General features: G+C 30.5%; 55 protein-coding genes, 3 tRNA genes and 1 riboswitch (1 of these 59 running past the window's edge). Of the genes, 21 read left to right on the forward strand and 37 right to left on the reverse strand.

Annotated features, from left to right (window positions below):
• Nucleotides 1-694 precede the first annotated feature (694 nt).
• The 4 genes from thrS to rplT all read left to right on the forward strand — a co-directional run bounded on the left by thrS (nt 695) and on the right by rplT (nt 3960).
• Nucleotides 695-2635, forward strand: a complete 1941-nt coding sequence (gene thrS / locus IM755_RS11770; RefSeq protein WP_194097099.1) for a threonine--tRNA ligase — start codon at nt 695-697, stop codon at nt 2633-2635.
• Between the two features lie 28 nt (nt 2636-2663).
• The gene (gene infC / locus IM755_RS11775; RefSeq protein WP_317172460.1) at nt 2664-3215 is read left to right on the forward strand and encodes a translation initiation factor IF-3; all 552 of its coding nucleotides are present in this window, start codon (nt 2664-2666) and stop codon (nt 3213-3215) included.
• Between the two features lie 64 nt (nt 3216-3279).
• Nucleotides 3280-3477, forward strand: coding sequence for a 50S ribosomal protein L35 (rpmI, locus tag IM755_RS11780; protein ID WP_194097101.1), 198 nt, complete (start codon nt 3280-3282; stop codon nt 3475-3477).
• A gap of 138 nt (nt 3478-3615) precedes the next feature.
• Complete coding sequence (gene rplT / locus IM755_RS11785; RefSeq protein ID WP_026726128.1) at nt 3616-3960, forward strand: 50S ribosomal protein L20; 345 nt, start codon at nt 3616-3618, stop codon at nt 3958-3960.
• A gap of 119 nt (nt 3961-4079) precedes the next feature.
• Here rplT and IM755_RS11790 read toward each other — a convergent pair whose 3' ends face one another.
• A complete protein-coding gene (locus tag IM755_RS11790; protein ID WP_194097103.1) occupies nt 4080-4655 on the reverse strand; it encodes a hypothetical protein in 576 nt (191 codons plus the stop codon).
• A gap of 139 nt (nt 4656-4794) precedes the next feature.
• Between IM755_RS11790 and rlmF the strand changes: the two genes are divergently transcribed.
• Nucleotides 4795-5700 carry a 23S rRNA (adenine(1618)-N(6))-methyltransferase RlmF gene (rlmF, locus tag IM755_RS11795; RefSeq protein ID WP_194097105.1) on the forward strand — a complete coding sequence of 302 codons (906 nt, stop codon included), beginning with the start codon at nt 4795-4797 and terminating at the stop codon, nt 5698-5700.
• Between the two features lie 114 nt (nt 5701-5814).
• A complete protein-coding gene (locus tag IM755_RS11800; RefSeq protein WP_194097107.1) occupies nt 5815-6276 on the forward strand; it encodes a DUF1569 domain-containing protein in 462 nt (153 codons plus the stop codon).
• 6 nt (nt 6277-6282) lie between these two features.
• On the opposite strand, the gene IM755_RS11805 is transcribed toward IM755_RS11800, so the two are convergent.
• The 10 genes from IM755_RS11805 to tgt form a co-directional block, all read right to left on the reverse strand.
• On the reverse strand, nt 6283-6969 hold the full coding sequence (locus tag IM755_RS11805) for a hypothetical protein (RefSeq protein ID WP_194097109.1): 687 nt from the start codon (nt 6967-6969) through the stop codon (nt 6283-6285).
• A gap of 5 nt (nt 6970-6974) precedes the next feature.
• Complete coding sequence (locus IM755_RS11810) at nt 6975-8252, reverse strand: asparagine synthetase B (RefSeq protein WP_194097111.1); 1278 nt, start codon at nt 8250-8252, stop codon at nt 6975-6977.
• 351 nt (nt 8253-8603) lie between these two features.
• Entirely contained in the window at nt 8604-9290 is a 687-nt protein-coding gene (locus tag IM755_RS11815) for a response regulator transcription factor (RefSeq protein WP_194097113.1), read from the reverse strand.
• Entirely contained in the window at nt 9290-10084 is a 795-nt protein-coding gene (locus IM755_RS11820) for a sensor histidine kinase (RefSeq protein ID WP_194097115.1), read from the reverse strand. Before IM755_RS11820 ends, IM755_RS11815 begins: the two co-directional genes overlap by 1 nt.
• Nucleotides 10085-10715: 631 nt before the next feature.
• The gene (locus IM755_RS11825; RefSeq protein ID WP_194097117.1) at nt 10716-11024 is read right to left on the reverse strand and encodes a hypothetical protein; all 309 of its coding nucleotides are present in this window, start codon (nt 11022-11024) and stop codon (nt 10716-10718) included.
• 96 nt (nt 11025-11120) lie between these two features.
• On the reverse strand, nt 11121-12668 hold the full coding sequence (gene dnaB, locus IM755_RS11830) for a replicative DNA helicase (protein WP_194097119.1): 1548 nt from the start codon (nt 12666-12668) through the stop codon (nt 11121-11123).
• A 143-nt stretch (nt 12669-12811) separates the two neighbouring features.
• Nucleotides 12812-13765: an acetyl-CoA carboxylase carboxyltransferase subunit alpha gene (locus IM755_RS11835; protein WP_194097121.1), complete on the reverse strand. Its 954-nt coding sequence runs from the start codon at nt 13763-13765 to the stop codon at nt 12812-12814.
• Between the two features lie 71 nt (nt 13766-13836).
• Nucleotides 13837-14724 (reverse strand): DMT family transporter, encoded by an 888-nt coding sequence (locus IM755_RS11840; RefSeq protein ID WP_194097123.1) that lies wholly within the window; start codon nt 14722-14724, stop codon nt 13837-13839.
• Nucleotides 14711-15802, reverse strand: coding sequence for an LptF/LptG family permease (locus IM755_RS11845; RefSeq protein ID WP_194097125.1), 1092 nt, complete (start codon nt 15800-15802; stop codon nt 14711-14713). Before IM755_RS11845 ends, IM755_RS11840 begins: the two co-directional genes overlap by 14 nt.
• 84 nt (nt 15803-15886) lie before the next feature.
• Entirely contained in the window at nt 15887-17017 is a 1131-nt protein-coding gene (tgt, locus tag IM755_RS11850) for a tRNA guanosine(34) transglycosylase Tgt (RefSeq protein ID WP_194097127.1), read from the reverse strand.
• A gap of 166 nt (nt 17018-17183) precedes the next feature.
• Between tgt and IM755_RS11855 the strand changes: the two genes are divergently transcribed.
• The 4 genes from IM755_RS11855 (at nt 17184) to IM755_RS11870 (ending at nt 19939) form a co-directional block, all read left to right on the forward strand.
• Nucleotides 17184-18032, forward strand: a complete 849-nt coding sequence (locus IM755_RS11855; protein WP_194097360.1) for a transketolase — start codon at nt 17184-17186, stop codon at nt 18030-18032.
• 4 nt (nt 18033-18036) lie between these two features.
• Nucleotides 18037-18990 carry a transketolase family protein gene (locus IM755_RS11860; RefSeq protein WP_194097129.1) on the forward strand — a complete coding sequence of 318 codons (954 nt, stop codon included), beginning with the start codon at nt 18037-18039 and terminating at the stop codon, nt 18988-18990.
• Between the two features lie 154 nt (nt 18991-19144).
• A complete protein-coding gene (locus IM755_RS11865; protein ID WP_194097131.1) occupies nt 19145-19483 on the forward strand; it encodes a hypothetical protein in 339 nt (112 codons plus the stop codon).
• 69 nt (nt 19484-19552) lie between these two features.
• A complete protein-coding gene (locus IM755_RS11870; protein ID WP_194097133.1) occupies nt 19553-19939 on the forward strand; it encodes a hypothetical protein in 387 nt (128 codons plus the stop codon).
• Between the two features lie 60 nt (nt 19940-19999).
• On the opposite strand, the gene IM755_RS11875 is transcribed toward IM755_RS11870, so the two are convergent.
• A complete protein-coding gene (locus IM755_RS11875) occupies nt 20000-21022 on the reverse strand; it encodes an FKBP-type peptidyl-prolyl cis-trans isomerase (protein WP_194097136.1) in 1023 nt (340 codons plus the stop codon).
• Between the two features lie 80 nt (nt 21023-21102).
• On the opposite strand from IM755_RS11875, the gene IM755_RS11880 reads away from it, so the two are divergent.
• The 3 genes from IM755_RS11880 to IM755_RS11890 are packed head-to-tail and all read left to right on the forward strand — an operon-like array spanning nt 21103 to nt 22563.
• Complete coding sequence (locus IM755_RS11880) at nt 21103-21492, forward strand: RNA-binding S4 domain-containing protein (RefSeq protein WP_194097138.1); 390 nt, start codon at nt 21103-21105, stop codon at nt 21490-21492.
• A gap of 1 nt (nt 21493) precedes the next feature.
• On the forward strand, nt 21494-22060 hold the full coding sequence (locus IM755_RS11885) for a methyltransferase domain-containing protein (protein ID WP_194097140.1): 567 nt from the start codon (nt 21494-21496) through the stop codon (nt 22058-22060).
• Nucleotides 22061-22068: 8 nt separating this feature from the next.
• Nucleotides 22069-22563 carry a phosphoribosyltransferase family protein gene (locus IM755_RS11890; protein ID WP_194097142.1) on the forward strand — a complete coding sequence of 165 codons (495 nt, stop codon included), beginning with the start codon at nt 22069-22071 and terminating at the stop codon, nt 22561-22563.
• Here the strand turns inward: IM755_RS11890 and IM755_RS11895 are convergent.
• Entirely contained in the window at nt 22555-23070 is a 516-nt protein-coding gene (locus IM755_RS11895; protein WP_194097144.1) for a shikimate kinase, read from the reverse strand. The genes IM755_RS11890 and IM755_RS11895 overlap by 9 nt on opposite strands.
• Nucleotides 23071-23199: 129 nt before the next feature.
• On the opposite strand from IM755_RS11895, the gene IM755_RS11900 reads away from it, so the two are divergent.
• From IM755_RS11900 to IM755_RS11910, 3 genes are all read left to right on the forward strand, one after another.
• Nucleotides 23200-23272: transfer RNA gene (locus IM755_RS11900), tRNA-Lys, on the forward strand.
• 29 nt (nt 23273-23301) lie between these two features.
• A tRNA-Lys gene (locus IM755_RS11905) sits at nt 23302-23374 on the forward strand.
• Nucleotides 23375-23420: 46 nt separating this feature from the next.
• Nucleotides 23421-23503: transfer RNA gene (locus tag IM755_RS11910), tRNA-Leu, on the forward strand.
• A 247-nt stretch (nt 23504-23750) separates the two neighbouring features.
• On the opposite strand, the gene IM755_RS11915 is transcribed toward IM755_RS11910, so the two are convergent.
• From IM755_RS11915 to IM755_RS12005, 19 genes are all read right to left on the reverse strand, one after another.
• On the reverse strand, nt 23751-26006 hold the full coding sequence (locus IM755_RS11915; protein ID WP_194097146.1) for a UvrD-helicase domain-containing protein: 2256 nt from the start codon (nt 26004-26006) through the stop codon (nt 23751-23753).
• A complete protein-coding gene (locus tag IM755_RS11920; protein WP_194097148.1) occupies nt 25996-27777 on the reverse strand; it encodes an ATP-dependent nuclease in 1782 nt (593 codons plus the stop codon). Before IM755_RS11920 ends, IM755_RS11915 begins: the two co-directional genes overlap by 11 nt.
• A 10-nt stretch (nt 27778-27787) precedes the next feature.
• Nucleotides 27788-28438 carry an SLATT domain-containing protein gene (locus tag IM755_RS11925; protein WP_194097150.1) on the reverse strand — a complete coding sequence of 217 codons (651 nt, stop codon included), beginning with the start codon at nt 28436-28438 and terminating at the stop codon, nt 27788-27790.
• 356 nt (nt 28439-28794) lie between these two features.
• The gene (locus IM755_RS12865) at nt 28795-32037 is read right to left on the reverse strand and encodes a T9SS type B sorting domain-containing protein (protein WP_194097152.1); all 3243 of its coding nucleotides are present in this window, start codon (nt 32035-32037) and stop codon (nt 28795-28797) included.
• A gap of 90 nt (nt 32038-32127) precedes the next feature.
• A complete protein-coding gene (locus IM755_RS11935) occupies nt 32128-32781 on the reverse strand; it encodes a porin family protein (protein WP_194097154.1) in 654 nt (217 codons plus the stop codon).
• Between the two features lie 68 nt (nt 32782-32849).
• On the reverse strand, nt 32850-33233 hold the full coding sequence (locus IM755_RS11940) for a hypothetical protein (RefSeq protein ID WP_194097157.1): 384 nt from the start codon (nt 33231-33233) through the stop codon (nt 32850-32852).
• Nucleotides 33221-40393, reverse strand: a complete 7173-nt coding sequence (locus tag IM755_RS11945; protein WP_194097159.1) for an RHS repeat-associated core domain-containing protein — start codon at nt 40391-40393, stop codon at nt 33221-33223. The genes IM755_RS11940 and IM755_RS11945 overlap by 13 nt, the downstream gene beginning before the upstream one ends.
• A gap of 4 nt (nt 40394-40397) precedes the next feature.
• Nucleotides 40398-40835: a T9SS type A sorting domain-containing protein gene (locus IM755_RS11950; RefSeq protein ID WP_194097161.1), complete on the reverse strand. Its 438-nt coding sequence runs from the start codon at nt 40833-40835 to the stop codon at nt 40398-40400.
• Nucleotides 40836-40963: 128 nt separating this feature from the next.
• The gene (locus IM755_RS11955; RefSeq protein ID WP_194097163.1) at nt 40964-41620 is read right to left on the reverse strand and encodes a helix-turn-helix domain-containing protein; all 657 of its coding nucleotides are present in this window, start codon (nt 41618-41620) and stop codon (nt 40964-40966) included.
• A 277-nt stretch (nt 41621-41897) separates the two neighbouring features.
• On the reverse strand, nt 41898-42374 hold the full coding sequence (locus IM755_RS11960; RefSeq protein ID WP_194097165.1) for a hypothetical protein: 477 nt from the start codon (nt 42372-42374) through the stop codon (nt 41898-41900).
• A 131-nt stretch (nt 42375-42505) separates the two neighbouring features.
• Nucleotides 42506-42874, reverse strand: a complete 369-nt coding sequence (locus IM755_RS11965) for a hypothetical protein (protein ID WP_194097167.1) — start codon at nt 42872-42874, stop codon at nt 42506-42508.
• 2 nt (nt 42875-42876) lie between these two features.
• Entirely contained in the window at nt 42877-43317 is a 441-nt protein-coding gene (locus IM755_RS11970; protein ID WP_194097169.1) for a hypothetical protein, read from the reverse strand.
• On the reverse strand, nt 43307-44101 hold the full coding sequence (locus tag IM755_RS11975; protein WP_194097171.1) for a relaxase/mobilization nuclease domain-containing protein: 795 nt from the start codon (nt 44099-44101) through the stop codon (nt 43307-43309). The genes IM755_RS11970 and IM755_RS11975 overlap by 11 nt, the downstream gene beginning before the upstream one ends.
• Before the next feature lie 4 nt (nt 44102-44105).
• Nucleotides 44106-44402 (reverse strand): plasmid mobilization protein, encoded by a 297-nt coding sequence (locus tag IM755_RS11980; RefSeq protein WP_194097173.1) that lies wholly within the window; start codon nt 44400-44402, stop codon nt 44106-44108.
• 48 nt (nt 44403-44450) lie between these two features.
• Nucleotides 44451-45158 (reverse strand): P-loop NTPase family protein, encoded by a 708-nt coding sequence (locus tag IM755_RS11985; RefSeq protein ID WP_194097175.1) that lies wholly within the window; start codon nt 45156-45158, stop codon nt 44451-44453.
• On the reverse strand, nt 45155-45571 hold the full coding sequence (locus IM755_RS11990; protein ID WP_194097177.1) for a helix-turn-helix domain-containing protein: 417 nt from the start codon (nt 45569-45571) through the stop codon (nt 45155-45157). Before IM755_RS11990 ends, IM755_RS11985 begins: the two co-directional genes overlap by 4 nt.
• 97 nt (nt 45572-45668) lie before the next feature.
• Nucleotides 45669-45902 carry a helix-turn-helix domain-containing protein gene (locus tag IM755_RS11995; protein WP_194097179.1) on the reverse strand — a complete coding sequence of 78 codons (234 nt, stop codon included), beginning with the start codon at nt 45900-45902 and terminating at the stop codon, nt 45669-45671.
• 101 nt (nt 45903-46003) lie between these two features.
• On the reverse strand, nt 46004-47239 hold the full coding sequence (locus tag IM755_RS12000) for a hypothetical protein (protein WP_194097182.1): 1236 nt from the start codon (nt 47237-47239) through the stop codon (nt 46004-46006).
• A gap of 12 nt (nt 47240-47251) precedes the next feature.
• A complete protein-coding gene (locus IM755_RS12005; RefSeq protein WP_194097184.1) occupies nt 47252-48487 on the reverse strand; it encodes a site-specific integrase in 1236 nt (411 codons plus the stop codon).
• A 313-nt stretch (nt 48488-48800) separates the two neighbouring features.
• Between IM755_RS12005 and IM755_RS12010 the strand changes: the two genes are divergently transcribed.
• Genes IM755_RS12010 through IM755_RS12025 form a run of 4 tightly spaced genes read left to right on the forward strand, consistent with a single transcriptional unit; the run spans nt 48801 to nt 52511 of the window.
• On the forward strand, nt 48801-49700 hold the full coding sequence (locus tag IM755_RS12010; protein WP_194097186.1) for a MerR family transcriptional regulator: 900 nt from the start codon (nt 48801-48803) through the stop codon (nt 49698-49700).
• A gap of 55 nt (nt 49701-49755) precedes the next feature.
• The gene (locus IM755_RS12015; RefSeq protein WP_194097188.1) at nt 49756-51216 is read left to right on the forward strand and encodes a phytoene desaturase family protein; all 1461 of its coding nucleotides are present in this window, start codon (nt 49756-49758) and stop codon (nt 51214-51216) included.
• A gap of 1 nt (nt 51217) precedes the next feature.
• Nucleotides 51218-52057, forward strand: coding sequence for a phytoene/squalene synthase family protein (locus tag IM755_RS12020; protein ID WP_194097190.1), 840 nt, complete (start codon nt 51218-51220; stop codon nt 52055-52057).
• A gap of 10 nt (nt 52058-52067) precedes the next feature.
• Nucleotides 52068-52511, forward strand: a complete 444-nt coding sequence (locus IM755_RS12025) for a sterol desaturase family protein (protein ID WP_194097199.1) — start codon at nt 52068-52070, stop codon at nt 52509-52511.
• A gap of 25 nt (nt 52512-52536) precedes the next feature.
• Here the strand turns inward: IM755_RS12025 and IM755_RS12030 are convergent, their stop codons facing one another.
• The 5 genes from IM755_RS12030 to IM755_RS12050 form a co-directional block, all read right to left on the reverse strand.
• Nucleotides 52537-53070: a DUF4252 domain-containing protein gene (locus tag IM755_RS12030; RefSeq protein WP_194097201.1), complete on the reverse strand. Its 534-nt coding sequence runs from the start codon at nt 53068-53070 to the stop codon at nt 52537-52539.
• Nucleotides 53071-53073: 3 nt separating this feature from the next.
• Entirely contained in the window at nt 53074-53601 is a 528-nt protein-coding gene (locus IM755_RS12035; protein ID WP_026724731.1) for a DUF4252 domain-containing protein, read from the reverse strand.
• 8 nt (nt 53602-53609) lie between these two features.
• Nucleotides 53610-54053, reverse strand: a complete 444-nt coding sequence (locus tag IM755_RS12040; protein WP_194097202.1) for a hypothetical protein — start codon at nt 54051-54053, stop codon at nt 53610-53612.
• A complete protein-coding gene (locus IM755_RS12045; protein ID WP_194097204.1) occupies nt 54034-54549 on the reverse strand; it encodes an RNA polymerase sigma factor in 516 nt (171 codons plus the stop codon). Before IM755_RS12045 ends, IM755_RS12040 begins: the two co-directional genes overlap by 20 nt.
• Before the next feature lie 114 nt (nt 54550-54663).
• Nucleotides 54664-56601: a TonB-dependent receptor plug domain-containing protein gene (locus tag IM755_RS12050; protein ID WP_194097206.1), complete on the reverse strand. Its 1938-nt coding sequence runs from the start codon at nt 56599-56601 to the stop codon at nt 54664-54666.
• Between the two features lie 80 nt (nt 56602-56681).
• Nucleotides 56682-56882, reverse strand: a riboswitch (cobalamin riboswitch).
• Between the two features lie 262 nt (nt 56883-57144).
• On the opposite strand from IM755_RS12050, the gene IM755_RS12055 reads away from it, so the two are divergent.
• A protein-coding gene (locus IM755_RS12055) for an ABC transporter substrate-binding protein (RefSeq protein ID WP_194097208.1) crosses the window boundary here: on the forward strand, nt 57145-57671 show its beginning. The gene runs 604 nt beyond the window's last position; only the first 527 of its 1131 coding nucleotides appear in the window; its start codon is at nt 57145-57147; its stop codon lies beyond the right edge, outside the window.

Below are 57671 nucleotides of genomic sequence, written 5' to 3' on the forward strand. Positions count from 1 at the left end.
GTGAACTTCTGCTCTAATGCGGGTGCAAAAGTAGAAATCTTTTTTGTTCCCACAAGGCTTTTAGCTTCTTTTTTTTGTGTTTTTTTTCATGTTTTTCTTAACTCTCTGATAACAAGGATTTAATATAAGAAAGTTTTTTACATCCCCCTAACCCCCTTCGAAAGGGGAATACTTTTTATTGTGCGTTTGCTTGTTGAATATATAAGTCATAGAAGTATTTTGTTACATATATATAGCGTGGTAAAAGTTCATAAAAGAGATTCGTGGGTGGATGAACTGGGCGCAACATCCCCCTAGCCCCCTTCGAAGGGGGAATTATTATACTTATATATATAGTGTAATTAGGTTTTCAGTTGTGGGCTTAACTGCGTTAAGTAATAGCCTACTTCGTAGGAGATGGCGGAATGACAAGTTCAAATTCAAGGGCAAAGTATTGCTCGCTTGGCGAGCCAGTGGGATGGTTATATGAAATAGAAGAAGTCTTGTCTAGCCCCGATGGGAGTGGAAATACTTTTGCTTTTTGTTGCCTTCGAATACCTCAGGCAACAAAAAGCAAAAAGATTGTAACGGACAGCGGGACCAAGAGTTTTATGAAATGCTAAAGGCTGCTTCTAATCTTTTTTAACATTATACCTTATATATATTGTATGGATTTTATTATTCGTTTATATTTGCACCTTATAAATTTTAAACAATGATAAAAGTTACTTTACCCGACGGGTCGGTTAAGGAGATGGCTCAAGGAGTTACTCCAATGGATGTTGCAAAAAGCATTAGTGAAGGTTTGGCTAGAAACGTGATTTCGGCTTCCTATAATGGTACCACTATTGAAACGACGACGACCTTAACGACGGACGGTACACTTATATTATATACATGGAATGACAAAGAGGGTAAAAAAGCTTTTTGGCATTCGACTTCGCACGTGATGGCGCAAGCTTTGGAAGAAATTTTCCCTGGAATTAAATTAACACTTGGACCTGCGATTGATAATGGTTTCTATTACGATGTGGATTTTGGTGATAAAAAAATTACGGATGCGGATTTCAAAAAGATTGAAGACCGTGTGTTAGAAATTTCGAGAGAGAAGCATGAATTTAAAATGCGTTCGGTTTCTAAAGCGGAAGCATTGGAGGTTTATAAAAATAATGAGTACAAAACCGAATTGATTTCGAATTTAGAAGACGGAACCATTACGTTCTGCGATCATTCGAACTTCTTTGATTTGTGTCGTGGTGGTCATATTCCGAATACAGGAATTATCAAAGCGATGAAAATTTTATCGGTAGCGGGTGCTTACTGGAGAGGTGATGAAAAGAACAAGCAGTTAACTCGTGTTTACGGAATTTCGTTCCCAAAACAAAAAGACTTAACAGATTACCTAGAATTATTAGAAGAAGCAAAACGTCGCGACCATAGAAAATTAGGAAAAGAATTAGAATTATTCCATTTTTCACAAAAAGTAGGTCAAGGTTTACCATTATGGTTACCAAAAGGAGCTGCTTTGCGCGATAGATTAGAGCAATTCTTGAAAAAAGCACAGAAAAAAGCAGGTTACGAGCAAGTAGTTACACCTCATATTGGAATGAAAGACTTGTATGTGACTTCTGGACACTATGCTAAATATGGTGCGGATAGTTTCCAACCGATTCATACTCCAGCGGAAGGCGAAGAGTTCTTGTTAAAACCAATGAACTGTCCACACCACTGTGAGATTTACAATGCAAGACCTTGGTCGTACAAAGATTTACCAAAGCGTTATGCTGAATTTGGAACAGTTTATCGTTACGAGCAATCGGGTGAATTACATGGATTGACTCGTGTTAGAGGATTTACTCAAGATGATGCACATATTTTCTGTACGCCTGATCAATTGGATGCGGAATTCAAAAATGTTATCGACTTAGTATTATATGTTTTTGGTTCGTTAGGATTTGAAAACTTTACAGCTCAGGTATCGGTTCGTGATTTAGATAATCCGGATAAATACATAGGTAGCGTTGAAAACTGGGAAAAAGCTGAAAATGCAATTATCAGTGCTGCGAAAGATAAAGGATTGAATTATGTGATTGAAGCTGGTGAAGCGGCTTTCTATGGTCCGAAATTGGATTTCATGGTGAAAGATGCTTTAGGCAGAAGTTGGCAACTAGGAACTATTCAAGTAGATTACAATTTACCAGAGCGTTTTGAATTATCTTATAAAGGTGCAGATGACAAGTTACATCGCCCAGTTATGATACACCGAGCGCCTTTTGGATCGATGGAACGTTTTATCGCAATTTTATTGGAACACACGGCAGGAAATTTCCCAATTTGGTTGATGCCTGAGCAAGCTATAATCTTGTCTTTGAGTGAGAAATATGAAAATTATGCGAAAAAAGTTTTAGATTTGCTAGAAAATCACGAAATTCGCGCCCTAATTGACAACCGAAATGAAACAATCGGTAAGAAAATTAGAGAAGCGGAGATGAACAAATATCCGTTTATGCTGATTGTTGGCGAGGAAGAAGAGAAAAACGGAACGATTTCTGTGAGACAACGCGGACAAGAAGGAAAAGGAAATATATCGGTTACTATTGAGCAATTTGCTGCAATGATAAACGAAGAAATCAATAAAACATTAAAACAATTTTAAGTTTAACTAAAATCTTAAAGCCATAGCAATTAGAAACAACAGAGGTTTTCAACCTCGCGAAGAGAAAAAAGCAGCGCACCGTATCAACAATTTGATTCGTGTTCCTGAAGTACGTTTAGTAGGCGAAAATATTGAGCCTGGAGTTTACAAAATAGCGGAAGCCCTTCGTTTAGCTGAAGAGCAAGAAGTTGATTTGGTAGAAATTTCTCCAAATGCTGAGCCACCCGTTTGTAAATTGATGGATTATGGTAAGTTTTTGTACCAACAAAAGAAGAGAGATAAAGAACTTAAAGCAAAATCGACTCAGATTGTAATTAAAGAGATCCGTTTTGGACCTCAAACAGATGAGCATGATTATGAGTTTAAGAAAAAGAACGCGATTAAATTTTTACAAGATGGTGCTAAATTAAAAGCATTTGTATTCTTTAAAGGGCGCTCGATTATCTACAAAGAGCAAGGACAAATTTTATTATTACGTTTGGCTCAAGAATTGGAAGAGTTTGGAAAAGTAGAAGCGATGCCAGTTTTAGAAGGAAAACGTATGATTATGTACATAGCTCCGAAGAAAAAAGGAAAATAAGAGATTGCCCAGCAAACTCTTTTGAAAAATAATAAGTAAGATAGATTATAAATACAGGAAGAAAATGCCTAAAATGAAAACAAAATCTAGTGCTAAGAAACGATTCAAAGTTACTGGCTCTGGAAAAATCAAGAGAAAACACGCTTTTAAAAGTCACATTTTGACTAAAAAATCTAAAAAGCGTAAATTAGCTTTAACTCACTCTACATTGGTTCACCCAACAGATGAGAGAAGCATTAAACAACAATTAAATTTAATTTAATCGTTGTTGGTTAAAACAATTTAGTAACCCTGGAGTGGGCTGAATGAAGAACAAAGTTAAAAGTACAAAGTATAAAGTATGATGTTCTACGTTTAAAAGTGTTGAGAAACCGCCTTACTGCAAAAAACATTTAAAATTATGCCAAGAGCAACAAATTCAGTAGCTACTAAAGCTAGAAAAAAAAGAGTATTAAAACAAGCCAAAGGTTTCTTTGGAAGACGTAAAAACGTTTGGACTGTAGCTAAAAACGCGGTAGAAAAAGCAATGGCTTATGCTTACCGTGATAGAAAACAAAACAAAAGAAATTTCCGTGCTTTATGGATTACGCGTATCAATGCTGGTGCACGTTTACATGGTATGAGTTATTCTCAATTTATGGGGAAAGTAAAAGCTAACAATATCGAATTGAACCGTAAAGTTCTTGCTGATTTAGCTATGAATCACCCAGCTGCTTTCACAGCTATCGTTAACAAAATTAAATAATTACGTCTAACTCAGTTTATCTTACTTATATATCAAACCCCGATGAAAATCGGGGTTTTTTATTTGTAATAAGTTTGATTGTGGGCACGGAATGCAATTCCGCGCAAGCGGGCGGTTTTTTATTCACAATGTGCACATAGTAAATTATATGTACTTATTGAACCACCAACTTGTCTACTTTTAAAATATTCTTTTTCTATTTTTACTTTAGTATCAAAATCATAGCAATTCAATTCATTACTTTTATTACAAGTCGAAAAAATATAATACGGCATTTTGCAACAAATCCAATTATTATTTGGTTCAATTTTAATAATACCTTTTTTGATTAAGGATTCTATTTCTTTTTGATTTTTTTTCTTACTTAAAGGTTTTTCAAAATCATAGAAAATTACATCTAAACCATTAATTTTTTTATAAATAAAATCATTTTTGATTCGAAAAGGAATACAAGATTCTGTTAATTCAATAATTCTGCCAGATCTTCCTATTTCTTGAGTACAAATCAAAAGTTTACTTTCTTTATTTTTAAGATTTAAAATTGTATCACATATTTTTTTAGAGTTAATTACAAAATTTGAAAGCGATTCTAAATTATCAATTGTCTTTATTCCTTTCCTTTCTGAATTATTACAAGAAAAAAATAAAAATATTATGAAGAGTACTATTGTGATAATTGGTATTTTTTTTGACATTTTTTTGAATTAAAATTACCATTCGCTTAACGTATTATCAAATATAAGAAATTTAATTCAAAACATTAAAAACCTTCCTAAAACACAATCATTTATTATTCCTCAGAATTCAATACCTTTACACTTTAAAAATACTACTTTGAATACAACCAAAACCATAACCGGCTTTCATCCGAAAAACAAACACCACGGCAAATACGATTTCAAAACTTTAATTGCAGCAAATCCTGATTTAGCACCATTTGTTGCGGTGAATGAATATGGAATGGAAACGATTGATTTCGCGAATCCTGATGCGGTGAAAATGTTGAACAAAGCCTTGTTGTTACATTATTATGGTTTGAAAAATTGGGATATTCCAAAAGGATTTCTTTGTCCGCCTATTCCAGGACGTGCAGAATATATTCATCAAGTTGCCGATATTTTAGAAGATACATATGGCACGCTTCAAACGAAACATAAAATTCGCATTTTAGATATCGGAATTGGAGCGAATTGTATTTATCCTATAATTGGCGTTTCAGAATACGATTGGCGTTTTGTTGGTAGCGAAGTCGACAAACAAGCTTTTGAAGCGGCTCAGGAAAACATCAATTCGAATCAGAAATTAAAAGAAAACGTTGCGTTGCGATTGCAAACTTCAAAACGAAACATTTTCAAGAATATCATTCTTCCAGAAGATCAATTTGATATGACGATTTGTAATCCGCCATTTCATAGTTCGAAAGAAGAAGCGAATAAAGGCACGATTCGAAAAAACAAGAATTTAGGTATTGAAGATTCGAAAAAACCTACGTTAAACTTTGGTGGTGTAAATAACGAGTTGTGGTGCGAAGGTGGCGAATTAGCGTTCATCAGTAATATGATTTATGAAAGTGTGCATTTTAAAGCGCAAGTAAAATGGTTTTCGTCGTTAGTTTCGAAAAAGGATAATTTGAAACCGTTGCTTTCACATCTTAAAAAAGTAAAAGCTACGTACGAAATTACAGAAATGAAACACGGAAATAAAGTGAGTAGAATTTTGTTTTGGACGTTTAAGGAGTAAAAAAAAATTAAATGTTTCTATAGTTCTCGATACATTTTGTCTTTATAAATCTAAGGATTTACAAAGACAAAACACTCGAATTGACGAAAGAAAAAATAATTAATAAAGAACATTATGCAGGAATTACATAGGCTTTTAGATCAATTAGAATCGGATATTTTGTCTTTTGAGAAAGTGAATTTAGCGGTTTCTTCGGGAAGTGTGGGTTGGCATATTGCGCATAGTTTAAAAACGATTGACCAAATTGTTACGGCTTGTAAACATTCGAACCCGTCGGAATATCAATGGCATTTTAATTTTAAACGCTTTTTGATTATGTCAGTAGCGAAAAAGATTCCAAGAGGAAAAGCAAAAGCTCCAAAAATCGTAAGACCTGAAGGTGATATTTCTCCTGAAACTTTGGCTTTAAGTTTAGAAAAAGTGAGAGAAAATATTAAGGATTGGAAAAGTTTGGATAAAAATGCTCATTTTCCGCATCCGTTTTTTGGAATTTTAAATAAGAAAGAGACGGAAAAATTCTTGATATTACACACCAGACATCATGTAATGATTATAAAGGATATCCTCAAAAGTTAGTTCCTTTTATAAATCTCCTAATAAAACATCGTCTTCTTCATTATCGTTTTTATGTAATTTAGAAGTAAAAAAAGCATATTCTCTATATATCATAAATTGAAATATGATATAAAAAACGGTATTGAAAATCCAAATATCAATATGAGGATTTTCAATTAAAACCAATTCTAGATTCCCATAAAGAAAAATAGACACACTACAAAGAAGGTATAAAATCAATCCAATTGAAAAATTATAGTAATAATGTACCTTATCCATTTCTTTATAAATGAAATAAAAAGCATATACAACTAAAATAAAGGATGTTGCTATAATTTCGTATTCATTAAACCTCCAAAACAAACTCGGGTCAAAAATGTACATGACTACTAAAATCGTCATTTGAATTAGATAAACAAACAAGATAATTTTACTTATAAAATTACTTCCAATAAGTTTATGATAGAGATAACTCAAAAAAGTAAATTGAAAAATAAAATAGAAGTGCGAGATAAAAAAATTAGCATTGGGTTTTAGAATTCCAATAACATGACAAGCTACTTCAATAATAGAAAGAGTAACTAAATAAATTAAAAAAACATTTGAAATTTGTTTTTTAATCTGACTATTTCTCAAAAAAAGAATCGTATTGAAAACTAAAAAAAATAATCCCAATAGACTAATAACAAAAGAAAATAAATATTTGTTTTCCATAGAAATTAGGTTTTTAGTTTTTTCTTTCTAGCCGCTGGAAACAATACGTTATTTAAAATCAGACGATAGCCTGGAGAGTTTGGATGTAAATCTAAAACCGTTGGCGCATCTCCTACTCTATGTTGGTAATCTTCTGGATCGTGACCGCCATAAAACGTAAACATTCCTTTTCCTTTAGTTCCATGAATGTAACGTGCTTCTCCATTAATTTTACATTCGCCCATCACTAAAACATTCGATTTTATTTTTTCAGCATTAAAAGCAGTGGTTTGTCCCATAAAACCTTTTACTAATTGCGTATGATTTTGGCACAACATGGTAGGAATTGGATCCCATTTTGCCGAATATTCCATCAAAGTGAAGTAGTCTTTATCCATAGAAAAAGCGCCTTTTCCGTGTTGCTCTGTAGTATCAATATCGGAAAATTCGTAAACCATTGGATTACGAACTAAAGTATAATCTTTGAAAGCAAACGTACTGGTGTAATCAATTTTAGCTTGATAATTAGCTTCTGAATCATCACCATCAAACATAGGTTCACAAATATCAACACCTTCCGCTGAAAGCGCAATATCAAAACTATCGGTTGCGGAACACATCGCAAACATAAATCCGCCACCAATTACAAAATCTCTAATTTTTTTAGCTACCGCTAGCTTTTCTTCTGAAACTTTATTGTAGCCTAACTTTTTAGCCAAGGCTTCTGCATCAGCTTTTTGTTGAATGTACCAAGGAGTGCTTCTGTAATTTCCAAAAAACTTCCCATATTGTCCAGTAAAATCCTCGTGATGTAAATGCAACCAATCATATAACAATAATTGGTCGGACAACACTTCTTCATCATAAATTTCGGTGTAAGGAATTTCGGCATACGTTAATACCATCGTTACAGCATCGTCCCAAGGTTGTTTTCCTTTTGGAGTATAAACCGCAATTTTTGGAGCTTTTTCTAGCACAACCGTTTCCATATTTTGAGATGGCGAACTGATATCTTCTAAAATTGAATTTGCAGCGGCATCCGATAAAACTTCAAAAGTTACACCTCGAATTTGACATTCTTTTCGAATCTCGGGTGCATCGGGTAATAAAAAAGAACCTCCTCTATAATTTAACAACCAACTTACTTTGTAACTTTTATCTAAAGCCCAATAGGTAATTCCGTATGCTTTTAAGTGATTTTGTTGACCTCCGGCTTCCATTGGTAATAAAACAAAAGAAGCTCTACTCGAAAACGAGCAAAGTAAAAACAATACAAAAAACAAGTGAAGGCCTTTAAATTTCATGGTTAACAAATATCAATGCACTAATTTATAACATTTCTAACAAATATCATTTATCGAAATGTTAAAGTCGTACCCCCGTAAAAATACCTGGTTACCCCCGTAAAAATACCTGGTTTGAAAATCAGGTATTTTTACTCTTACACAGGAATATTTTTTGCTTTAGTTTTGACATGTATCAAAATAATAGAAAAGATGAACACAAACAGTAGTAATTTATCGTTAATAAACTCGAAAGAAATGAAATTGTTAAAAAGAATCGGATATATAGTACTTATTATTACTATCCTGGTGTATTTTGTTTTAGTTTTTCAATTCTGTAGAACTTATTAATTACAGTAGCAAGAACAGAAATTAAGACTCAATATCAGTATTAGAGTCTTCTAAGTTTATGATTTTGTTTTGTATGGCAAAAATGACTAATCCTGCCATATTTTTAGAGTTTGTTTTTAACAAAAGGTTATTTCTGTGACCATCAACTGTTCTCGTACTTAGGCTTAGCATTTCTCCAATTTCAGCCGAACTGTATTGTTTGCATATCAATTCCAATACTTCTTTTTCTCTTTCTGTTAAGAAATCTTCATCTAAAACGGTTCTTGAAGTCGCATTTGAAATCATGTTTTGATGAATTACTTCCATCACGATTTCGTTGTAATAAAATCCTTTTTGAGCTACTTCATTAACAGTTTTAATCATATCAACTGGTGAAGCATTTTTAACTAAATACGATGCCGCTCCCACGTTAATCATATTCGCAATAAAGGATTTCGTATTGTAACTCGTTAAGGCTATGATTCTTATTCCTGGAAATTCTTTGTGAATGAGTTTGGTTGCTTCCACTCCGTTTAATAATGGCATTTTTAAATCCATCATAATGATATCGGGAAGTTCGGTGGATGTTTTTAGGTGCTCAACTAACTCACTGCCATTGGAAGCTTCGAAAATAATTTCAAAATTAGGCTCGCGCTGAAGCAAGAAATAGATTCCTTTTCTGAATAGCTCTTCATCGTCCGCTAAAATAATTTTAATTTTATTTTCCATTAGTTGAAATTAAACACCATTTTTACTCCTTCATTTGGCTTTGAAGTGAAATTGAAATCTCCTCCTAAGAAGTTAATTCTACTTTCAATGTTCTTCATCCCCAAACCTTTTTGATTTTCTTCACTTGAACTATCAAAACCCAATCCATTATCAATATAAGTACAGGTTTTTCGGTTATCGAAATTAGTAAATTGGATTGAAATTTCAGTTGCTTTTCCGTGTCGAAGCGAATTATTTAACAATTCTTGAAGAATGCGAAATATATGTAAATGTTTTTCAACAGGATAGCTTTCGAAGTCAATTTGGTTTTCGTACGAAACTTTAACAGTTTTGGTGCTATTAAACTCTTCTACGAGTTCTTCAATTCCGGCATGAAGTCCAAATTTCTCTAAAACTGGTGGTAATAAGTCGTGCGCAATACGTCGAGAATTTTCTAAAGCTTTTTGAGTTAATTCGATGATATTATTGGTAATTTCTAATTGTTCTGTTTCGTTTAGATTGGGAGTTTTCAATAAATGGCTATTTAAAGAAACAACATTAAGTTTTGAACTAATATCATCATGCAAATCTTGAGCTATTCGTTTACGTTCTTCTTCTTGGGTAATTAAAACCGAGTTAAGAAGTTCTTTTTGATGGTCAATTTCTAAGTTTTTCTTATCTACTTCAATTTGAACGATTTTCTTTCTAGAAAAATAGAAAAATAAAATCAGTACCAAAAACATGGATATAAAAGCAAGTAATATGAAAAATACTCCTTGAATTATTTCGCTATTTTCTAAATTAATTGCGTTCATATTTATTAAAATAAATTAATTTCCATTGATAAAAGAAAAATGCAAATTTTATATATTGTAATGTAATGTTTATATTAACCATCAAATCATTTATAGTATCTTCAATATCAAAAATAACAACTAACCTATACAATAAGAAAATAAAAGTACTTGTGAATAAATAAAACAATAAGCCAACATTACCATAATAAAATTCAGATTTTTCGCCCAAATTATTATATAAATGCATACTCGAATAAATAATCAAAGGCATCGTAGTTAAATACGTTTCAAAAAGATTATACTCAAAAAACAAATTTGGGTTAATAAGATATCGCGATAATAAAAATATTGGAAGTACAATCAGTAGTATATAAACTGTAAATAACTGCGCTCTTGTTTTTAACAATAAAGAAAAAAAGTAACTTAAGATTACAAATTGGAACAATTCATAAAAATGGTGCATAAAAACATTATAAATTCTGAACCAGCTATATAAATTTGAGCTAACATAATCTATAGAAAGAACTCCAATTAAATAAATAGTAAAAATCTTATAGGCTTTTCCATGCTTAAAAAAGCCTATAAGATAAAGTAAGCATAATATTGCTGAAGTAATGTATAAATAAGTTGAGGGTTTCAATATTATTTACTATGGATTATAAAGAGGACTCGTTGGATCACAATTTTTAGGACAAGGTTGAGTTGAATCATAAATTAAGTGACTATCATCTATTAAATCTTTACCATCTGCATCTACTCCTACAAACATTAATTTTTGTGTTCCTGTTTCATCTACTCCCATGTAAGCTCTAACATTAACAACTCCTTCTGTTGCTAATAATTCTGTTAAGGCTTCGCCTGGAATCCAATGACCTTTTGCTAAATCTTTTGGAGGGTTAGTTCTCCATGATGTTGCCCATGCTTTGGCTACATCGAGAGTAATTGTAAAATCTGACATATTTTGAGGTTTTTTATAATTGAAATATAAATGTAGTAAAAAAAGTAATAAAAAAAACAGGCTGATGGCCTGTTTTTAACATTTTATCTAATTTTCTTAAAAAGGAACATCCGAATCATCGTCATAAGAGTTCATCGTACTTCCGAAAGCTTCATTTGGTGTTGGTAAATTTGGAGTAATAAAAGGATTATTATCATCCAAATTCATCTTAGACGGAAGTGCGTCAAAAGGCGTACTAAAATCGTCTAAGTTGTCAAACTTACCTAAACTTCCTACGAATTTCAATCGGATATTATCCAAACCTCCATTACGGTGTTTTGCTACGATAAATTCGGCTTGACCTTGTGTTGGCGAACGTTCTTCGTCATCCCATTCGTCAATTTTATAATATTCTGGACGGTAAATGAACGACACGATATCGGCATCTTGCTCAATCGCTCCAGACTCCCTCAAATCGGAAAGTAAAGGACGTTTACTAGATCCACGTGTTTCCACCGCACGCGATAACTGAGAAAGTGCAATTACTGGAACGTTCAACTCTTTTGCTAATGCTTTTAAGTTTCGAGAAATAGTTGAAATTTCTTGTTCACGATTTCCGCCTCCTTTTCCATTTCCACCTGCTGTCATCAACTGAAGGTAATCGATTACAATCATTTTGATTCCATATTGAGATGAAAGTCGTCTTGCTTTTGCACGTAAATCAAAAATCGATAACGATGGTGTATCATCAATAAACAAAGGAGCTTTTTCTAAGTCTTTAACTTTAATAGACAATTGCTCCCATTCATGTTTTTCTAATTTTCCTGTTCTTAATTTTTCCGATGACAATCCTGTTTCAGACGAAATCAAACGTGTAATTAACTGTACAGATGACATCTCTAATGAGAAAAATGCTACTGGCGCACCATAATCGATAGCCATATTTCGAGCCATTGATAAGGTGAAAGCCGTTTTACCCATACCAGGACGAGCTGCCACAATAATTAAATCGGAAGGTTGCCAACCCGAAGTCAATTTATCCAAATCGTGAAAACCTGTTGGAATTCCACTCAAACCTTCTTTGCCTGCAATTTCTTCAATTCGCTTTTTGGCTTGAATTACCAAACTTTGTGCGGTTTCCGAACTACGTTTGATATTTCCTTGCGTTACTTCGTATAATTTGGATTCGGCTTTATCTAATAAATCGAATACATCTGTTGATTCATCATACGATTCTTCAATTATTTCGCTTGAAATTTTAATTAAACTTCTTTGGATAAATTTTTGAAGAATAATACGTGAATGAAACTCAATATGAGCAGAAGATGATATCTTTTGCGTTAGCTGAATCAAGTAAAAATCACCACCTGAAAGTTCTAGTTTTCCGTTTTTCTTTAATTGAGCCGAAACGGTTAATAAGTCAATAGGCTGTGTTTCGTTAAACAACTGAACAATAGCCTCAAAAATGTACTTGTGCGCGTCTTTATAAAAGGCATCTGGTTGTAAAATATCAATTACTTCATCTACCCCTTTTTTATCAATCATCATAGCGCCAAGTACCGCTTCTTCTAGGTCTAACGCCTGAGGAGGTAGTTTTCCTTTTTCCAAATTGATAATAGTAGTTTTATCTACTTTTATCGGGTTCATATTTCTGACATTTTCCATATTGCGAAGTTAACCAAAATTTACAAAAAAACGTTTTGAGTTCTTAATACCCAACTGTTAATAACTCAAATTTATTGTTGATAAGCCAAAAAAAATCCGAAACTTATGGCTTCGGATTTTTATTTATATTTGGAAACAAGTGATTACTCTTTGAATTCACCCATTTTGCTATATTTATCCATTCGTTGTGCCACCAAATCTTTTGTTGATAAATCTTTTAACTCATTAAAAGCTTTAGTTACATACTCAGCAACCGATTTAAATGTAGTTTCTTTGTCGTAGTGAGCACCACCAAGCGGTTCTGGAATAATATCATCTATTAAACCTTGTTTTTTCATATCAAATGAAGTTAATTTCAAGGCTTCAGCAGCTTGCTCTTTGTATTCCCAACTTCTCCATAAAATTGATGAACATGATTCTGGAGAAATTACAGAATACCATGTGTTTTCTAACATATATACTCTATCGCCAACTCCAATTCCTAATGCTCCACCCGAAGCTCCTTCTCCAATAATAATTGAAATAATAGGAGTTTTCAAACGAGCCATTTCGAAAATATTTCTTGCAATAGCTTCACCTTGACCTCGCTCTTCCGCTTCTAAACCTGGATAAGCTCCTGGAGTGTCGATTAATGTTAATACAGGAATATTGAATTTCTCTGCCATTTTCATTAAACGTAATGCTTTTCTGTACCCTTCAGGATTTGCCATCCCGAAGTTTCTGTATTGACGCATTTTAGTATTAATACCTTTTTGCTGTCCAATAATCATGAACGATTGTCCGTTGATTTGACCTAATCCACCAATCATCGCTTTGTCATCTTTGAAACTTCTGTCTCCAAAAAGTTCTAAAAACGTTCCTTTAGTAATATTAGTAATATGTTCTAATGTATAAGGACGATTGGGATGACGTGATAACTGTACACGTTGCCAAGCCGTAAGGTTTTTGTATATTTTTTTCTTAGTTTCTTCTAATTTCTTCTCAATTTGCTTACATGTGTTAGACACATCAACATCTGATTCTTGACCAATGATTTGACATTTATCTAATTGGTCTTCAAGCTCTTTAATTGGTAATTCAAAATCTAAATATTCCATAATCGGTTTATTAGGGTTTGTGTTTGTTGTGACAAAGATAAAATTTTCAATTAACTTTAGTAAACTTATCGTTAATTAGTTGTTACTTTTTTATAACTTTTTGCAATTCCATTAGCTATAACAGTGGCTAATATTATAAGCGCACCTACATAAAACAAAGATGTCATTTCTTCACCATCTTTAAATATTAGTAACGCTAAAATGATTCCGTAAATAGGCTCTAAATTGATAGTTAACATTACCGTAAAGGGACTCAAGAATTTCATCACTTTTACTGATGCTGAAAATGCATAAGCTGTACAAATGGAAGATAGCAAGAACAACCAAATCAGGTCGTTTACAGAAAGTGCAAAGAAAGCAGGCGTAAAACTTCCAGCAAAAAACAAGTAAATGCTGATGAAGAAAACACCGCTCGATAATTCGTAAAGCGAAATGATATTCGGATCGTATTCTTTAGCATATTTTCCATTAATAACAGAAAATAAAGCCGATAAAAACGCAGAAGAAACGGCTAAATAAATTCCTGTTTTGTATTTAGTTTCTACATTAAAAATAATTCCCAATCCTATTACCACAATTACACCGAAAAGCAATTCGTACCAAATAATTTTTCTTTTGTGAATAATGGGTTCTAAAATGGAAGCAAAAAAGGCTCCTGTTGACAAACAAGCTAATGTAATTGAAACATTGGAAACTTTAATTGCTTGGTAAAATGTAAGCCAATGGGCTGCAATGATAATTCCGGAAACGATAAATCCAACAAGTACATTGAATGGAACTTTCATTTTCTCTTTATTAAAAAGCACTACAAAAGTCATGATGACTGATGCAAAAAGCATGCGGTACCAAACTAAATCTAAGGCTTCCAAAGAAATTAACTTTCCAAGAATGGCTGTAAATCCCCATATAAATACAATTACATGAAGATGTAAGTAGCTTTTTAAGTTATCGTTTTGCATTGCGTAGTAAATAAGCTGCTAAGATTCCGAAAACAATATTAGGAAACCAAACAGCTAATAATGGAGGAATACTAGATTTTTCTGCTAAGGTTCCGAAAACTTTATCAAAGAAAATAAACGTAAAAGCAATAACTATACCGATAGCAAGATTAACTCCCATTCCTCCTCTTCGCTTCATAGAAGAAACAGCAACAGCAATAATAGTTAAAATAAATGCAGAAATTGGTAAACTAAATTTTTTATGAAATACTACTAAGTACGTATTAATGTTTGCATTACCTCTCTCTCTTTCTTTATTTATGAAAGCATTTAATTGTCCTATTGTCATAGTTTCGGCAACATAAACTACAGGAGTTAAATCATCAGGTTCAAAATCATATTCTTTAGTGATTTTTTCACTAGAAGTTATTTGATCATCGTTTTCTCCAACAATTCTTTGGTTATAGTTAAACAGCATATATCGTTTTGTAACATCGTTATAACGAATTCGATTAGCAGTTACTTTTTCAACCAAAACATTATCTCTAAATTTTTCAAAAGTAAAATTAAAACCTGTTTGCGATAAATAGTTGTAATTACTTACATAGATATTTTCTTCTATTTTACCCTCTTTTTTTATTTGTCTGAAAATATCCGAAGTTTCGCGTGTTTTATTATTGTTCCCCTTTAAATATTCGTATCTAAAATCATTAAATCCTTTACTTGCTTTTGGCACCAAAAAGAAACCCATAATTAAAGCAAAAATAGAAACGATTATTGCACCAAATATAAAAGGACGAAGAAATCTAGAAAATGAAATTCCTGAACTTAAAATAGCAATAATTTCAGTGTTGTTGGCTAATTTGGAAGTAAACCAAATAATAGATAAAAACAAGAAAATTGGAAACAATAAATTGGCAAAGTATATCGTAAAATCTCCATAATATACAAGAACAGCAGATAACGGAACTTTCCGCTCAATCATTCTGTTTACTTTTTCAGATACATCAATAGTAATTCCAATAGGAATAAAAAGTATTAACATTACTGAAAATGTTACCAGATAGCGCTTTAATATGTATTTATCTATTATTTTCATTTTATAATTTAGAAGTTAGAATTTAGAATTTAGAATAATGAATACTTAAATTTTCTTCAAATTTCTAAATTCTGAATTCCAAATTTATAATCGTTGACTCATTTGAATCACCATTTTATCTTTCCATTCTCTAAATGTTCCGGCAATAATTTGTCTTCTTGCTTCACGAACTAACCACATGTAAAAACCTAAATTATGAATAGTAGCAATTTGTTTAGCCAAAAATTCATCAGCAGCAAACAAGTGTCTAAGATACGCTTTTGAATATTCAGTATCTACCCAAGTGTGTCCCATTTCGTCAATTGGCGAAAAATCGGCTTCCCACTTTTTGTTTTTCATATTCATTGTTCCATGCGCTGTAAACAACATTCCGTTTCTGGCGTTACGTGTTGGCATCACACAATCAAACATATCAATTCCTAACGCAATATTCTCTAAAATATTGATTGGCGTTCCTACACCCATTAAATATCTAGGTTTATCTTCTGGAAGAATTGCGGTTACTACTTCCGTCATAGCGTACATTTCTTCTGCTGGTTCTCCCACAGAAAGACCGCCAATTGCGTTTCCTTGAGCACCTGCATTTGCAATATATTCTGCCGATTGTTCTCTTAAATCTTTATACGTACTTCCTTGAACAATTGGAAAAAATGTTTGTTCGTAACCGTATTTAAATGGTAATTTTTCTAAATGATTGATACATCTGTCTAACCAACGATGTGTCATGTGCATCGAACGTTTTGCATAACGGTAATCACATGGATACGGTGTACATTCGTCAAAAGCCATGATAATATCAGCGCCAATAGTACGTTGAATTTCCATTACATTTTCAGGTGAAAAGAAATGGTACGAACCATCAATATGCGATTTAAACTTAACCCCTTCTTCTTTAATTTTTCTATTTGAAGAAAGAGAATACACTTGATATCCACCTGAATCGGTTAAGATATTTCTATCCCAATTCATAAATTTATGCAAACCTCCAGCCGCTTCTAAAATTTTGGTTTGAGGTCTTAAATATAAATGATAGGTATTTCCTAAAATAATATCTGGATTAATATCGTCTCTTAGCTCACGTTGGTGCACTCCTTTAACAGAAGCTACGGTTCCTACGGGCATAAAAATTGGGGTTTCTATAACACCGTGATCGGTTGTTATTTTTCCAGCTCTGGCTTTACTTTTTGGGTCTTTGGTAATTAAATCAAACTTCATATTGTGCTTTTACGAACGGCAAAGATAATTTATTTTAGAATTTAGAAATTGGAATTTAGAATTATTTATGATTAACACTCATTATTAATAACTTCTAACAAAATGATTTGTACCGCCAAAAAAATAAAATTACTTTTGCATCCAATTAACATACATATATCTTTTTATAATGTCTAACACGCAACAACTACAAGATTTTACAACACAAGTTCGAAGAGATATTCTTCGTATGGTTCATGCCGTAAATTCAGGTCACCCAGGAGGTTCTTTGGGATGTGCTGAGTTTTTGGTTACCCTTTACCAAGACGTTATGAAACGTAACGAAGGTTTTGATATGAACGGAATTGGTGAGGATTTATTCTTCTTATCAAACGGACATATTTCTCCTGTTTTCTATAGTGTTTTAGCTAGAAGCGGTTACTTTCCAGTAGCAGAATTAGCGACTTTCAGAAAATTAAATTCTAGATTACAAGGTCACCCAACGACTCATGAAGGTTTACCTGGAGTTCGTATGGCATCGGGTTCATTAGGACAAGGTTTATCGGTTGCTATTGGTGCTGCGCAAGCTAAAAAATTGAATAACGATAACCATTTGGTTTTTGCTCTTTTAGGTGATGGTGAATTACAAGAAGGACAAAACTGGGAAGCAATTATGTATGCTTCAGCAAAAAAAGTAGACAACTTAATTGCAACAATCGACTTAAACGGAAAGCAAATTGACGGAACTACAGACGAAGTTTTGGCAATGGGAAGCGTAAAAGCAAAGTTTGAAGCATTCGATTGGATTGTTTTAGAAATCAAAGAAGGAAACAACATTGACGCTATCAAAGCTGGTTTGACTGATGCAAAATCGAAATCAGGTAACGGAAAACCGGTTTGTATTTTATTGCATACCGAAATGGGTAATGGTGTAGATTTTATGATGCACACACACGCTTGGCATGGTAAAGCGCCAAATGATGAGCAATTAGCAAAAGCGTTAGAACAAAATGTTGAAACTTTAGGAGACTACTAGAATTATGAAAAAATATATCAACCAAGGCAGTAAAGATACCCGTTCAGGTTTTGGAGCTGGAATGACAGAATTAGGTCAAAAAAATGAAAACGTAGTAGCACTTTGTGCGGATTTAATTGGATCATTAAAATTTGATGATTTCAAGAAAAACCACCCAGAGCGTTTCTTCCAAATCGGAATTGCTGAAGCAAACATGATTGGAATTGCAGCTGGATTAACGATTGGTGGGAAAATTCCTTTCACAGGAACTTTCGCTAACTTTTCTACAGGAAGAGTGTATGATCAAATTCGTCAATCGGTAGCGTATTCAGATAAGAATGTGAAAATTTGTGCTTCTCACGCGGGATTAACTCTAGGAGAAGACGGAGCAACTCACCAAATCTTAGAAGATATTGGTTTGATGAAAATGTTACCTGGAATGACAGTTATCAACACTTGCGATTACAACCAAACGAAAGCAGCTACAATTGCTTTAGCAGATCATCATGGTCCTGCTTATTTACGTTTTGGCCGCCCAGTAGTACCTAACTTTATGCCAGCTGATGAGCCTTTCGTAATTGGAAAAGCGATTATGTTAAACGAAGGAACAGATGTTACGATTATCGCAACTGGACATTTAGTTTGGGAAGCATTAGTTGCAGCTGAAGCTTTAGAAGCAAAAGGTATTTCGGCAGAAGTAATTAACATTCACACTATTAAACCGTTAGACGAAGAAGCTATTTTAAAATCGGTGAAGAAAACAGGTTGTGTGGTTACAGCGGAAGAACACAACATCATTGGTGGTTTAGGAGAAAGCGTTTCTAGAACTTTAGTTCAAAACCACTTAGTACCACAAGAATTTGTCGCAGTGAATGACAGCTTTGGAGAAAGTGGAACACCAGACCAATTAATGGAAAAATACAAATTAAACAATCAAGCGATTGTAGAAGCTGTAGAAAGAGTTATTAAAAGAAAGTAATATTCTTTAAATTTATATAGAAATCCCCAAGCAATTGGGGATTTTTTTTATAGAATTTGTAAATATTTTTTATATTTAAAAGACGCAACTCAGTAGCGTATATAAACAAGTTAGCGGTAATGCGCTAAAATTGCGAACAAAAAACAAAAATAAAATGAAAAAAATATCTTATATCTTTTTACTGTGTTCTTCCTTCTTTTTAAATAGTTCATTTTCTCAAAATAATCAAAATGCACAAGATATATTTAAAGAAAATCTAGCCGTTTTTGAAAAGCTAGCAAATGGCGAAGATGCAAACCTAAATTCATTTTATGAAGCGAGAGGATTTTTAATTAGAATTACAGGTATTAGTTATGAAATGGAAAAATCTTTTGATATGCCAATTCTCCCTCCTCAACAAACGTTAAACGAATGGAAAACCTGGTTCGAAAAAAATAAAGAACGCTTATACTGGCATAAAAGAAAAAAAGAAGTAAGAGTCAAAAATAAATAATTGAATCAAATAAGCACTACCGCTAACAGCAGTTTGTGATACATTACTAAACAATATCCAACAAAAATAATGAGACTATTTTACTTCACCACATTACTAATTTTATTAAGTTCTATTTCATTTGCACAATCTTTAGATTGTAAAAAAATGCATGTTGGAAAATTTGAATTAGTATCCGAAACATCTGGTACAACTATTATAGAGCGTAATAAAAACACCCAGACGGAAACAAACAAAACTATGAACATAAGAACCAGTTATGATCTAGTTTGGACTAGCGAATGTTCCTACGAATTAAGAAACAGAAAAGTGCTAGAAGGCACTTCTAAGTTTGTAATGAAACCAACTGATGTAATTCGTGTTGAAATAATTAAAATAGAAGGCAAGAAATTAACTGTAAAAATAACATCCAACTTTAGTGATAAGGTAGCGGAAGTTGAAATCAGTAAAATCTAAAAAACTAAATTGATATAAAAAAAGTCCTAATTTTAATGAAATTAGGACTTTTTTTACAACTTATCTACAACTACTATCTAAGTGTCTTCTTAATCTTGTTGGTGAAAGATAATCATTAGAACAACTAGGAATACCTTTTCTATCGTCATATGGCGTTAGAGGATCATCTGTTGCAGCACCATTAAACGGATAGTAATAATATGTAGTGATTTCATTTGGAGGAGTTCCTGTTACCACAGGAAATCTAACTTCATATTTAGTCAAAGTTCCATCTCCATCATCATCAACATCTAAAAAATTTGGAACTCTATCACCATCCAAGTCGTCATTAAAGAAATCACCATCACCATTAGTGTCCTCGTATTTACCTAAAACTCTATCTCGTTCATGATCTCTTTCTTTTCTTGCTAATAATCGTATTTGAAAAGCAATTGGAGAATAAGACGCAATATATGTACTTCCTGAATTAAAATAAGCTAATCCAGAAGGAATAAAAACGATAAGATTACCAGCATTTACATAGGAAACCGAACCATCACTATTTACAACAGATGATGCAGCTGTTTTCATTTTAGTTAATATTTGTCTGAATCCAGAAATAGCTTCACTAGCATCTGGATAAGAAAACCACAAACCTACATTGTTTTGGTCAAAAACTTCATTTACTAAATTCCATCCCTTATAAGAAACAAGTGTAGAATCAATAGTAATTGGATTTGTTCCACCACCTTCATTTAACAAAATATAATATAATTTATAATCTACTTGATCTTTAGACACATAATCTGATGCTAAGCTAGCTTTCACATCATTTTTTACGGTTATTGATTGTAAAGGATATGCCGTTTGATCCCAAATTGATGTTTGAGTTCCATCTTCAGGAATTTTTGTAACTGTAGCATTTAGGTTAGCGTCAAGCTCTAAATAGTTTGTTTTTAAATATTCTTCTATCTCAACAATATCTTCATCATAAACTTCCTGAAAATCTCTAATTGGCGTAGAGTTTACTCCATCATCAGACTTACAAGAAAAGAAAGCGGAAACGAATGTTAATAAAAGGGCTATTTTTAAAAGACTTCTCATTATTGTAAAATTTATAGGGCGCAAGATACAATTTTCATTTATTTTTGTAGAAATATTAACATGGTTTTTTGAATTATATTATGCGAATAGATAAACTTTTATGGTGTTTACGATATTATAAGACCCGAAGTATAGCTACAGAAGCTGTAAAAAAAGGACATATAACCGTTAATGGACAGGTGGCAAAGGCATCAAGAGAGGTTTTTGCTATGGATAAAATTACACTTCGAAAAGACCAAATCAACTATAAATTAACCATTTTAGATGTCCCTCAAAATCGTTTGGGCGCTAAATTGTTAGACATGTATCGCAAAGACGAAACTCCAAAAGAAGCTTTTGAACATTTAGAATTACTAAAATTATCTAAAGAACACTACAGAGCTAATGGAACGGGGCGTCCTACTAAAAAAGAGCGTAGAGATATCGACGACTATTTAGATGATAATACCGAAACTGAAGAAATTGAATAAGATGAACTACTGGGAAGAACGCTATCAAAAAGGAGAAACGGGTTGGGATGCAGGTTCTATTACAACTCCTCTAAAAGAGTATATTGACCAATTAACAGATAAAAATCTAAAAATTTTAATTCCAGGCGCCGGAAATGGTTATGAATTTGACTATTTAATTGAAAACGGATTTCAAAATGTGCATGTGATTGATATTGCCGAAACTCCTTTAAATAATATCAAAATTAGAAAACCAGAATTCACTTCTCATTTAATCCATTCCGATTTTTTTGCCTTGGATATGACTTTCGATTTAATCTTAGAACAAACATTTTTCTGCGCTTTACCGCCCGAAATGCGTCCGCAATATGTTGAAAAAATGGCTTCACTTTTAAATCCGAATGGAAAATTAGCTGGACTATTATTTGACTTCCCATTAACAACAGAAGGTCCGCCATTTGGAGGTTCTGTGACCGAATATTTGAATCTATTTTCGGATAAATTCAATATAAAAACCTTTGAAAAAGCACATAATTCGATAAAGCCACGAGAAAATAAAGAACTCTTTTTTATCTTTGAAGTCAAATAACAACACACATGGAAAATATAATTTTAACGCACGAAGAAATTAAACACAAAACCAAACGAATTGCTTACCAAATTTACGAAACCTTTGTTAATGAAGAGGAAGTAATTTTGGCTGGAATTGCAAATAACGGCTATATTTTTGCTCAAAAAGTTGCTGCAGAATTGGCACTGATTTCCGATTTAAAAGTGACACTTTGTGAAGTTAAAATCAATAAACAAAAACCACAAGATGTTGTAACTACTTCCCTATCTTCAGAATATTATCAAAATAAAGCTTTGATTTTAATTGATGATGTTTTGAGTTCTGGAACTACCTTAATTTATGGAGTAAAACACTTTTTAGAAGTACCATTAAGCAAATTTAAAACAGCAGTTTTGGTTGACAGAAATCATAAAAAATACCCTGTAAAGGCTGATTTTAAAGGATTATCATTGTCGACTTCCTTACAAGAACATATTCAAGTGGTTTTTGAAGAAAGTAATTCGTATGCTTATTTAAGCTAACAAAGCATTTATTTCATTAACTATCTGCTCGACCGACTTATCATCTACGGTAACAATTTTCGTTGCCTGATGATAATAAAAGTTTCGGTCGAATAAATGTTTATTGATAAAATCTTTCAAACTAACCTCATCTTGATTGTGAAGTAAAGGACGTTGGGCTTTCTCTTTCATCAATCGACTTACCAATGTTTCAACTGAAGCTTTTAAATAAACAGAAAACACATCCTCATGAAGTAATAATTCATGATTATTGTAATAACAAGGTGTTCCGCCACCTAAACTTAAAACAAAGTCACTTTCTTTTGCCAAAAAAGTTTTCAGAATTTCATTTTCTTTTTTACGAAAATAAATTTCACCTTTGGAGTTAAACAATTCAGCAATTGAAATTTGAGTTTCTTTTTCTATTTCTTGGTCTAAATCATAAAAAGGAATTTGCAGCTTCTCTGCTAAAAAAGCACCTATTACCGACTTACCACAACCCATGTAACCTAATAACATTATTTTCATAAATAAATAATCCCTTATAAATTAAAGGGTTAAGAAATTAATTATAAAAAAAGACAAATTTATAAGAAATTCCCATTGCAAAATAAATAAATGTTTATATATTTGCACCCGCATTCAAGGAAATAAAATGACTTGGTAGCTCAGCTGGTAGAGCACATCACTTTTAATGATGGGGTCCTGGGTTCGAATCCCAGCCAGGTCACTACATAAAACTTATTTCTTGAACGCACCGACTTGGTAGCTCAGCTGGTAGAGCACATCACTTTTAATGATGGGGTCCTGGGTTCGAATCCCAGCCAGGTCACAGAAAATACTAAAGACGTTGCATAGCAACGTCTTTGTTGTTTTAAGGCCAAGTGGAGAAACGGTAGACTCGCCATCTTGAGGGGGTGGTGCTCGTAAGGGCGTGAGGGTTCAAATCCCTCCTTGGTCACTATAATACTATTTTAAACCTTATTTTTATTGGTTTTTTTATTTTTAGGGGAGTAAAAAGGGGACTATTTTTTACTTAGTCTTATTAGTTTTTGGAAGAATATATTTTTTAGAAATGCAAAGTAATTTTAAAAGGAAATTAAATCACTTCTGTTGCCTTATAAAATTGTTAAACAACAAATTGTCAATTTGTATTTAAAAAAGCTCTAAAACGGGTTTAAATCACTTTAAATCTAATTTATTATTAATTAATCAATTACTACCCAACCAGCATTTTTATATTTTTCAATATTACCTTTTACATTTTCTTCTAAAGCTGCAAAACACAGCAAATGAGTTGGACGAGAAAAACCAACATACATCATTTTCAATGCTTCTTTACCAAATGCATCTTTTTCACCAGCATTTTTTCCTTTATTTTTTTCGCCAACAATAAAATTATGATCCTTATTTGTTAAAACATTTATTATTTGAGTCTTTTGGGACTCATAATTATTTTTAAAAGTTTCAATGTACATTGTGGCACAATGTGTTTGTCCTTTTACAGAATGAATAGTTGCTATATCTATACTAATATCTTCTTCTTTAATTATTTCTTTTACTGGTTTTACTTCCTTTTCAAAATTTAAAATAAATAATTGAGTTGCTGGTTTTAAACTCTCATTTAATTCAAACCATTCTCTGAATTCAGTGTTAATAAATTCTTTTATTGAATTAAAAACAGCTTCATAGTTTTTCTTTGTAACTAGATCAAAACACCATTTAAATAATTTTTCTTTAAATACCTCATAAGCCAAAGGGTGTTTTTCTTCCAATTGTAAACTTTGAATATGTTTTATCATTTCACTTTTAGAATATCTTCTTTCAACTTCTTTCCCTCTGACAATTGTCTTATACTTTTCATTTTCTAGTAATAAAATATAAATCAAAGCATTAAGAATAGATTTTCTAACCGCTTCAAGTGTTTTTTTATTTTCATCAAATAATTGAAGATGTTTACTCAAAGTAGAAAAATCCTCTTTTTTTGCCTTAGATTCTTTAGAATATTCAGGAAAAACATCTTGTAAGCGAATGTTTTCGTTGTCTTCTTTTTTCTCATCCCAAACTGCTGACCAACCAATTATTTTAAAACCGTTTTCTTTGTTTTTTTCGCAATGATGTAAATTATGTTTGTTTATTAATTCTTTGAATTTATCCTTTAACAAATGCTTTGTTTCGTGGCTAAAAACAATTAGATGTGGTTTTATTCCTTCTTCTCCTTTACTTTCGACAATAAATTTAGGAATTCCTGCTTTATCTTTTTTTGAGTCCAAAATAAACCTATTAACTAAATTTGAATTCAATTTTGTTAAGCGATTAGAACCTTTCAGGAAAAGAGGTTTTCTCTCTTTCCAATCACATTCTATTTTTACTTTTTTTGAATTAGAATTATAGATTGCTTGATTAGGGTCTCCTATTCTTTGAATAATTGTTTTAGAATTATTTTCATTGAAAATATTTTCAATAATATCAATTTGATATTTTTCTAAATCCTGCATTTCATCAACAAATACATATTTGAATCGTCTCTGAAGTATTGATTTGATCGCTGGAAATTTGGAAATATAATAATTAGAAATCTCAAAAGAATCAAAATATTTTAATGAACCATTAAACTTTAATTCATCAAATATTATTTTTAATTCTTTACCCGAATCTGTGCTAAATTTTAATTTATTTTTCCAAGTTTTTGGGAAATCATTAGAATGGAAACATTCATTCTGCTCATCATACTTAATAATTTTTATTATATCAATATAATTTTTTATTTCAGTTGATAATGATTTTAAAAAATCATTAAAATCAAAAAGAATTTTTTTTTCTTCATAAGACAGTGTTGAAGATTTAATTTTATTATAATTTTCTTTTATACTACCAAAAACATTATTTTTATCAATAACACCTAAATCTTTATATTTTAATATTAAATCATCTGTATCATCTATCCCTTTTAGCTTAAGAAATTGTTTTGTGATTATATTGTTTTTAGTTTTTAATATATTAGATAAATTACCAAATATTTTGCTGTCTTTCTGATAGAATACTTTTTTCGAAATATATTCATTTATTAAATCATCATCATTTTTTGATATGTAAGAGCCATATTTTTCAAAACAACCTTGATTTGCCAAATACTTATTTACAAAAGTTTGAATTGTCCCCACAAAATTCGGATTTTCAAAAAGATGTGGACAATGTTTTTTAAGTTTCTTTTCTATTTCATCAACTGCATTATTTGTATGCGACAAAACTAAAATTCCTGAACCATCATTAAAAGGCATTTGCTTTGACAAACAATATAATTTAGCCAATAAAGCTGTTGTTTTGCCGCTTCCTGGAACGGCTAATAAATCACAAGTATCAAGATTAGTAATAAATTCAATTCTTTCATCATCAAAATTATTACCTCCAATTAATAGTTTTGCAGCTTCTTTTATATGCTCAGGATTAATTTCAATTTTCATAACTGCAGGCGTGTTTTATGGCATCAACTAAATATTTGATGTATTCATCTTTTTCATCTATTATTAGATTTTCATCCTCTTCTATTTTTTGTGCTAAATCAGTTGCAATTTTTACCTTATCCAATTTTGAAGAGCTAATTTTCTTTAGCATTGGAATAAATTCATCGAAATTATTTTTAAAAATTGTTGGATGTACTTTTTTTAATGACTCTTTAAAATTTTCTGATAAACAAATTGACTTAAACAAACACCATTCTAAAGTCCATTCTTTTGCTAATTCTAATTCTACATTAGTTTTATTAAGCTCTTTTTTTAACTGCTCTAAGTTTTCATATTTTGTTTTAAGTTTACCATCTAATTTATCAAGTTCAATAAAACTTCCATCTTCTTCAGGTCTATTGTCTAAATCTGTCACAATACTAACAGGGATATTCATTTTCTCGTCTCGATTTCTTCTTAAAAATATTTTGGCAAAATGTAAATAGGCAATAGAAGCCACATTTACAATAGAAACTTCTTTTTTAGTTAAATCAAATCCTAACTTATTTGCTAAAGCAGGAATGAGAATTTCTTCTGACCAACCTTCAACAATAATTATTCCTTTAGCAAAAAATAAATTTGATTTTGTAACATCTAAAAAGCGTTCTAAATAAATATAGTCTTTAGGCTCCAATTTTGTTTTTCCTTCACCCATTGGAAAAACATTATTGTCTTTGCAAATCATTAAAGATTTCAAAGGAACTTTTGAAGCAATATTTGGGCTATGTGTTGTTAGTATATATTGAATGGTTTCCTCGCCTTCCTTTTCTTTCAATGCATTAATAATTTTCATTTGAGCTTGAGGATGTAAATGCGCTTCTAATTCTTCAATCATGCATAATCTTAATCCATCCCAATTTTCCTTTTTCAGATGGAGCAACTCGGCCGACATATAAAGTCGATTCATTGTTCCTAATCCTAAATTTGTTTCTTTATCAATTCCTAAAGATATTTTTTCAAGGATATTTTTAATTTCTGCATTTCCGAGAGAAAAAATAGATTCGTATTTGTTATCAATAAATTTCTTCAAGAATTCATCTATTTTGTCTTTTATCTCTTCTTTATTACTGTTGGATAAATCTTCAATTTTATTTTCATCCTTAAACCAATTCTCAATCTCTTCATTGATTTTTTTAAATTTTTCTACAAAAAAATGCTCTTCATTATTCTTGCCTTTTTTGAACAATTTATGTTCTTGAAGAATTTGAGATAAACGAGAATTTTTTTTTGAAGTTAAGTCAGCGTTTGCATCTCTCAAGGCTTTAAGATATGTACATTTTAAATAATCTCTTGCTTCTGCATTAATTGGATAACCAATATCATCCATTCCTGCTTTAATATCAGTAGGTAAGATTTTACCTTCTTTATCCTTACTTACATCATAAATTAAACGTAAAATAGGAATGTCAATTCCATTTTCTTTTGTCCAACCTAGCCATTCAATAAAATTTTTAGCTTCGTTATCTTTTAATCCTCTGAATTCTATTTCAATTCGCAAACGACTTTCATTTTTATAGAAATCTTCATTTTCTACTTTTATCCATTCGTAAGCATGAGTCTTTAAAACCAATTTTATGGCATCAATTATTGCTGTTTTACCAGAATCATTTTCACCTATTAAAACATTTAGCCCCCTAGTAAAAGGAACAATTAAATCAGCGTTTTTTAAATCAAATGGGCTGTGCGAGCCATATTTTCTAAAATTCCAAAGTCTTAATTCTGATATATACATTTTTAAAGTTTTAAAAAATAAAATAACTAATAATTAACAATGGAGGACTTACTATTAAAAGGGAATACCATCCATAACAAATCCATATGTATTTTATTTTAATAATTATTGAATCTTTGTCTGTTAATTCTTTAAAATAGCCTCTTTGAGTTTTCTTAAAATTTTGATAATCAATCGGATGATGATTTTCATATTTTGCTAAAATGACCTGATATTCTTCAGATAATTCTTTACAAAAATTATAAATCTCATTTTCATTTGGATTAGTTTTCAAAGTTTTGAAAATTCTTAACTTATTATAAAGCACACTTAATTCTAATCCGCAATCATGAAAATTTTTTGCTTTAAGTTTATAATCTTGACTATTCTCATATTGAGCTAAAACTAATTGAATAATTGAAAGAGCGGTTATTAAATAATTTATCAAATTTAAATTTTCATCATTTTTATTGAGATTATAGACAGCAATTAATCCCGCTATAATCAAATATGCTGACAGTATTGAAAAACTAATATTTGACATTTTTGAAATAACCGTTAATCTTTTGTCTGCTTGAAATCGAGCTCCTTTTGTAGACCAAATTTTATAACTTAACTCTTCTAAAAAACTTTTTTCAAGATATTCTTTTGAACCTGTAAAAATTCCTTTTTTTTCTTCCATTCTTTATTCTTTTTTTCTTATCCTTCTTCTCATTCACAAATACTTCTCATACAATTCAAAAAAAAACTGCATCATTTATCTAAATTTATAGTATAATTCCCAAACATAACCAAAAAATAACACCCTTACAACCCGTAAAAATACCTGATTTTCAAACCAGGTATTTTTACGGGGGTAGCTTCAGGAGCTAAGGTAAATAAAGGGATTGATAAAATTTTACGGATATACGTATTTGGAAATTTAAAATTTACTTCCGCAGATTAAATCAATTTTAGTGTTTTGATAAAAATGTACTTAAGGGAAAGAAAATTGAAGCAATTCAGTTTTAAAACTAACCTTGCATTGAAATTGAGAAACTATCTCTTCAAACTAAAATGTCCTTTTACTATTCGTCCATCTTCTAACTGAACTGAATACCAATAATCTGATGATGGCATTTGATTTCCATTAAAAGTTCCATCCCAACCTAGACTTAATGGACTAAATTGATTTAATAACTTACCATAACGATCAAAAATATAAATGATGGTTTTGGCATTAAAACGACTATTTATCCCTTTTATGTTCCAACAATCATTATATCCATCTCCATTTGGTGTGAAATAATTTGGAATTCCTAATACACTAATCTCTTTTGAAACACTTCCACATCCTTTCTTGTCTCTAACAAAAACGGTGTAAACACCAGATGGAACATTTATAAAATAATTTGAATCTTGATAATTTTCGTTATCCAAGCTAAACTCATAATCTCCTAATCCTGAGATTAAAATAGTAACCGTGTTTTCGTTTGTTAAATCTATAATTTGAACGTTTTGAATCGTAGCAATATTAGAAGCTGCAACTGTAATTGTTCTGGTTCTTATACAGCCGTTTGAATTGGTTACTTTAACTGTATAAATTCCTTCTATATTTACTGTTAATCTATAACCTGTTGCTCCGCTGATAGCGTTATTGTTCAAATACCATTGATAGCTAAAATTTGAAATTGTAGTCTCATCTATCAAACCTGCATTGAGTTCTTTTGTAAACAAAGGGTTATCGCTACAAATTAATTCATCTCCAAACAATTCAATTTCAGGAACTGGATTAACAATTAAAGGAATAGTTAAATACGCTTTACAAGTTGTATTTAATAGATTTATAACTTCAACACGGATATTTTGTGTTGCACTTAAAAATGGGTTTGGTAATGGACTTGAAAGTGAATTACCATTTGCGTCGAAATAATTCACTAGCATTCCAGTTTGTGTTCCTAAAATCGTGTTTTGAAAACTACTTGTGTCAAAAGGATAGATACCATCTTGATTAACTGGATTAGTTTCATCATCACAAACAGTAGTTAAACTTGTTGGAATTGCAAAAGCTTTGGGTAAATCATCTACTTTAAAAGTAATAGTTGATTCATAAAAACACGCTGATATGGTATTATTGGTAGCTCTAACTCGTATTGTTTGTGAAGTTGTATTAAAAGGGTTTGGCAACGGACTTGGTAATGGATTATTATTCGCATCCCAATAACTCAACACAACATTAGTTAGTCCGTTTAAAACATCGGATTGTATATTAGTTGTGTTAAAAGCATAAAATCCATCGTGATTATCATCACACTGGTTGTAGGTTTTTGGTTGAATAATTGGAATTCGTTCTACATGTAATGTTATGTGATGTCCCAAACCAATACACTCATTATTCAATTGGCTATCGACACGAACGTAAATATTTTGCGCATTTGAATACCCAATATTGGTATAATTTGAAATATCGGTTATAGCATTTTGTTCTGCTAATGCATCTGCAATATTTCTATAATAAGTTATATCTAACAATTGTCCGCTGGGATATTGTGAAGCGATTTGTGCATTGGCACCACTGAAATTAAAAGTAGCAATTCCATCGGTGTTTGAACCTGAAGCTACATCATCACAAACATAAAAATGTTCTTGTATAGAATTTGATATTTGAGTGGTTGAAACAGTTAAATTAATTTGTGCTGTACTATAACACCCCATATCATTTTCCACTCTTACATAAACCACATCGTTACTTACTATTTGATTTGTATGTGCGATTGGATTTGGAATTGTTATTAAAGCATTGTCAGCGTCGCTTTGCGTTAAATGATAGGTAAAAGTTAAATCTGAAGTATTTGATACTAATGCTTGTTCTATCTGTTTTAAATTAAAAGCACTAAAACCATCATTGTTATCATCACATTGTTTTAATGATATAACATTACTAATTAAAGCGGGTCTTGGATGTATCGTGATGTTTCTTGTGTTAGTTCCTGTTCCTTGTGGCGTTGAAACGGTTACACTAACCGTATAATTACCGGGACTTGTATAAATATGTGAAGGATTTAATGCGGTTGAAGTATTTCCGTCACCAAAATTCCAAGTAGAAGATAAAACCGTTTGGTTTGTTGAAAAAGAAAAACTTGAACTTTGTCCTTCACAATTTGAGGATAAATTTATTGAAGGAGTATAAAAAAAAGATTGTGAAAAAGAAGGCAAACCTGCTTTGGATCTTCTACCACCTAAATTTAGCGAAAACTGTTGTAAATTACAACCAGTTCCCAAAATATTAGGATTTTCTATTACTGATAATGAATTCGAAAGATCATGAGCTATGTATATTTTTCCATCGGGTCCTAACTGTAATGATTGTGGATGAAAAGAAAATGAAAAATGAAAATCAATTCTTGATGCTGCGATGTCTGTTGCTGTTAAATCAAATTGAGATATGAAATAATTCAAACTTTTACTTGAATACAAAACCTCTCCGTTAGGCGAAAATTCAATTCCATAAACTGCTTGAGTAATAAATGCCCCTTGATCATTAATAAGTGTTATTGGGTTTGATAATTGACCCGTTGCGTTATTAAAATCAAGAATTTGTAAAGTATTCAATAAAAAATGTGCTACGGCTACTTTGTTACCAGCTGGGGAAAACTTCATATGTCCCATAGAATGATCTGCATCATTATTTGGCACAAAAGTCCCGACATTAGAAACTATAGGTGTTCCAACAATACCCGCCGATGTAAGAAGATGTGTATAAAATGTATTCCCAGGAAAACCATGTGTTACAATCCAATAATCGGTATTGTTAGCATGTTTAACCACTGAAATTTTTTCACATGTTGGTGTGTAAACTAAAACATTCTTTTCAGCAGTAACTCCTCCTAAACCACCATCTAAAGTTAAATCAATAACACTGTAAGTAAAACCATTTGCATAACCTCCTCTATCTATGGCAAAAACATAAAACAAATTTGGGTTTCCTGGTTTTGGAACAATTGTTGCTGATTGTGTAGTAGAATCATGACCTAACAAACCTGTTCCATTAAGCATTACTTGATGATTTCTATTCCAAACAGTTATACCATTTGTATAAAACAATAACTGCCCTAAATTATTAGATAAAACAGCACAGCCCTCTAATGTATTCATTTGACTGTTTAATAAAGGAACTGGACTACCACTATTAAAATCTAAACCAGCATTTTCTCCAAAATACCAAATGTTGGCTTCTCCTTGAGAAAAAGCCAACATTGGAAGCAATAAAAATATTTTTACAATATTTTTTAAAAATAACATTTACCTAATTTTATTTTTGATTTCTCACAAAAGAATACAACTTATAACGCATTACACATTTAAAATTTCATCTTTTATATACCTTATTTTCTAAAAAGTGTAACCAACCCCTAACTGAAACAAACGATTTTTAGTTGAAAGTGTTTCATAAGTATAACTAAAAGCACTACTGTCTGATGGTGAAAGACCCATATAATATCTAGCATTAACAGATATTTTATCGTTAATATGATAACCACCGCCAAAATTTACACCAAAAACAACAGGTTTATAGTAATCTTTTAAATTTTTACCGTTTTCAACTATGGTTGATGTATCGTTTATATAATTGTTCTTCACTACCACATCTCCTTTTGCTGATAAAAGAAAATCAAAATAAGGACCTGCTTCTATAAAAACTTTTTTTACAACAAAAAACTGAAAATTTAATGGAACACTTAAATAATTTAAGCGATTATCAGCTTCAATTAGTCTATATTCATAATCCACCTTTTGATTTGCACCTTGCATAGAGAAAAGTAATTCAGGCTGAAAAGCAAATTTTTTACCCATTGGAATATTTGTAAAAAGACCTAAATGTATACCTGTTTTACTACTAGAGGTAGCGTCATATTCTTCCTCTAAAATTACAGACGACAAGTTTAAACCTCCTTTAACTCCAAACTTTACTTTTGATGGTTTGTCTTGGGCATTACTTACTAAAAATGTAGCTAAAAAGGCTACGGCTAAAATTATTTTTTTCATGGTTATTGTTTTTTATTTTGTTAAAGCCCCACACGAAAGGATTCGTGAGGGAGCGGGGGATAAAAATTTTAAAAATCGCCTAATTCAAATTTTAACGTATCATTATTCTTAATTATATAAAAATATTTTTCATTTTTAAATTTATATATAACATATGGTGGTTTAATATCCGTTATAAAGGGCTCAAAAAAATAATCATCTGATTTAATATCAGGTTCTCCATAATCTTCTATCCATTTTGGAAAACTATCTTTGTAAATTAAGAAACAATTACTAAATAGAGTATATTTTTTGTTTAAAGTTAATATACCTCTATTTATTGTAACCGATTCAATTGTATCAGCCGTAATTTCGTCCTCTACTTTAATAAAGCCTTGTATTTTTTCTTGGTGAAGACAACCTGTCAATAATAATATTAAAAATAATATAAAAAACTTAATTAATCTTTCCATGGTGTTGTTCTTGAAGTTGTACCATAATTTAAATTTATATCGGCAGCTGTTGCACTTACCCCTACTCCTCCAGATAAACCGAAACCTATCACATATTTTCCACCTCCTAATGGAGCATAGATGCCTGTAACACCAACACCAATTCCTACATCAATTCCAAAATTCAATTCGTATCGTTGACCAAGAAATACATTATGTTTAAAATTACTAGGCCCTGAATAATATAATTTTGTAATACTAATGTTTGCAGATGCAGAAGCTAAAGTACCTCCAACACCTATATCGTCATATTGATAAAATTGACCTTTATCTAAACCTCTTAACATATAAAGCCCTCCTTTTTCTAGTTTAACTACTCCTCCAATACCTGCATTAGCATTTCCCGAAACTGCAATAGCATCAGGACCAAACAAATGTCTATATTGACCAGTAACTGCATAAGCTGCAATATCAATTGCCCCACTTGTCAGCGATGTTTTTAATAATGATGAAAAGTACTTTTTATAATCTATTTTTCTTTTTGGACGTGGATCATGCAACGTATGATTCAGTCCACTCACAATCATTCCTGTTACTGCCCCTTGCCAAAAGTTACCTCCACTAATGGCGGCTCCAGCTCCTCCACTAATTGTACCAAAAAACATAGTACCTGCTGTGCCTGGGTTTGCACCGCCTAAGCCTTCAATCATCTTACGACTCATAGTATAATCGCCATTATCAACAATGTGCTCACCACCCTGCCACAAACTACTCATAACACTACTTAAACTACCTGAGGCAAAACCTGTCCAAAACTTACCTCCTTGTATAGCCGTTAAAGTACCTTGTGTTGAGCCATGGGCAATTGCTTGCACTGTGGCTCTTACATATAAATTTTTTATACCCGAAACTATATCTCCTATTCCATATGCTATACCAGCACTTACCGATGTGGTTACAACAGTTGTAGCTATACCTCTAAACGTAATAGGCCTGTCATTTATTACAGCATCGCCAAAATAAACAGCAAGCGCAACTGCCATTGAAATAGCAAATGAAACACCAAAATCCTCACCACTAATATCAGAATATTTTAGTGGGTTATTTAAACAATAACCATAACGATTGTAGTTTTGAGTATTATAAGGCTCTTGTACTTTACTATCAGGCTGTAAAAAGCGGTGTAACATAGGATCGTATATACGACCATTCATGTTAATTAAACCAACACTTTCTAAATGCTCGTGTCCTGTATAACCTCTATCAAAGAACGTTAATTTTGCTAATGTATTACCTGATGCATCTTGAACTTTTGACAGTAATCCCCAAGGATCAAATTGACGCTTTTCGATAAGTGTCCCTGTAGCATTTGAAATAGCAAGAATTGTTCCTTGATAATCGCGATGCAAATAAAACAAACCACCTGTTGGAGTTGTAGCTGTACCTATATAAGTATTCTTAACTACAATATCTGAACTATAAGCGTTTCCTCCTACAAAAGTAATAATTTCTACACTACTTGGGACTGTAAAATTGTTATTTGTAAAATTAGCGGTTACCTCCATACTTCCGTCGGCACTGTAATAACGACGAAAGGGTCTTAACGTTTTATTTGAATTTGTATTTCCCCAATACATCATACTTCTTTGTTCAGAAATATTATAAGATATGTTTAAGATATCCTTATTTGGAATAGCAATACGATATGGAGAACTAAACATATTGTAATCAATTTCTTGATTACCTACAGTACTTGTTGCATAGTAACTTTGCCCCTGAGAACTTAATTTTACTTTGCTATTTTGATAGGGCTTATTTTGAATTTCATATTTGTATTCTCCTAAAACATTTTGTGTAATACGACCTTTATTATCATATACTTGATTTAAACTTGGAATTTTGTCAATTCTTAAATTATCTACATAGAAGGTAGCGTTAGGAATAACAATACCTCCACCATTTGAAGATTCGGGACTAGCAGGATTAATACTAAAACGAAATTTTAAAATAGGATTAGGCACTAAATTGCTTACTGTGTAAGTAAAATCTAAATTACCATTTTCAAAAGAGCCAACTTCATATTCAGCATAGTTATTAGGATCGCTTGGGTCTATCTCAAGTATGGTAACTTGAGTTATTACTCCGTACGAACCTGATTTATTTGAAATTGCTGCTCTAATTCTTAATTGTTCACCAGATTCAAAAGTATATGACAAATTTCTTTGAGCTGCTATAGGCAATTCAGTCTCAGAAGGCGCTTTTAAAATTACCTTCATTGTTCCTGAAACATTGGAGACACTACCTTTAGTACTTCCTCCTAAAAAAGTAAATCCGTCGGTTGTTGTGTTGAATGGTAAATTTAACAACATTGTTGAAACACCATTCCACTTTGTTAATCTATCTAAACTATCATATTCAAAATATTCTTTACTATCAAAAAGACTATTATATCTATTCATTAAATTACCTAAAATAGGCTCAAATTGATTATTTAATGTCATAAAATTAGTAGTCCCTTTATCATGTTTCTGTTGAGATAAATATCCATAAGAATCAAATGTGTTACTTATGTTTATACCATTCCCAAATTGAGCCGTGGTTAATTGACCTCTAGAATTAACATCATTAGCTTGCCAAATAACTGTAGCGCCATCTTTTAATTGCCATTTGGCACCATTTTTATATGTATAATTAATCGATTTTGTACTTGTTTTACCATAACTCAAAGCAGTTGTTGTTTCAGAACTTACTCTACCAAAATTATCAAAAGTAAACGACTTAGTAAAAGTAGCAACTGGACTTGAAGATCCAACTTCATACAGTTTTTCAACACTTTGATTGATTTGTTTCGTGGCAGAATCATAAGTATAGTCATATGAACTATTTCCATCAATTGGATTTGTAATGGATAGATTTGTCAGCCATTTATTAGTAGCATCGTAAGTATATGTTGCCGTCATATTAGTAGCATCAGAAGTTGTTAAACCAGCTAATGTCTTAGTTGCAACTCTACCGCCGTTATCATAAGTATAAGAAGTACTCCCTTTTGGTGTAGTTTCTGTTTTTATTTTTCCAAAAGCATCGTAAGAATAAGTGTATATTCCCGCTGACGTATCTTCCAATCTTGATTTTCTGCCCCAAGCATCGTATTCAATTTTAGTTAAAATACCTTCATATTCAGATTCTAATAAATTTCCATTGGCATCATATTTATAATTTATTATACCTCCAGGTTCATCAATAGCTTTATACACTAAACCATTAGCATCTAAATATTTAGTTTTGCTCATTAAAGGCTCATTTGCAGTTACAATACTACCTGTAGAATTGCTATCATAAATGGTGTTAACAATTTTCCCTGTATGGGCTGTTGATTTTATGGGTCTAGAAAGTAAATCATATTCAATTGTACTCCATTGTGACGGACTTGATGTACTTGAATATGGTTCACTAACTCTATATTTTCTACCTAAAGCATCGTATTCTGTTTTAATGTAATTCCAATTTCCGTTTAAATCTTTACTTCCTTTTCTAATTTCTCTAGCCAATTCATCTTGTTCTACAATACTTGCACTACCATCGTCACCAGTTTCAAGTGTAGTGAATATGTTTCCATTTTTGGAATACGTATATACGATGCTCTTCCCTAAGAAATCGGTAATTTGAGTATTCTTACCCCATTTATCATATACATATGTAGTAGTTTGCCCTAAAGCATTTGTTGAAGAAGTAACTAAACCATAAATTGGGTCAAAACTATTATTTGTTACGGTTAAATTATCATTTACATTTTTTGTTGTTTTAATAAAACGGTTAGTTGTATCATAAGTAAATTCAGTAACTATTGGAACAACAGCATTTACTGAAGTGGTTCCTTGAGCACTCATCGTTTTTTTACTCATTAAACCATTAGGAAAATATTCAAATTCTTCAACCAATTTTTCAGCTGAACCATTAAATGTTTTTTCGGTTTTAATTAAATTATTGTTATTATAAAATAACTTTTCAGAAGAAACTTGAGTATTTGAGTTATCTGAACTATTATTAGAAATAGTGTTTATAAATAATTTATTTGTTGAAATATACTCCTTTGGCCTTCCGATATAATAATTAGCTCCTACCCCAGATGTATTATTATCATAAAGTGTTTCTATTAAATTAGTTCCTTGAATATTTGTAAGGCTAGCAGTTGAAAGACTTCTAGTCAAAGTCTTATTTTCAAGATAATAACCATCTGTGCTATACTCATATATAACATCTTTAATTGTACCTGAAATAAAATCAGTGTTTTTCTCGTATGTTTTTAATAATACGTAAGGATAAGTCCCAACTGCATTTAATTGTTGAAAATTAAAAACCTGCTGATTAATTAATGAAGTTGCAGGAGGTGTTGAATTTAAAAATAAAAAGCTCGTTGTATTTGATGGCTTAAATGTTGAAGCTGAAACTAATGCTCCTCTCTTGGTAGGATCAATTACAGATTCAACCCAAATTCTGTCATCACTTTCGTTTAAGAACCAATTAGTTCTTGCCACTTTTTTAAAACCAACAAGTCCTATACCTATAACATCAAAAGTTAAACCATTGTATTTAAACAATTGGTGTTTAGTTAATCCACCGCTAGTATTTATTAATTTACTAACCGCATTATAACTTGTCATTTGTTTAAACTCAACTAAAGGATAATTATATTGGTTACTAGAAGAATAAAAATTACTTGAATTTCCTAATCCACCTGAAGGGAGTGTTAATTTACTGTAAAAAATTTCATCAACAATTGCATTATTTGATTGTGTTACTTTTTTCAAAAGATTATCTTGGGTATAATCTTTCTCTATATCTAAATACTGTAATTGTCCATACCATCTTAAAACAACTATATCTGAATTAAACTTATCATGTCTTCCATTTCCAACATAATCCAAATTTGCTACAATTGGAAGAGGTAATCCAGGATCTTGATTATGATGATCACTTGATACAAATTGCTGATTAAATTGACCATTAAAACCTAAGTTATTAATATAAGCTTCATAGCGCCACTTAGTATCCCAATCTTTGTCATCCCAAAATGGTTCAGGTTGATATTTACTCATCCAGATTCTAACCAAATCTGTTTTCCCATCTTTATTTACATCAATTGCATAATATTGATTAAAATAAAATTGAGTCTCATAATAGGTCTCTGAATTTGTCCAATATTCAACTATATTTTTTGATGTTTTTTCAAAAAGTTCACCATTATTTAACTTAGGGTTACTCAAATAAATATGCCATAAATCACAATCTTTACATCCTTTATCATCTGAATTAGGTAACATTATGTCGGTTTTACCATCTCCATTATAATCACCAAATAAAATTTGTTTTCTAATTGTATAATCCGATACCCTACCAGCACCAATAACTTCTAATTCAATGTTTTGAAGAATAGAATCAACTTTAAAAGAAAACACTTTATAAGTACCGTCAGTTTTGATTGCTATTAAATCCGATCTACCATCTGCATTAAAATCAGCTACATAAAATTTTGAAGTTATTAAAAAATCTAAATGTGGAGATTGAATTGTATAATTTCCTATCGTATTAGATAATGCGGGATTATTTGTATTCAAATCAACAAATCTAACTTCATTAACATTAATAATTTCAGTTAATGGTTTGCACAAAGGATTACTTTCATTAACTGGAATATCTAATTCATAATCACTGTAAAGATCACCACTACTTGGATCAATTACATTAAAGAGTAATCTTTCATTAAAATTTATAATTAGAAAATCAGAAATCGAATCCCCATTAAAATCGCCCTCAAGATATTTTGTATGTGCTTTTTTTATTTGAGTTAAATTATTACATCTGGAATTTGGATTTGGAATAATATTACCATTTGCATCTTCCATTTCAGGATAACAATAATCAAAGCATTCTGAAATTTGATTATTTATTTCAATATTTTTTGTATTTATTAGTTCTAAACTAAGTCCATTTAGACTATAAGTTTTTAAACTAATTGAGCTTAAATTTTCTTCAACTTTAAGTATTTGATTACCTTGCTTTAACTTATTATTTTCTAAAGTTGTAATAGCGAATGTTCTACCTTTAAAAAGTGAAATGGGAAGATTGATAACATTATCAAAAATAGTAAAATTATTAGAAAATAAATTCAAATAGATTTTGTCTTTATTTGTAAAATCTAACCTACCATCTCCATCAAAATCTCCAGAAACAATGTGTTTAAAATCTGATGAAAACTCACCCCCATAATAACCATTGTTTTCGATTGCACTATAATTTGTTTGATTATATTCAAACAATATTGGATTTGAAGGTTCATTATTAGAATTAAACTCTTGAACTTGCGTAACCCTCTGATAACCATTAGAATCTTGAGAATGAGAAATTTCATATCTCTTGAATAAAATATCATTTGTAAAAACCTCAACTTTTTCTAAAATCTTACTTGTTTTTACTTCTAATTCTTTAATGTATAGAGACTCTTGTCTTAAAGCTGTATTATATGTAAATACAATTTTATTTAGAGGATTTGGATTTGATATAATGTTAGCGCTAAAACGAATTTCACTAATTGCAATTGAATTAAAAGAACTATTGTAATGATACGTGATAAAATTACCATCTATATCTTCAAATCTTGTAATATAATATGTTGTTAAATCAGTAGCCTGTTGCCCACCATAATTTCCATACCAACATCTAGAACCATCAGGAGCTGTTACAATAAAATACATACTAGAACCACTACCAATTAATTCAATTTTGGCATTACTCTGTACTTCTGTTTCATAAATGGAACCAGATTGCCAATACGTACCCGACTTTAACATTAAATACTGTCCATCCAATGATAATTTATCATTTTGATCAAAATCAACCCCATCTCTATAACCTTCTATATCAAATCTACTAGCTACTCTTGAAATTGAAGAAATTGAATAAATACCCCAACCTTGACCTGCTAACCCAGAAACTCCACTGCTTGAGTAAGTCAAATTTATAGTTGGACCTACACTTTTTATACTTGGTGGCATTGCAATGGGAATATTAAAACTTGCCTGACCTCCATTATTTATTTGCAATTTTCCTTGTGTATCGTGATAATTCTGAGCTACTACAAAATTTATAAATAAACTGAATATTATAAGTAATCTAGATCTCATATGACTAATTTTTAATTATTTTAATTGATTTTTGATCACCATTTACATAATTTATTTGAACAAGATAAGTTCCTATTGGGAAATCTATAAAAGAAAGTATTATGGAATTTTCATTAAAAGAAGTGACCTTTTTTAAACATTGCCCAGAAACTCCATATATTTCAACTAAATTAACATTATTATCATCAATCAAATCCCAATGAATAAACAATTCATCTCTTACTGGATTTGGGTAATATGATATAATATCATTTGGGAAAAATTTTTTCAAATCTTTTTCTGTTAAATCTTGAAACTCTTTAATTGGCTCTGAACTTTGTTTATTTCCAGTTGAATTATAAACTCTTGTAATTTGATTTCCAGCAACATCATAAGTAAATGTTACTGTTTGACCCCATGAAAAAAGAGGAAAAAGTATTAATAAAAACAAAAATGATTTCATAAATAATAAAAATTTGAATGTTGATTTTCTTTAAAAAACTAAGCGAAATTCTAACAATTCAAACTAACTGCAAAGCAAATTTTAACATTTAACCAAATGTATACCTGAGGTATAATTATTGTTAAAATTTAAATATAACCACGAGATTTGGCTTCTTTAAGAATGTTTTCATCCTCTTTAAGATTAAAGGATTGCTTTATTTTGGAGATTCTTTTTTTAATAGTTATTTCAGAAACTGACAGTTCATCTGCAATTTCACTAATTTTATAACCAATGGATAAAAAATGAAGTATTAGTCTATTTTTCTCATTAATAAAAACTTCATTTTCCCATATTTCTTCTAGTTGTTTAACGACAAAATTACTTCTGAATTTATTGCCTAATAAAACTGTTTCTGTAATGTTCAAAAAAACTTTTCCGTTTACATCTGTTTTAGTTGCAATTCCATCAGGAGAAACATTTTGAACTATATCAAACAAAACAACATTCTCTAAAATAGAGGTTAAAATTATAGTCTTACAATTTGGAAAAGCCTTTTTTAAATATTTACATACATCGCCACCATTTAAAATATCTTTTTCATGATAAATTGGCATCGAATAATCAATAATAGCTAAATTAATGTTTGTGTTTAATTCTAGAGCTTTATTAATTTTTAAATAGGCATCCTTGCATGAATTTGCTTCAATGTAGTTAATATTTTCCCCTAATACATTTGAAAAAGAAAGTATCATCTTATAACCGTCAATAGTCATCTGATGATCGTCTGCAATAAAAATATTCAAAATCTAAAAATTTATAAGTTAATACAATTAATTGTATTTTTAGGGATAATACAATAATAGTAATATTTATTTAAATTTCAATAAAATTCCTTCAATTTTGATTTTAAACATATCAAATAATAACATTTGAACTTCGTAAAATAATCTAAAACCCTTTTTGCGACCTTCGGGAGCAAAAACGAGATTGCCTTTTTGTCTGCAAATTCGGAGAAATTTGTGGACACAAAGGCACATCTCGATAAGTTAGACCGTTAAAGGAATTATTCGATTTTCAACTCTAATCAAATACTATATCACTTTTGAAGTCGTAAACAATCTTTTCTTTTAATTTAATTTTGAACTCATCATACATTTTACCGTAAGCTTCTTGAGAAATGTCTTCAAGTTCTTCTATTTTCTCCTCATCAACTTCATTCTCAATTAGACTCTCTAAATATGCTTCAAATTCGCCAATTGAATACATATTAAATCTATGTTCAAAATTTTCCATTATAGTACCATAATCGGAAGAAATAGTATGATGTAAGAATTCTAATTCCTTTTTTGTAAACTCTTCTTCATTTGCTTCACAATCATCATTATCCTCTTCTTCAGATTCTTCATAATTCACATAAGACTCAAATTCATCTATAATATCAGAAACAAATTCAGCTGCATAAAATCCGATTCCTGAATTTGTATTCCAATTGGGGAATTTCTCATTCATATATCGCAATATTTCATTTAGAATTGGAGTATCAGAGTAATTCTCCATAATATTATAATAATCTTCATGCTTTTCTCTATTGGCCACATACTCATCCCAATAAAATCTAAAATTTTCCATAATCATACATTTAAAATACAACGCTAAATTTAACAAATATTTTCATACTAAAAATAAAATTATTCTAAATTATTTACCCAAATTTCGAAATCATGCATAGCCGCTGGATTGTCAAGAAAAAATTGTTTGTATTTATTAGTACAGTCATTATAACCTTTATCATAACTGATTTTTTGAAACTTAACAGATGTTGCATTTAATTGATTTACTTGGCTATTATGCCAACTCATCAAAATATAAAGAATGGTTAATAATAGTGTTGTGTAAAGTATAGATGATATGTATAAAAATTGAACTCTGACATATTTTGAATAAAAACGTAATTCAGTTTGACTATTTTCAATTTCAAAATTGATGTCATCTAGACTTTGATTTGATAATTTATTAATAGCTTCTAATTCTCTTCTTAACTTAAATAAATCAGCCATAATCATTTGTTATTTAATGTAGTTCTCTGTTCAATTAAGGTAGATAAATTTGTATTTGACTGATATAATAGATAACTTATGTAAATTGAATAAAAGCTTAAAAATATTATCATCCATACTTTTAAATCTAAATACCAACTTAATGTTTCTGGTGGTTTTATTTGTGATATTTCTAATTGGTGCCTTTTTAGCGATTCTATATGATTATAAACTAATTTAATCATTTCGTTTTTGTTCAGATTAGATTGATTTTGAAATTTATCTAATTCAACTTTTAGAGAATCAATATTTAATTTAGGATTGTGATTTTTCAAACTATCCATTTTTGAATTTAATATATCTGCAACATCAAATAAATCTTTAGTTGATTCTCTATTTTTCTCCATTTCCTCTAGTAAGATTGAGACCATATCAATCAAACCAGGTTGTTTTTTACCTGCCATGTCTAAACTTTATTTTTGGCTTTTTATTAGTTTCTATTTTAGGATTTCCAACTATGTCTTTTATGTTGATTTTTCTATTTACCTCTGAAGCTTTGAAACTCTCTTTTGTGGCCACATTTACAAATCGATAACCTTGAATTAATCCTTGTTTATTTATAGAAGGTTGAACTTCAACTCCCATTGTTCTCATCACTAGAAAATATTCTTCCAAAGAATTATACTGTCTTTCCAACGCTTTTAAATGCTTATTGTAGATTTCGTCTTTTGTAGATTTTGGAATAGTAAAACCTTCACTTTGATTGGCTTTAATTTTATTAATCATGATTTGTTTCGCTGAAATTAGATTTCGTCGCGAAGCAATACGATGAGCTGCCCATTGTGCCTTCTTACCAATAAAATGGTCACTTACCAATTTTCCAGAATCCATATTCAAACGCCCGCAATAGATATGAATATGTTTGTGAAGTTTTTCGGTATGGACAAATGCAAGGAACTGATGATTTTCAGTATCAATACCAAGATCTTTCATAAATTCAACTGTCATCTCCTTAAGTTCAGAATTGGACAACTTGTGACCATCATCAAATGAAGGTGATAAGACTAAACTTAGCGTCTTATTTTTTGCTCTGTGGCTTAAATCCTGAATTATATTCATTTCTTCAATTATTTCTTTTGGATTTAAGCCACAGAGATTGTTTCTAAACAACTCATAACCTTTCCTATCATTCATGATGTAATTCAATAAAGAACCACCACCAGAACATGCTTTAGCCATACCTATCATATATCTATTTTAACTTCATTAAATGTTCTCTAATAATTCTTGAAGTTTCTAATGATTCTTTTTTGAATCCATCCACATCTCCTAACTTAAATAGGTTGCTAATTCTTGTAAAATTTGAAGAAAAAGTAGTTAATGTTTTGTATACTTCAATTTCTTCAGGACTCAATTTAGATGTCAATTTATATCCTAAAGCAAGTCTTCTCAATAATTCTGAAACAGCTATTCCAGAATCTTTTGCTTTCTTTTTTATGATAGCTTCCTCTAATTTTGATACACGAAATTTTATTATATGTTGTTTCATATATATTCTCTTTATTCCCTTAAGTTAAAATTAGAATTGAAAAAGTTATTAAAATCTTCTACTTGTACCATTAAGCTCTATAAGATTAAACATAGAAACAAATCTATCTCTAACTCTTGATCCATATCGTTTCTCAATTTGTATTAATGATAAATTTGTAGTAATAAAGGTTTTTGTGTTTTTTGCAATAAACTCATCATAACGGTTCTCAAGAATTCTAATAAAAATATCCTCTTTAGAACCCCAAACATGAATATTATTTGCTTCGTTTTCACTTCCTAAATCATCAAAACAAAAAGTACCAATTGAGTAATTTTCAATTATTGAATCCTTATTTTTCTCAACATTAAATTTTTCAACCACTTTTTTTGTTTCTACAATAGGGAACCAAAGGCTTTGTAATCTATAATTTTTTGATATCATTTGAATGATTTTAAAACTGGATGATTTTCCTGTACCAGGATTACCAATTACTAACAATCCTTTTCTCAGTTCACCACGATGTATAGTTTCAAATTCAATATCTCCAGAAAAATATTTACATAACAAATTCAGATAATTTTGATTGTTTTCATCAATTATAAAATCACGATTTTCTCTGCTATAATATTCTTTAGCTACTTTAATGTAAAGTCTTTTCATTTCGTCAGTACTCATAATTTTTCTTTCTTTTTTGTCCGCAACTTTTTTTCTTTCTTTTAAACTCAACAAAAAATGATTGAGTACTATTTCCATAGATGCAAGTTTTGTTCTCATTCTATAAATTTTTCACGTGAATTATTACTTTTTTCTTTAAAGAAAATATTAGATTTACTATTAATAATTTTCTTATTATCTTTTAGAAAAACATCAATAGATATATTTATGTCTTTAACAATACCGCTTCCTTTAATCTCTAAATACCTATTTAGAATTTGTTTAGTACCTTCTTTATAGATAATTTTTGATTCAATGTATCCAAGTTTTACTAATGAATTAATCCATAAACTGACTGTTTCAGTTCTTACTTCAAATAAATCTGCAAAATATCTATTTGTTGCCCAACAGAATCCGTATTGGGAGGACAATGCTGTAATTTCACTATAAAGCAACTTTGCGCTAGGTTTTAATCTTTTATCATATCTAACGGCTGATGTCAAATAAGAATAATATGAAGGTTTTATACTCATAATTTAAATTGTTTTTAATTAATTTCACTACATTTACATTTATAGGATGGATGCAACAAAAAAAGACCTAAGTAGAACAAATGTTCTAATTAGATCTTTAGTCATTGATTAAATGAGGGTTTTTTAAAGCAAGGTTTGTCAATTGAGATTTACTAAATATAGGAAATCTCCCTAATTGGAAATATGGAATTTTACCTTGCTTTTTCCAAGCAATTATTGTTTGTTCAGTTCTACCAAAAAGTTCTGCAACTTGTCTTTGATTTAATCTGTCATCTGATTCTGGAATAATAATTTTAGAATCATTTTCGGTTTGTTTTTTCTGTAATGCCATTTTAACTTATTTTATTTGGTTAACATTGGCAAAACTAAATTTAAGTTGGAAAATAAACTTTACACCGCATTACTCTACTTTTTAAAAAACTGATTATCAAGTTATTCATAAAAATACTTCTTTAAATAATGAGGGAGCATTTTTTTTGTTTTATCTCTTTCTGCTCCTGTAATCATATGTTTTATATTATCATATCCCATACCTTTCACTTCAATAAAATACATTGAAAGTAATTTTATAAGTTTAGCTCTAGAAACATCTATTATTCCTTTATCAAGTAACTCATTGTTTAAACTTAAAAACTCACGCACATTATTATTTTTATTTAATAGATTTTTTAAAGTTTCTCTTGAATCAAAAATTTCAAATTCATCGTATTTTGGATTTGATTGTGTAAAACAAGAAAACAAAATATCAATGTGCTTTTCAGTAACTTTTTTTGAAATATTTTGAAAAAACAACAAATAACTTCCAATAAACTTTTCTTTATTGACAATCTTATCTTTTCTAATTAAATCTTTGATATCAACTTTAAAACCTCTTTTATTAAAGTAATCTTCTTTATCAATTATTAATTGTATCTCTTCTTTAGTTATGAAATTCCCATTTTCATTTGACAAACAAACTGGATTATCATAATTGCTAAAATCAATTATAGGAATAAAGTCTAAATTTAACTTTTCAAAAAACATTCTAGTCATTTCAAAATATTCAGCTTGAAAAGATGAATCAAGCCTTGATTCTCTATCAATATTTAGTAACCTTTTAAATTGTATAATTGCCTCATTCTTTTCATGTTTAAAGAATAAAGATAAAGCTTGACGAACTGGAACATTAGATTTTTGTTCCACTTCAAAATAATTTAATGTAAATGGAGTTATAAGCTCCTTATTTAAAATATAATCTAATCTTGAATATATATCACTGAAAAATATAGAATCTTTAATTTTTTTAAGCTCCACTTTCATTCCAATTATTAACGCAATGTATTCAGAGGTGTTATTTAATAATCTTGCCTTTTCAATATCCGATTCAACTTTATCTTGTATTTGGTAATACCATCTGTAATTTTCTTGAAGTATTAATTTTTTAATAATTTCCTTCTTATTATCATTACGTATACTTTCAATTAAATAATCTAATTCATCATAATTTATATATTTAATTATGTCATATTTAATATCATTAAGAATTGAATATGTCAATTCTAATTTATTGATATTATGTGAAATAACTGAAAAATAAGGAAGTATTCTTTTGTATTTAACTTCTTCAACCTTTTTGTCCTTAAAAAAAATTTCTTTAAAGTTTTGTCTAATAAAAAATAGTGCATTCATATCTAAAAATATTTAAAAGTTTTCATCCCAAGTTCTCTTCATTTCCTGTTGTTTTAAAGCATTTGTTAATTTTACATACTTCTTAAACGATCTTTCTGAAGAGTGATTAGTAAAATCTCTCAAAACTCTTTCATTCATCCCCATTAATAATGAATTTGTAACAAAAGTCTTTCTCGATACATGACAAGTTATAAGTTCATATTTTTTATATGTTTCTTCTATTCGCTTTGAACCTATATATCTTGTTATAGTCGTATTTTTATCAATCCCAACAATCTTGCAGCATTCTTTTATGTAATCATTTAATTTCTGAGATGAAAACTTTGGAACAGGCTGATGTATTGTTCCTCTATACTTATCTAATATAGCTTTAGAATATTTATTCAATTCAACTCTATGACTAATGGTCTTTGTTTTAATTATGTTTAATTCGATAAAACTCTCGCTAATATTAGCATTATGAAGGTTATAAATGTCGGAGTATCTTAATCCTGTAAAGCATCCAAAACAGAAAAAATCTCTAGCCCTGGAGAGCTTGTTATTCTCAAAAGGGTATTCAAACAAACTTAACAACTCATCCTTTTCAAGATAAATAACCTCAATCTCATTTTCTACATGCTTGATTTTTTTAAACTCCAGATTGTTATGTAAGCCTCGATTAAATGCCCAGTTCATGAAAGTCTTTATAATGCTTATTAATTTTCCATAATAATTATTTAGAGTTTTTCTTTCCTCAAAGGCATAATCCATAAATTCTTCCTCAAAATTTAAATTGATTGTATCAAAACGGATAGGATATTTAGTTACTTGAGTAAAATGAATTAAAAAATTTCTCAAAGTAATATATCGCTTAATAGTTCCTTCTGTTTTGGTGTGTTTGGAAGCTTTTACAAAGTCGTCAAATGCTTCAAAAAAATCAATTCCAACAGAGACTTCATCTTTACCAAATTTCTCTAGGAATATTTTTTCAGAAAACTCTATATTATTGAATTTAAAAAAGTTAAAAATCTTCTCTACCTTATCCTTAGTATTTTGAATCTCCTTGTTTGAATCTAGATACTCTTCATAATATTGGTGTTTCTTATGGTTTTTAATATATCCGTTTTTTGAGTCCCAATCCTCCAATAAAGTTTTCACATTAGGTAGATTTTTCCGAATTTTAATTTTATTAGAAGTTATGACTATTCTGACTGGAATGAGTCCATTCTTATTTACCTTATCCTTTCTAAGTTCAAACAAATAGTTCATATTAAAATTCATTATAATCAATTACACTAGGGGAGCAAAAGGGGGATTATTTTATTATTAAAATCAGTTAAAACTAATTAAAATTTAATCTCATAACCCTTTATTTTTCAAATATAATGAATTATTATGAATTAAAAACAGTTTAAAAAAACAAGAACTCCCTCCTTGGTCACTTTTGTTTCAATTTTCTCTCAATTCTATCCCCTATATCTTATTTGTTTAACCAAATTCAGAATATCGTTAAACATTTTAACCAAAATACTTTTTTTGTTCACTTTTTTTATTACTTTTGTTAAACAAAATGAAATGAGAGATGAACAACGTTAAAAATGTTTTCAGTATCAAAGATTTAGAAAATCTTTCAGGAATAAAAGCTCACACGATCCGTATCTGGGAAAAACGCTATAATGTATTAGAACCTATGCGTTCTGATACTAACATTCGTTCATATGATATCAAGAATTTACAAAAGCTTTTAAATATCGTACTACTTCATAATTACGGTTATAAAATTTCAAAAATAGGCACGCTTAATCAAGAGCAAATTAACAAGTTAGCCAACGATATTATTTCCGAAAAAAGCGCAAAAAATCACGCCATTAGTACTTTTAAAATGGCTATGATGAATTTTGATCAATCTTTGTTTTTCAATACTTACAATCAACTATTGAGTGAGAAATCATTTCGCGAAGTATTTTACACTGTTTTTATACCTCTGATGCAAGAAATTGGATTTCTATGGCAAACCGAAACCATTTCTCCAGCACACGAACATTTCATTAGTTATTTAATTAAACAAAAACTTTTAATAAATACAGAAAAAGTACAAATACAAGAACCTACAAGAACTGATAAAGTCTTTGTACTTTTTCTTCCTCTAAATGAAGTTCACGAACTTGGATTAATGTATTTAAATTATGAAATCTTATTGAAAGGATATCAAACTATCTATTTAGGAGAAAGTATACCTACTGAAAGTTTATTGGATTTAAAAAACTCTTACGAAAAAATTTCTTTTGTAAGCTATTTAACTGTTGAACCAAATCAGGAAGAAATTGACAATTATATGATTGATATTCAAGCTAAACTTATTGAAAACACCAATCATGAATTGTTATTATTAGGCAGAATGACGCAATCGATATCATCCAAAGTCATCAAAAATAACGTACATGTATTTAATAGCATAGAAGAACTTTCAAATACTTTGTAAAAATATTTGTTTTGTTTAACTTTTTTACTATTTTTGTTAAACAAAATAAAAACAAGTGAGTAAAAATATCGCCATAATCGGTTCAGGATTTTCTTCGTTAGCTGCAGCTTGCTATTTAGCAAAACAAGGTAACGATGTAATTATCTACGAAAAAAACAGCACCATAGGAGGAAGAGCGCGTCAACTTAAAAAGGAAGGCTTTACTTTCGATATTGGGCCAACATGGTATTGGATGCCTGATGTATTCGAACGCTTCTTTGCCGATTTTGGTAAAAAACCTTCTGATTATTACGAATTAATTAAACTCTCTCCCGCTTATCAAGTCTATTTTGGACATTTAGATTTTGTTACCATTGCCGATAACTTACCAGAAATTGTAAAAACTTTCGAATCCATTGAGAAAGGGAGTGGTAAGCAATTAGAGCAATTTATGGCAGAAGCTAAAAGCAATTATGATATTGCCATTAAAGATTTAGTATATCGCCCAGGAGAATCGCCTTTGGAATTGATTACTTTAGAAACAGCAAAAAAAGTGAATCAATTTTTCAGTAACATTAAAAAAGATGTTCGAAAACGATTCAAAAACATGAAATTAGTTCAAATTTTAGAGTTTCCCGTTTTATTTTTGGGAGCAAAACCAAGCGATACTCCATCCTTTTATAATTTCATGAACTTTGCCGATTTTGGTTTAGGAACTTGGCATCCAAAGAACGGAATGTATTCGGTAATTTTAGCTATGGAAACTTTAGCAAAAGAATTAGGTGTAAAAATCGAAACCAATGCTAATGTAGAAAAGATTGATGTGACCAATGGTAAAGCAACCGGATTATTAGTAAACAATAAAATCATCACAGCTGATGTAATTTTAAGTGGTGCTGATTATCATCATTCGGAAACTTTATTAGATGAAAAATACCGTCAATACTCGGAAAAATATTGGGAAAACAAAACGTTTGCTCCTTCTTCACTCCTATTTTATGTTGGGTTTGATAAAAAAATTGAAAACATAGAGCATCATTCTTTATTTTTCGATGTTGATTTCGATATTCATGCAGAAGCCATTTACGATAATCCAAAATGGCCAGAAGAACCTTTATTTTACGCAAGTTTTCCATCAAAAACTGATGAAAACTCAGCTCCAGAAGGAAAAGAAGCTGGAATCTTTTTAATTCCTTTAGCGCCAGGATTAGAAGACACTCAAGAATTAAGAGAATTATATTTTGAAAAAATAATAACACGATTAGAACACCTAACTAATCAAAATGTAAAAAATAATATTATCTTTAAAGAATCGTTTTGTGTAAATGATTTTGTTAAAGAATATAATTCGTACAAAGGGAATGCGTATGGTATGGCCAATACCTTATTGCAAACTGCTTTTTTAAGACCTAAATTGAAAAGTAAAAAAGTACAAAATTTGTATTTTACTGGACAGTTAACCGTACCAGGACCGGGAGTTCCGCCATCCTTAATTTCAGGAAAATTAGTTGCCGATTTAATAAAAAAGTATCAATAGTATGAAGTCCATTTTTGATAACGTTTCATTTGATTGTAGCGTAAAAGTTACGAAAGCGTACAGCACATCATTTTCATCTGCTGTAAAAATGTTAGCGCCTAGTATCCGTCAAGATATTTATAATATTTACGGATTTGTTCGTTTTGCAGACGAAATTGTAGATACTTTTCACGATTACGATAAAGAAGCTTTGTTTTCTCAATTTGAAAAGGAATTAAGTTTAGCACTTTCGCAAAAGATAAGTTTAAACCCTATTTTAAATTCATTTCAACATACTGTGAATAAATATAATATTCCACGAGAAATGATTGATGCTTTTATGAAAAGTATGAAACTTGATTTAAGCAAAAGTGAATACAAAACAACAGAAGAATATCAAGAATATATTTATGGTTCTGCTGATGTTGTGGGATTAATGTGCTTGAAAGTTTTCGTAAACGGAAATGATGAAAAGTATAATGAATTAAAAGATTCAGCTATGCGCTTAGGTTCGGCTTTTCAAAAAGTGAATTTCCTACGCGATTTAAAAGCTGATTTTGAAGAATTAAGTAGAACTTATTTCCCTAATACCGATTTGAATCATTTAGATGAAAAATCGAAACAAGAAATCATTGCTGATATCGAAAGTGATTTTGAAGCTGCTTATGAAGGGATTAAAAACTTACCTTTAGAAGCTAAATTTGGAGTTTATACGGCGTATAGATATTATAAAAAATTATTGAAAAAACTTCAAAAAACACCTTCTTTAGAAATCAAAAATACGCGTATACGAGTTTCTGATTATCAAAAAGTAGAATTATTAGCAAGATGCTATGTCAAATACAGATTAAATATAATTTAATACTATTATTATGTGGTTACACGTTTTAGTTTTTTTTACAACATTTTTCTTCATGGAATTTATGGCTTGGTTTAGTCATAAATATATTATGCACGGATTCTTATGGAGTTTACACGCCGATCATCACAAGAAAGATCATGATTCATGGTTTGAACGTAATGATGCTTTCTTTATTTTTTATGCTGTTGTAAGTATTGGCTGTTTTTTATTGTGGCAACACAATATCTTAGAAATAGGATTAGCAATTGGATTAGGAATTTTCGCTTATGGATTGGCTTATTTCTTAGTACATGACATTTTTATTCACCAACGATTTAAGTTATTTAGAAATGCGAATAATCGTTATGCTAAAGCTGTTAGACGCGCTCATAAAATGCATCACAAACACATCGGAAAAGAACATGGAGAATGTTTCGGAATGTTAATCGTTCCTTTGAAATACTTCAAAAACTAAAAAATCCCGCAGTTGCGGGATTTTTTTATTTCATCAATTGTTGTAAGGGTTTCAATTGCTCCATATCTACTTGTGATTTTTGGAGTAAACTCAACATATTCATGATATGTGTCGGATTCATATCGTTTCCTAAAACACGAACTACTGCAAAACCATTTTCTTTCTTTCCAGCTAAAACAACAAACTCTTCAATGTGTTCGTCATCATTTCCAACGAAATAAATAGCGGCACCATCGTTACCAGAGCCTGCTTTCATTAATTGCTGATAACTTTCGTCTTTCAAAATGGTTTTTACTTCTTTGATTTCTTTATCATATTCAGCAGTATTTGTAGAATCAGCTCTGAAAGCTAAAATATTCATTTTTTCGAACGATTCTAATGCAGCTTTTTCTGTTTCAGACAATGCAACTTTATCGGTTTTAATGATATTGGAAGCTAAATCTAATGCAATAAACCTTGGCGATTCTGTGTTTTTTACAAAATACTTTTGAAGTGAAGGCTTATCCTCACAGCTACAGAGTAAAATCACACTTGAAACAAGTAATAGAAACTTTTTCATGGTTTATTTTTTTGAAGCTTTTTTCAAATCATCACCACCAGGTAAATTCATTTTTTCGGTTAACATAGAAATTTCATCTAAGCTAAAGTTTCCAGTTAATGATAAAACAATTGTACTAGCATCTTTCATATTAGCTCCTTCAATAAACATTAAAAGTTCTTTTACAATGTTTTCATTAGCACCTGATTTTACATAAATTTTTACATTTTTACCATCGCCATTCACACGCATCAATTCTTCTAAAGGATTTGATTTTAAGTAACTATTTACAGTCGCTTTCATATCGGCACCTAATTTTGCATTACTCGTTGTAAACACTTTTAAGTTGTCTAATTTTTTAAGTAAGTTCATGTATTGTTGCATTTCTTTATCTTTTGCATCCACTTTCACTTTACTCATCATTTCAAACATCTTCTTATTCACAATAACAGATGCTACACCTTCTTTATCTTCAAATTTATCAAAAGCGCCTTGTGCAAAAGAAACCGTTGATGCCATTAAAAATGCTATAACTACTACTAAATTTTTCATTTTTCTTATTATTTAAAAATTGTTTTTTTTGTTTTTTCGTATTCTTCTAAATATACTACACTTTCCATGCCAATGTTAACTTGTTCTGAAACCATCAACAAAGCTTTTTGTGTAGCGGCAAAGGCTTCTTCTGGATTATCGTACGTTCCTAAATCTTCATGTTTAGGTTCGGAAGGATAAAAATAAAAGGTTGCCAATCCAAAAAGTACAACAAAACTTGCTGCGATACCTATCCATTTTACAGTATTTTGTTTTCTAGGTTGTAATGGAAGTTTTTGCTCGAATTGCATTCCTTTTTGTGTTTCAAAGTAACCAAATAGCGATTGATATTTTACCAAATGTGGCGCCACATCGTTGGAAGAAAAATAGGCCTTTAATTGTTTTTCTTCTGCTATTGTAGTTGCTCCTTGAAAGTATTTTTCCAATAATTGTTCAACTAACTTGAGTTCCATAATTATGTGCTTTTTCTATTTGTTCTCTTAAGGTTTTTCGTGCTCTTGATAAAGCTACTCGAACCGCTGTTTCATTCATTTCTAATACTTGAGCAATTTCCGAAAATTCATATTCTTCAATTTCTCTTAGTTGTAATATCAATCGTTGTTGTTCGGGTAAATCGTTTATTAACTTTTCTGCCCATTGCAACGTATTTTGATGTTCTATTTGTGTTTCAACACTAGCTTGCTTATCTTGATAATTGTTATGAACAATTTGCAAATTTGTTGCTCTTTTACTTTTGAGTTGATCCAAACAATAATTCTTAGTCATCGTCATCGCTAAAGCTTCTACACTATTGTATTGTTCTAAAGCGCTATTCTTATTCCACAACCTTACCAACACTTCCTGAGTAGCATCTTCTGCCTCTTCAGTACTAATGAGCATTCGCTTCGCTAAACGAAATAACTTATCCTTAAAAGGAGTGATTATTTGTACAAACTCGTTTTGGTTCATATTAATTGGTTGGTTTATAATGAAGACGAATGTAATTTAATTTTGTTACAAAAAGAAAAAAGGTTTTGATAAATAAATATCAAAACCTTTTAAAATCAAATAATTAAACTTTAGTTAAAACATGAAATTCAAACCTAATTTATAATTTCTTCCTCTAGTGTTGTATCCAATTAATTCTTGGAAATCTTCATTAAGTATATTAGTTACAGTTCCAAAAATATGCAAACGATTTGGCAATAATTCATACGAAATATTAGAATTAACCAACTGATAAGCAGCCAAATTAACCGCTTGTGTTGCCCAAATATTTGAATCGTAATACGCATCACTTCTATGATCTACATATTGATAATTGATTCCGAATGTTCCTCTTTTAAATTTGTAATTCAAATCAACATTTCCTTTGTGTTTTGGAATCAAACGGTTTAATTGTTGTTCTACTTCTGTGAAAGTATAATTTCCACCAATATTGAAACGTTCTGATAAAGTATAACGAACGCTTGTTTCTACTCCTTTAGCGTTGTAAGTTCCGTCAATGTTGATGTAATTTGAAGCAAAGGTTATTGGATCTGTAAAAAATCCAAACGTATTTTCTTCTTCTCTATAAAAACCAACAGCATTTATCGTTAATTTTTTATCTAACAATTGCGATTCAAAGCCCAATTCTGCCGTAGCATTTTCTTCCGGTGTTAAGTCTAAATTTCCATAAGGACCGTATAATTGGTATAAACTTGGCGTGATGAAAGCCGTACTATACGAAGCTAACACTTTTAATGGTAGATTTTCAAATGAATAACTCGGATTAAAATTATACACTAATTGATTTCCGTATTCGCTATGGGTGTTGAAACGAGCTCCAGCGTTGATATTTAATCCAAAATCTGAATTAAAAACTAAAGTTGCATAAGGATCTAATAAATTGAACTTAGCATTTTCTCTTGCTACGTCAGTAAATGCATCTTTTTGCGTCATATCGAAATACTGATATTGCGCACCTAAAACCAAATATACTTGTTTGCTGAAATTGTATTTATTGAAAGCATCGATTGAAGCACTTCTTCCTGAATAATTATAATTATCAATCGTTCCCGACCACGAATTTGAAATATTTAAAACTCTATCAATAGTTGAAGCACCTGCATTTATAGCAAATTCTCCTTTATTGTATTTATATTTTGGTAAGAATCCGATTCTAAATTGTTCCGAAAAACTATTGTTGTTCAAATCGTCTGAATTCGCAATAATTCCATCAAACGAATTGTCGAAAGTGTTTTTGATTCGGTCGTAATTTCCAAAAAACTCAAAACTTAATTTATCATTCGCCTTGAATCCAATTTTTTGCAACACATTCACTCTTGAAAACGTATCTTCTTCAAAATCTTCTCCTGCTGCTTCTGACATCCCTTTAGTTTCGGTGCTGTTTAAAGTGGTCATGTACGAAACTTTATTGATAGTTCCGTTTACCGATAATCCTTGATTGAAATCTTGTGCACTCGTTTTTGAAGTATTTGAAGTATTTTGCGTTCCCATATTGATATACGCGTTTCCAGAAATTTCCTTTTTAGCTGATTTTTTCAACGTAATATTGATAACTCCAGTTGCAGCTCCTGTTCCGTATAACGTACTTGAAGCGCCTTTCATAACTTCAATTTTCTCGATTTGTTCTACTGGAATCAAACGCAAATCGTATTCGATATTAATTCCTGAAGCATCAGAAACCGGAACACCATCAATATAAATCGCTACTTGACGATTACGACCACCACGAATGTAATAGCCTAAGTTTTTTCCGTTAAATGATTGATTTCCGTTGATTTCCACTCCAGCTACTTGACTCAAAACATTTGCTAAATTTTGACCTTTTTTAGCTTCTAAGTCTTGTGCTGTAATGACTTCAATAATTTTACCTGATTTTTCTTTGCTTTGTGCAAATTTTGTGTCCGAAATAACAACTTCTTTTAGGTTGTTCACTTTTAGCGTATCTGATTCTTGAGCATACGCAAAAGCAGTAGCTAGTGTAAATACACTTAAGCCAATAAACTTTTTGTTCATTTTAGGGTTAATAAAAATTTTAATAAATTGGGAGAAAAGCACAGAATTTACCCATACTCAAACTTTTTTTCCCGAAAGTTTGTTACTCAATGAATGTGGCAGGTCTCCTGGCTTGCGTCTTGTTATCAACCTTCTCATCCGCCAAGGCGAACAATGGTAATGTAGAAAATAACAAGCTTGATAGCTTACAGTTGCGGGTACAGCTTAGGTTTTACACCTAATTCCCTTTTAATGTTGTTTTGAAAAAATCAGAAACAACAACCAAAATTCGAGGGCAAAGGTATTATATTTTTATAAAAATGCAATATTTACTAAACATCTTTCAAAAAACTACTTCTTCTTATTCATCTTACGCCACAACCAATTAAAGCCAATAACAAAATGTGCTAAAATAATTGTTGCTACTGCATAAATAAACTCGTTAGAATCTGTTCTCATGTTTTTTATTACAAATTTAGCGGTTTTTGATAAAACGTTTGGCATCATTTGTTACATATAATCTGTTTTTGAATGTAAAGTACTACTTTTGCAAAAAACATTTTCATGCGCCATTATATCTTTTTAGTTGTTTTATTTTTAGGATTTATCCAATGTAAAGAATCGGAAAACTCAGCAAATCTTACTACTTCTGTAGAAAATAGCATTCAACATGCAGAAGGATTTTCTATAGAAAAATACAATGGTTTTTCGGTAGTTAAAGTTTCGAATGCTTATCCTGAAGCGAAAGATGATTACACATATATTCTTCATAAAAAAGGCGTTCAAATTCCAGATAGTTTACAACAATTTACTTCGATTGAAATACCAATTAAAAAAGTAATTGTGACTTCAACAACTCATATTCCAGCGCTAGAATCTTTAGGTGTTGAAAAAACATTAATCGGATTTCCAACCACTCAATATATTTCATCTGAAAAAACAAGAACATTAATTGATGCTGGAAAAGTGAGAGATTTAGGTTCCAATCAAGGCTTAAATACAGAAGTTATTTTAGACATTCAACCTGATGTAATTGTTGGATTTAGTGTGGATGGCGATTTAAAAACCTACAAAAACTTAGAAAAAAACGG

Source organism: Flavobacterium proteolyticum, assembly GCF_015223105.1.
GTDB classification, from domain to species: domain Bacteria; phylum Bacteroidota; class Bacteroidia; order Flavobacteriales; family Flavobacteriaceae; genus Flavobacterium; species Flavobacterium proteolyticum.

Bases quoted from the DNA above. Each gene is read 5' to 3' on its own strand.
- IM755_RS12865 (WP_194097152.1), bottom strand. From the start codon at position 32,037: ATGTTATTTTTAAAAAATATTGTAAAAATATTTTTATTGCTTCCAATG.
- IM755_RS11990 (WP_194097177.1), bottom strand. From the start codon at position 45,571: ATGAGTATAAAACCTTCATATTATTCTTATTTGACATCAGCCGTTAGA.
- IM755_RS11865 (WP_194097131.1), top strand. From the start codon at position 19,145: ATGAAAAAAATATCTTATATCTTTTTACTGTGTTCTTCCTTCTTTTTA.
- rpmI (WP_194097101.1), top strand. From the start codon at position 3,280: ATGCCTAAAATGAAAACAAAATCTAGTGCTAAGAAACGATTCAAAGTT.
- IM755_RS12025 (WP_194097199.1), top strand. From the start codon at position 52,068: ATGTGGTTACACGTTTTAGTTTTTTTTACAACATTTTTCTTCATGGAA.
- IM755_RS11935 (WP_194097154.1), bottom strand. From the start codon at position 32,781: ATGAAAAAAATAATTTTAGCCGTAGCCTTTTTAGCTACATTTTTAGTA.
- IM755_RS11890 (WP_194097142.1), top strand. From the start codon at position 22,069: ATGGAAAATATAATTTTAACGCACGAAGAAATTAAACACAAAACCAAA.
- rplT (WP_026726128.1), top strand. From the start codon at position 3,616: ATGCCAAGAGCAACAAATTCAGTAGCTACTAAAGCTAGAAAAAAAAGA.
- IM755_RS12045 (WP_194097204.1), bottom strand. From the start codon at position 54,549: ATGAACCAAAACGAGTTTGTACAAATAATCACTCCTTTTAAGGATAAG.
- IM755_RS11880 (WP_194097138.1), top strand. From the start codon at position 21,103: ATGCGAATAGATAAACTTTTATGGTGTTTACGATATTATAAGACCCGA.
- tgt (WP_194097127.1), bottom strand. From the start codon at position 17,017: ATGAAGTTTGATTTAATTACCAAAGACCCAAAAAGTAAAGCCAGAGCT.
- IM755_RS11965 (WP_194097167.1), bottom strand. From the start codon at position 42,874: ATGGCTGATTTATTTAAGTTAAGAAGAGAATTAGAAGCTATTAATAAA.
- IM755_RS11790 (WP_194097103.1), bottom strand. From the start codon at position 4,655: ATGTCAAAAAAAATACCAATTATCACAATAGTACTCTTCATAATATTT.
- IM755_RS11980 (WP_194097173.1), bottom strand. From the start codon at position 44,402: ATGAAACAACATATAATAAAATTTCGTGTATCAAAATTAGAGGAAGCT.
- IM755_RS12040 (WP_194097202.1), bottom strand. From the start codon at position 54,053: ATGGAACTCAAGTTAGTTGAACAATTATTGGAAAAATACTTTCAAGGA.
- IM755_RS11885 (WP_194097140.1), top strand. From the start codon at position 21,494: ATGAACTACTGGGAAGAACGCTATCAAAAAGGAGAAACGGGTTGGGAT.
- IM755_RS12000 (WP_194097182.1), bottom strand. From the start codon at position 47,239: ATGAATGCACTATTTTTTATTAGACAAAACTTTAAAGAAATTTTTTTT.
- IM755_RS12035 (WP_026724731.1), bottom strand. From the start codon at position 53,601: ATGAAAAATTTAGTAGTAGTTATAGCATTTTTAATGGCATCAACGGTT.
- IM755_RS11825 (WP_194097117.1), bottom strand. From the start codon at position 11,024: ATGTCAGATTTTACAATTACTCTCGATGTAGCCAAAGCATGGGCAACA.
- IM755_RS11925 (WP_194097150.1), bottom strand. From the start codon at position 28,438: ATGGAAGAAAAAAAAGGAATTTTTACAGGTTCAAAAGAATATCTTGAA.
- IM755_RS11950 (WP_194097161.1), bottom strand. From the start codon at position 40,835: ATGAAATCATTTTTGTTTTTATTAATACTTTTTCCTCTTTTTTCATGG.
- IM755_RS11810 (WP_194097111.1), bottom strand. From the start codon at position 8,252: ATGAAATTTAAAGGCCTTCACTTGTTTTTTGTATTGTTTTTACTTTGC.
- IM755_RS11920 (WP_194097148.1), bottom strand. From the start codon at position 27,777: ATGTATATATCAGAATTAAGACTTTGGAATTTTAGAAAATATGGCTCG.
- IM755_RS11875 (WP_194097136.1), bottom strand. From the start codon at position 21,022: ATGAGAAGTCTTTTAAAAATAGCCCTTTTATTAACATTCGTTTCCGCT.
- IM755_RS11945 (WP_194097159.1), bottom strand. From the start codon at position 40,393: ATGAGATCTAGATTACTTATAATATTCAGTTTATTTATAAATTTTGTA.
- IM755_RS11815 (WP_194097113.1), bottom strand. From the start codon at position 9,290: ATGGAAAATAAAATTAAAATTATTTTAGCGGACGATGAAGAGCTATTC.
- IM755_RS11805 (WP_194097109.1), bottom strand. From the start codon at position 6,969: ATGGAAAACAAATATTTATTTTCTTTTGTTATTAGTCTATTGGGATTA.
- IM755_RS12020 (WP_194097190.1), top strand. From the start codon at position 51,218: ATGAAGTCCATTTTTGATAACGTTTCATTTGATTGTAGCGTAAAAGTT.
- IM755_RS12005 (WP_194097184.1), bottom strand. From the start codon at position 48,487: ATGAACTATTTGTTTGAACTTAGAAAGGATAAGGTAAATAAGAATGGA.
- IM755_RS11800 (WP_194097107.1), top strand. From the start codon at position 5,815: ATGCAGGAATTACATAGGCTTTTAGATCAATTAGAATCGGATATTTTG.
- IM755_RS11985 (WP_194097175.1), bottom strand. From the start codon at position 45,158: ATGAGAACAAAACTTGCATCTATGGAAATAGTACTCAATCATTTTTTG.
- IM755_RS11820 (WP_194097115.1), bottom strand. From the start codon at position 10,084: ATGAACGCAATTAATTTAGAAAATAGCGAAATAATTCAAGGAGTATTT.
- IM755_RS11975 (WP_194097171.1), bottom strand. From the start codon at position 44,101: ATGATAGGTATGGCTAAAGCATGTTCTGGTGGTGGTTCTTTATTGAAT.
- IM755_RS11940 (WP_194097157.1), bottom strand. From the start codon at position 33,233: ATGGAAAGATTAATTAAGTTTTTTATATTATTTTTAATATTATTATTG.
- IM755_RS12030 (WP_194097201.1), bottom strand. From the start codon at position 53,070: ATGAAAAAGTTTCTATTACTTGTTTCAAGTGTGATTTTACTCTGTAGC.
- thrS (WP_194097099.1), top strand. From the start codon at position 695: ATGATAAAAGTTACTTTACCCGACGGGTCGGTTAAGGAGATGGCTCAA.
- IM755_RS11845 (WP_194097125.1), bottom strand. From the start codon at position 15,802: ATGAAAATAATAGATAAATACATATTAAAGCGCTATCTGGTAACATTT.
- IM755_RS11840 (WP_194097123.1), bottom strand. From the start codon at position 14,724: ATGCAAAACGATAACTTAAAAAGCTACTTACATCTTCATGTAATTGTA.
- IM755_RS12010 (WP_194097186.1), top strand. From the start codon at position 48,801: ATGAACAACGTTAAAAATGTTTTCAGTATCAAAGATTTAGAAAATCTT.
- IM755_RS12050 (WP_194097206.1), bottom strand. From the start codon at position 56,601: ATGAACAAAAAGTTTATTGGCTTAAGTGTATTTACACTAGCTACTGCT.
- IM755_RS11835 (WP_194097121.1), bottom strand. From the start codon at position 13,765: ATGGAATATTTAGATTTTGAATTACCAATTAAAGAGCTTGAAGACCAA.
- IM755_RS11860 (WP_194097129.1), top strand. From the start codon at position 18,037: ATGAAAAAATATATCAACCAAGGCAGTAAAGATACCCGTTCAGGTTTT.
- IM755_RS11895 (WP_194097144.1), bottom strand. From the start codon at position 23,070: ATGAAAATAATGTTATTAGGTTACATGGGTTGTGGTAAGTCGGTAATA.
- IM755_RS11970 (WP_194097169.1), bottom strand. From the start codon at position 43,317: ATGGCAGGTAAAAAACAACCTGGTTTGATTGATATGGTCTCAATCTTA.
- IM755_RS11960 (WP_194097165.1), bottom strand. From the start codon at position 42,374: ATGGAGAATTACTCTGATACTCCAATTCTAAATGAAATATTGCGATAT.
- IM755_RS11870 (WP_194097133.1), top strand. From the start codon at position 19,553: ATGAGACTATTTTACTTCACCACATTACTAATTTTATTAAGTTCTATT.
- IM755_RS11915 (WP_194097146.1), bottom strand. From the start codon at position 26,006: ATGAAAATTGAAATTAATCCTGAGCATATAAAAGAAGCTGCAAAACTA.
- dnaB (WP_194097119.1), bottom strand. From the start codon at position 12,668: ATGGAAAATGTCAGAAATATGAACCCGATAAAAGTAGATAAAACTACT.
- IM755_RS11995 (WP_194097179.1), bottom strand. From the start codon at position 45,902: ATGGCATTACAGAAAAAACAAACCGAAAATGATTCTAAAATTATTATT.